General features: G+C 66.0%; 52 protein-coding genes and 1 pseudogene (1 of these 53 cut by a window edge). 31 read left to right on the top strand and 22 right to left on the bottom strand.

Annotated features, from left to right (window positions below):
• Window positions 1-17: 17 nt before the first annotated feature.
• On the bottom strand, window positions 18-653 hold the full coding sequence (locus ACTIFP_RS00535) for a DUF937 domain-containing protein (protein ID WP_439566772.1): 636 nt from the start codon (window positions 651-653) through the stop codon (window positions 18-20).
• Window positions 654-828: 175 nt separating this feature from the next.
• On the opposite strand from ACTIFP_RS00535, the gene ACTIFP_RS00540 reads away from it, so the two are divergent.
• Together ACTIFP_RS00540 and ACTIFP_RS00545 are read left to right on the top strand one after the other, a co-directional pair.
• Window positions 829-1,230: a DUF3597 domain-containing protein gene (locus ACTIFP_RS00540; RefSeq protein WP_439566773.1), complete on the top strand. Its 402-nt coding sequence runs from the start codon at window positions 829-831 to the stop codon at window positions 1,228-1,230.
• Between the two features lie 277 nt (window positions 1,231-1,507).
• Window positions 1,508-3,376: a DUF885 domain-containing protein gene (locus ACTIFP_RS00545; RefSeq protein WP_439566774.1), complete on the top strand. Its 1,869-nt coding sequence runs from the start codon at window positions 1,508-1,510 to the stop codon at window positions 3,374-3,376.
• 191 nt (window positions 3,377-3,567) lie between these two features.
• Here the strand turns inward: ACTIFP_RS00545 and ACTIFP_RS00550 are convergent, their stop codons facing one another.
• Window positions 3,568-4,017 carry a hypothetical protein gene (locus ACTIFP_RS00550; RefSeq protein ID WP_439566775.1) on the bottom strand — a complete coding sequence of 150 codons (450 nt, stop codon included), beginning with the start codon at window positions 4,015-4,017 and terminating at the stop codon, window positions 3,568-3,570.
• 49 nt (window positions 4,018-4,066) lie between these two features.
• Window positions 4,067-5,668 carry a phosphoenolpyruvate carboxykinase gene (locus tag ACTIFP_RS00555; protein WP_439566776.1) on the bottom strand — a complete coding sequence of 534 codons (1,602 nt, stop codon included), beginning with the start codon at window positions 5,666-5,668 and terminating at the stop codon, window positions 4,067-4,069.
• Window positions 5,669-5,912: 244 nt separating this feature from the next.
• Here ACTIFP_RS00555 and ACTIFP_RS00560 point away from each other — a divergent pair, with 244 nt between their 5' ends.
• From ACTIFP_RS00560 to ACTIFP_RS00595, 8 genes are all read left to right on the top strand, one after another.
• Window positions 5,913-6,623, top strand: a complete 711-nt coding sequence (locus ACTIFP_RS00560) for a response regulator (RefSeq protein ID WP_439566777.1) — start codon at window positions 5,913-5,915, stop codon at window positions 6,621-6,623.
• A complete protein-coding gene (locus ACTIFP_RS00565; RefSeq protein WP_439566778.1) occupies window positions 6,616-8,214 on the top strand; it encodes an ATP-binding protein in 1,599 nt (532 codons plus the stop codon). The genes ACTIFP_RS00560 and ACTIFP_RS00565 overlap by 8 nt, the downstream gene beginning before the upstream one ends.
• A 72-nt stretch (window positions 8,215-8,286) precedes the next feature.
• Window positions 8,287-8,733 (top strand): HPr kinase/phosphorylase, encoded by a 447-nt coding sequence (locus ACTIFP_RS00570; RefSeq protein ID WP_439566779.1) that lies wholly within the window; start codon window positions 8,287-8,289, stop codon window positions 8,731-8,733.
• Complete coding sequence (gene rapZ, locus ACTIFP_RS00575) at window positions 8,730-9,668, top strand: RNase adapter RapZ (protein ID WP_439566780.1); 939 nt, start codon at window positions 8,730-8,732, stop codon at window positions 9,666-9,668. The genes ACTIFP_RS00570 and rapZ overlap by 4 nt, the downstream gene beginning before the upstream one ends.
• A 38-nt stretch (window positions 9,669-9,706) precedes the next feature.
• Complete coding sequence (locus ACTIFP_RS00580) at window positions 9,707-10,111, top strand: PTS sugar transporter subunit IIA (protein ID WP_439567279.1); 405 nt, start codon at window positions 9,707-9,709, stop codon at window positions 10,109-10,111.
• On the top strand, window positions 10,108-10,386 hold the full coding sequence (locus ACTIFP_RS00585; RefSeq protein ID WP_439566781.1) for an HPr family phosphocarrier protein: 279 nt from the start codon (window positions 10,108-10,110) through the stop codon (window positions 10,384-10,386). Before ACTIFP_RS00580 ends, ACTIFP_RS00585 begins: the two co-directional genes overlap by 4 nt.
• Window positions 10,387-10,390: 4 nt before the next feature.
• On the top strand, window positions 10,391-11,203 hold the full coding sequence (locus ACTIFP_RS00590) for a TrmH family RNA methyltransferase (protein WP_439566782.1): 813 nt from the start codon (window positions 10,391-10,393) through the stop codon (window positions 11,201-11,203).
• 160 nt (window positions 11,204-11,363) lie between these two features.
• Window positions 11,364-12,074: an META domain-containing protein gene (locus tag ACTIFP_RS00595; RefSeq protein ID WP_439566783.1), complete on the top strand. Its 711-nt coding sequence runs from the start codon at window positions 11,364-11,366 to the stop codon at window positions 12,072-12,074.
• A gap of 108 nt (window positions 12,075-12,182) precedes the next feature.
• Here ACTIFP_RS00595 and ACTIFP_RS00600 read toward each other — a convergent pair whose 3' ends face one another.
• The 5 genes from ACTIFP_RS00600 to ACTIFP_RS00620 all read right to left on the bottom strand — a co-directional run bounded on the left by ACTIFP_RS00600 (window position 12,183) and on the right by ACTIFP_RS00620 (window position 15,743).
• Window positions 12,183-13,538, bottom strand: coding sequence for a DNA recombination protein RmuC (locus tag ACTIFP_RS00600; RefSeq protein ID WP_439566784.1), 1,356 nt, complete (start codon window positions 13,536-13,538; stop codon window positions 12,183-12,185).
• Between the two features lie 52 nt (window positions 13,539-13,590).
• Window positions 13,591-14,034 (bottom strand): PH domain-containing protein, encoded by a 444-nt coding sequence (locus ACTIFP_RS00605; protein ID WP_439566785.1) that lies wholly within the window; start codon window positions 14,032-14,034, stop codon window positions 13,591-13,593.
• 15 nt (window positions 14,035-14,049) lie between these two features.
• Window positions 14,050-14,622 (bottom strand): hypothetical protein, encoded by a 573-nt coding sequence (locus ACTIFP_RS00610; protein ID WP_439566786.1) that lies wholly within the window; start codon window positions 14,620-14,622, stop codon window positions 14,050-14,052.
• Window positions 14,619-15,095: a vgr related protein gene (locus ACTIFP_RS00615; RefSeq protein ID WP_439566787.1), complete on the bottom strand. Its 477-nt coding sequence runs from the start codon at window positions 15,093-15,095 to the stop codon at window positions 14,619-14,621. The genes ACTIFP_RS00610 and ACTIFP_RS00615 overlap by 4 nt, the downstream gene beginning before the upstream one ends.
• Before the next feature lie 102 nt (window positions 15,096-15,197).
• Entirely contained in the window at window positions 15,198-15,743 is a 546-nt protein-coding gene (locus tag ACTIFP_RS00620; RefSeq protein WP_439566788.1) for a copper chaperone PCu(A)C, read from the bottom strand.
• A gap of 153 nt (window positions 15,744-15,896) precedes the next feature.
• Between ACTIFP_RS00620 and dnaK the strand changes: the two genes are divergently transcribed.
• The 3 genes from dnaK (at window position 15,897) to ACTIFP_RS00635 (ending at window position 20,348) form a co-directional block, all read left to right on the top strand.
• Window positions 15,897-17,804, top strand: coding sequence for a molecular chaperone DnaK (dnaK, locus tag ACTIFP_RS00625; protein ID WP_439566789.1), 1,908 nt, complete (start codon window positions 15,897-15,899; stop codon window positions 17,802-17,804).
• Between the two features lie 119 nt (window positions 17,805-17,923).
• The gene (gene dnaJ / locus ACTIFP_RS00630) at window positions 17,924-19,045 is read left to right on the top strand and encodes a molecular chaperone DnaJ (RefSeq protein ID WP_439566790.1); all 1,122 of its coding nucleotides are present in this window, start codon (window positions 17,924-17,926) and stop codon (window positions 19,043-19,045) included.
• An 82-nt stretch (window positions 19,046-19,127) separates the two neighbouring features.
• Complete coding sequence (locus ACTIFP_RS00635; RefSeq protein ID WP_439566791.1) at window positions 19,128-20,348, top strand: hypothetical protein; 1,221 nt, start codon at window positions 19,128-19,130, stop codon at window positions 20,346-20,348.
• Between the two features lie 144 nt (window positions 20,349-20,492).
• Here ACTIFP_RS00635 and ACTIFP_RS00640 read toward each other — a convergent pair whose 3' ends face one another.
• A complete protein-coding gene (locus ACTIFP_RS00640) occupies window positions 20,493-22,814 on the bottom strand; it encodes a patatin-like protein (protein ID WP_439566792.1) in 2,322 nt (773 codons plus the stop codon).
• A gap of 191 nt (window positions 22,815-23,005) precedes the next feature.
• Between ACTIFP_RS00640 and ACTIFP_RS00645 the strand changes: the two genes are divergently transcribed.
• From ACTIFP_RS00645 to ACTIFP_RS00670, 6 genes are all read left to right on the top strand, one after another.
• Complete coding sequence (locus ACTIFP_RS00645) at window positions 23,006-25,201, top strand: TonB-dependent receptor (RefSeq protein ID WP_439566793.1); 2,196 nt, start codon at window positions 23,006-23,008, stop codon at window positions 25,199-25,201.
• Between the two features lie 2 nt (window positions 25,202-25,203).
• Window positions 25,204-26,292, top strand: coding sequence for a PepSY-associated TM helix domain-containing protein (locus ACTIFP_RS00650; RefSeq protein WP_439567280.1), 1,089 nt, complete (start codon window positions 25,204-25,206; stop codon window positions 26,290-26,292).
• A gap of 146 nt (window positions 26,293-26,438) precedes the next feature.
• Window positions 26,439-28,607: a primosomal protein N' gene (locus ACTIFP_RS00655; RefSeq protein WP_439566794.1), complete on the top strand. Its 2,169-nt coding sequence runs from the start codon at window positions 26,439-26,441 to the stop codon at window positions 28,605-28,607.
• A gap of 82 nt (window positions 28,608-28,689) precedes the next feature.
• Window positions 28,690-30,237 carry a tetratricopeptide repeat protein gene (locus ACTIFP_RS00660; protein ID WP_439566795.1) on the top strand — a complete coding sequence of 516 codons (1,548 nt, stop codon included), beginning with the start codon at window positions 28,690-28,692 and terminating at the stop codon, window positions 30,235-30,237.
• Between the two features lie 89 nt (window positions 30,238-30,326).
• On the top strand, window positions 30,327-31,874 hold the full coding sequence (locus ACTIFP_RS00665; RefSeq protein WP_439566796.1) for a hypothetical protein: 1,548 nt from the start codon (window positions 30,327-30,329) through the stop codon (window positions 31,872-31,874).
• A 99-nt stretch (window positions 31,875-31,973) separates the two neighbouring features.
• Entirely contained in the window at window positions 31,974-33,494 is a 1,521-nt protein-coding gene (locus tag ACTIFP_RS00670) for a tetratricopeptide repeat protein (RefSeq protein ID WP_439566797.1), read from the top strand.
• A 6-nt stretch (window positions 33,495-33,500) separates the two neighbouring features.
• On the opposite strand, the gene ACTIFP_RS00675 is transcribed toward ACTIFP_RS00670, so the two are convergent.
• From ACTIFP_RS00675 to ACTIFP_RS00690, 4 genes are read right to left on the bottom strand one after another with little or no spacing between them, the layout of a single operon-like run.
• A complete protein-coding gene (locus ACTIFP_RS00675; protein WP_439566798.1) occupies window positions 33,501-34,259 on the bottom strand; it encodes an isocitrate lyase/PEP mutase family protein in 759 nt (252 codons plus the stop codon).
• A gap of 31 nt (window positions 34,260-34,290) precedes the next feature.
• Entirely contained in the window at window positions 34,291-34,722 is a 432-nt protein-coding gene (locus ACTIFP_RS00680) for a nuclear transport factor 2 family protein (RefSeq protein WP_439566799.1), read from the bottom strand.
• Between the two features lie 12 nt (window positions 34,723-34,734).
• Window positions 34,735-35,799, bottom strand: a complete 1,065-nt coding sequence (ada, locus tag ACTIFP_RS00685; protein WP_439566800.1) for a bifunctional DNA-binding transcriptional regulator/O6-methylguanine-DNA methyltransferase Ada — start codon at window positions 35,797-35,799, stop codon at window positions 34,735-34,737.
• Window positions 35,796-36,266 (bottom strand): DUF1203 domain-containing protein, encoded by a 471-nt coding sequence (locus ACTIFP_RS00690; protein ID WP_439566801.1) that lies wholly within the window; start codon window positions 36,264-36,266, stop codon window positions 35,796-35,798. The genes ada and ACTIFP_RS00690 overlap by 4 nt, the downstream gene beginning before the upstream one ends.
• Before the next feature lie 101 nt (window positions 36,267-36,367).
• On the opposite strand from ACTIFP_RS00690, the gene ACTIFP_RS00695 reads away from it, so the two are divergent.
• Window positions 36,368-37,912: a S1C family serine protease gene (locus ACTIFP_RS00695; protein ID WP_439566802.1), complete on the top strand. Its 1,545-nt coding sequence runs from the start codon at window positions 36,368-36,370 to the stop codon at window positions 37,910-37,912.
• A 4-nt stretch (window positions 37,913-37,916) separates the two neighbouring features.
• Here ACTIFP_RS00695 and ACTIFP_RS00700 read toward each other — a convergent pair whose 3' ends face one another.
• Window positions 37,917-38,702 carry an alpha/beta hydrolase gene (locus ACTIFP_RS00700; protein ID WP_439566803.1) on the bottom strand — a complete coding sequence of 262 codons (786 nt, stop codon included), beginning with the start codon at window positions 38,700-38,702 and terminating at the stop codon, window positions 37,917-37,919.
• The gene (locus ACTIFP_RS00705; RefSeq protein ID WP_439566804.1) at window positions 38,699-39,376 is read right to left on the bottom strand and encodes a dienelactone hydrolase family protein; all 678 of its coding nucleotides are present in this window, start codon (window positions 39,374-39,376) and stop codon (window positions 38,699-38,701) included. Before ACTIFP_RS00705 ends, ACTIFP_RS00700 begins: the two co-directional genes overlap by 4 nt.
• A gap of 297 nt (window positions 39,377-39,673) precedes the next feature.
• On the opposite strand from ACTIFP_RS00705, the gene ACTIFP_RS00710 reads away from it, so the two are divergent.
• From ACTIFP_RS00710 to ACTIFP_RS00735, 6 genes are all read left to right on the top strand, one after another.
• Window positions 39,674-40,240 carry a F0F1 ATP synthase subunit delta gene (locus tag ACTIFP_RS00710; RefSeq protein WP_439566805.1) on the top strand — a complete coding sequence of 189 codons (567 nt, stop codon included), beginning with the start codon at window positions 39,674-39,676 and terminating at the stop codon, window positions 40,238-40,240.
• Window positions 40,241-40,243: 3 nt separating this feature from the next.
• Window positions 40,244-41,773, top strand: a complete 1,530-nt coding sequence (atpA, locus tag ACTIFP_RS00715) for a F0F1 ATP synthase subunit alpha (RefSeq protein WP_439566806.1) — start codon at window positions 40,244-40,246, stop codon at window positions 41,771-41,773.
• Between the two features lie 95 nt (window positions 41,774-41,868).
• Complete coding sequence (locus ACTIFP_RS00720; RefSeq protein WP_439566807.1) at window positions 41,869-42,744, top strand: F0F1 ATP synthase subunit gamma; 876 nt, start codon at window positions 41,869-41,871, stop codon at window positions 42,742-42,744.
• Between the two features lie 24 nt (window positions 42,745-42,768).
• A complete protein-coding gene (gene atpD / locus ACTIFP_RS00725) occupies window positions 42,769-44,307 on the top strand; it encodes a F0F1 ATP synthase subunit beta (RefSeq protein WP_439566808.1) in 1,539 nt (512 codons plus the stop codon).
• A 45-nt stretch (window positions 44,308-44,352) separates the two neighbouring features.
• The gene (locus ACTIFP_RS00730; protein ID WP_439566809.1) at window positions 44,353-44,610 is read left to right on the top strand and encodes an ATP synthase F1 subunit epsilon; all 258 of its coding nucleotides are present in this window, start codon (window positions 44,353-44,355) and stop codon (window positions 44,608-44,610) included.
• A 188-nt stretch (window positions 44,611-44,798) separates the two neighbouring features.
• Complete coding sequence (locus ACTIFP_RS00735; protein ID WP_439566810.1) at window positions 44,799-46,295, top strand: CpaF family protein; 1,497 nt, start codon at window positions 44,799-44,801, stop codon at window positions 46,293-46,295.
• A gap of 87 nt (window positions 46,296-46,382) precedes the next feature.
• Here the strand turns inward: ACTIFP_RS00735 and ACTIFP_RS00740 are convergent, their stop codons facing one another.
• Entirely contained in the window at window positions 46,383-46,556 is a 174-nt protein-coding gene (locus ACTIFP_RS00740) for a hypothetical protein (RefSeq protein ID WP_439566811.1), read from the bottom strand.
• 67 nt (window positions 46,557-46,623) lie between these two features.
• On the opposite strand from ACTIFP_RS00740, the gene ACTIFP_RS00745 reads away from it, so the two are divergent.
• Together ACTIFP_RS00745 and aat are read left to right on the top strand one after the other, a co-directional pair.
• A complete protein-coding gene (locus ACTIFP_RS00745; protein WP_439566812.1) occupies window positions 46,624-47,451 on the top strand; it encodes a class I SAM-dependent methyltransferase in 828 nt (275 codons plus the stop codon).
• Between the two features lie 5 nt (window positions 47,452-47,456).
• On the top strand, window positions 47,457-48,236 hold the full coding sequence (gene aat / locus ACTIFP_RS00750; protein ID WP_439567281.1) for a leucyl/phenylalanyl-tRNA--protein transferase: 780 nt from the start codon (window positions 47,457-47,459) through the stop codon (window positions 48,234-48,236).
• Between the two features lie 35 nt (window positions 48,237-48,271).
• On the opposite strand, the pseudogene ACTIFP_RS00755 reads toward aat, so the two are convergent.
• The 4 genes and pseudogenes from ACTIFP_RS00755 to ACTIFP_RS00770 form a co-directional block, all read right to left on the bottom strand.
• Window positions 48,272-48,673: pseudogene (locus tag ACTIFP_RS00755) on the bottom strand (DUF2155 domain-containing protein); the annotation flags it as partial.
• A complete protein-coding gene (locus tag ACTIFP_RS00760; protein WP_439566813.1) occupies window positions 48,673-49,056 on the bottom strand; it encodes an NADH:ubiquinone oxidoreductase subunit NDUFA12 in 384 nt (127 codons plus the stop codon). The pseudogene ACTIFP_RS00755 and the gene ACTIFP_RS00760, both read right to left, overlap by 1 nt.
• 60 nt (window positions 49,057-49,116) lie before the next feature.
• The gene (locus tag ACTIFP_RS00765) at window positions 49,117-49,578 is read right to left on the bottom strand and encodes a DUF192 domain-containing protein (RefSeq protein WP_439566814.1); all 462 of its coding nucleotides are present in this window, start codon (window positions 49,576-49,578) and stop codon (window positions 49,117-49,119) included.
• 33 nt (window positions 49,579-49,611) lie between these two features.
• A complete protein-coding gene (locus ACTIFP_RS00770; protein WP_439566815.1) occupies window positions 49,612-50,184 on the bottom strand; it encodes a RecX family transcriptional regulator in 573 nt (190 codons plus the stop codon).
• A 180-nt stretch (window positions 50,185-50,364) separates the two neighbouring features.
• Between ACTIFP_RS00770 and ACTIFP_RS00775 the strand changes: the two genes are divergently transcribed.
• From ACTIFP_RS00775 to ACTIFP_RS00785, 3 genes are all read left to right on the top strand, one after another.
• A complete protein-coding gene (locus ACTIFP_RS00775) occupies window positions 50,365-52,116 on the top strand; it encodes a fatty acyl-AMP ligase (RefSeq protein WP_439566816.1) in 1,752 nt (583 codons plus the stop codon).
• A 135-nt stretch (window positions 52,117-52,251) separates the two neighbouring features.
• Entirely contained in the window at window positions 52,252-54,591 is a 2,340-nt protein-coding gene (locus ACTIFP_RS00780; protein WP_439566817.1) for a putative bifunctional diguanylate cyclase/phosphodiesterase, read from the top strand.
• A gap of 164 nt (window positions 54,592-54,755) precedes the next feature.
• A complete protein-coding gene (locus ACTIFP_RS00785; RefSeq protein ID WP_439566818.1) occupies window positions 54,756-55,331 on the top strand; it encodes a CHAP domain-containing protein in 576 nt (191 codons plus the stop codon).
• Window positions 55,332-55,459: 128 nt separating this feature from the next.
• Here the strand turns inward: ACTIFP_RS00785 and ACTIFP_RS00790 are convergent, their stop codons facing one another.
• A complete protein-coding gene (locus tag ACTIFP_RS00790; protein ID WP_439566819.1) occupies window positions 55,460-55,762 on the bottom strand; it encodes a DUF3297 family protein in 303 nt (100 codons plus the stop codon).
• A gap of 133 nt (window positions 55,763-55,895) precedes the next feature.
• A protein-coding gene (locus ACTIFP_RS00795) for a TonB-dependent receptor (RefSeq protein ID WP_439566820.1) crosses the window boundary here: on the bottom strand, window positions 55,896-56,687 show its 3' end. 1,536 nt of this gene lie beyond the right edge of the window; 792 of the gene's 2,328 nt are visible here — the last part of the coding sequence; its start codon lies beyond the right edge, outside the window; the stop codon is at window positions 55,896-55,898.

Genomic DNA, 56,687 nt, shown 5'->3' on the forward strand with positions numbered 1-56,687 from the left:
GGAGGGGCTTTAAGAGATTACCCCCGCAACTTCCCGGCCATGCCCAGGATGTCGTCGAGCGGATTGCCGTCGCCGTCAAGGTCGAGCATCTTGCCGAGCCCGCCCAGGCCGCCGCCACCCGCCGACGGCGCCGCGCCGCCGCCGACCGCGCCGCCCAGCACATTGCCGAGCATCCCGCCGAGGCCGCCGCTGCCGCCCGCACCGCCCAGCGCGCCGCCGATCAGGTCGCCCAAACCGCCGCCGCCCTGCGACTGGCCGCCCTGCTTGGCCATATAGCCCGCGACCATCATCGCCAGGATCGGCAGCATTTTTTTGAGCAGCCCCGCATCGAGCCCGGTCTGGCTCGCCGCCTGCCCTGCGACGGTACGGCTGACGTCCTTCGACCCGAAAATCTCGCCGAGCACATCATTGCCTTGGCTGACCGGGGTCGGCTGCGATCCGAGCACCGAATCGAGCAGGCCGCCGCCGCCCAGCTGCCCGAGCAGCCCGCCCAGCCCTTCGATCCCGCCCGATTGCGCCTGTTTCTTGAAGCCGCCAAGGATCGCCGGGAGCAGCGCGTCGGCGCCCTGCTTGGCCATCGCGGGCGGCACGCCCAGCTCTTTGGCCATCGATTCGATGCCGCCAGCTTGCGCCAAAATGTCGGTCAGGTTCATCAGTCTTGCTCCCACTCCGGCGCCGATCACACGGCGCCCGCGGCGCCGACTATAGCAGCGCGCGTGCGCGCGGCGAGCCGTTCATTTGACTGTCATTTTCAAATGCATAGTCCTAGCCTGCGGTCATCCGACTCGCCCTTTCCGGGCTGGGCCGCGCTTTAGTGGGAGTGAAATCATGGGCATTTTCAGCAGCATCAAAGACGCGATTTTCGGCAAGAAGGCCGTCGCGGCGGAGCCCGCCGCGCCGGCCGGACCGAACCCGGTCGGCAGCGCGCTCGACGCCGCGACGAGTGCCATGGCCGCGGCGGCCGCGGCGCCGCCCGCCGAGGTTGACGTCGACGCGATCCTGACCGCCGAGGCGGCGGGCAAAGACCTGAACTGGCGCACCTCGATCGTCGATCTGATGAAGCTGCTCGGCATCGATTCGAGCCTCGCCAACCGCAAGGAGCTGGCGACCGAGCTGGGCTATACCGGCGAACTCGACGGCAGCGCCGAGATGAACATCTGGCTGCACAAGGCGGTGATGCGCGAACTCGCGGCGAACGGCGGCAAGGTGCCCGCCGATTTGACCGACTGATCCTGCTTTAGCCCTCCCCTTCAGGGGAGGGCAGCGAGACTTGCCAGCTTGCTGGCTTAGTCGCAGCGGGTGGGGGCCAGAAGCCTAGCGCCAACCTGACAGCCCCCACCCCAACCCAGTGACAGGTCGATCATACCCCCGGCATGATCTAAATTGTCCGGGGGACAATTTACCTGTCACTCCTGAAGGGGAGGGGCTTTTTGTGTCGGCCATTGACCGGCCCGCCGCGCTGCCTAGACAGGTTTCAGCAGAAACAAAGTCGCAAGGGAGCCGCCGCGTGCATCATCGCCTGTCCACCCCGTTCACCCGCCGCCAGACGCTCGCCACGCTCGGCGCGGGTGCAACAACGACTCTGCTAGCAGGATGCGCCTCCAGCCGCCGCCCCTACCAAGGCATGCTTCCAGCCAATGACGCGGAAGCCGCCAATCAATTGCTCTCATCAATAGCCGACAATCTGCTCGCGCTGTCGCCCGAAGGAGCAACCTCGCTGGGCATCGACACCGGCGCGCGCGCCGCCGAACGCGGCAAGCTGTCCGACCGGTCGGCGGCGGGGCAACAGGCGGTCGCGAGCATGCTGAAGGCCGATGTCGCGCGCGTCCGCGCCTTCGACAAGACCGGCCTCGATCACAAGACGCGCACCAGCCTGGCGGTTGTGGAAAGCGCCTATGGCGTCGCGCTCGACGGCCTCGCCCTGCCCTATGGCGATGTCGCGGTCGGCGGCTGGCGCAACACGCCCTATGTCGTGATCCAGAATGTCGGCGCCTATCTCGACGTCCCCAAATTCCTCGACAGCGACCATCCGGTCAAGACCGCCGCCGATGCCGAAGCCTATCTGTCGCGCCTGAACGCCTTTCCCGGCGTCCTCGACGGCGAGACCGGGCGGCTGAAGGCAGCGGGCGGTCAGGGGATGATCGCTCCGGCGTTTCTGATCGACAAGGCGGTCAAGCAGATGGAGGCGAGCCTGGCCGACGCGCGCACCGGCGGCGGGCTGGTCGAAAGCCTCGCCAAACGCACGCGCGAGGGCAAGATCGCGGGCAATTGGGGGCCGCGCGCCGAAGCGATCACGCGCGGCGCGGTGGTCCCGGCGCTCGAACGCCAGCTCGCCGAACTGAAGGCGCAGCGGACCAAGGCGACGATGGACGCGGGGATGTGGGCGCGGCCGGGCGGCGACGAATGGTATGCCTGGGGCCTGCGCGCCAGCACCACGACGCGGATGACCCCCGACGAGGTGCATGCGATGGGCCGCGAAGAGCTCGCCGAACTCCATGGGCGGATGGGCCCGATCCTGAAAAAGCTTGGCTACACGCAGGGGTCGGTGGGCGACCGGATGAATGCGCTCGCCAAGGATCCGCGTTTCAAATTCCCCGACAACGACGCCGGACGCGCCGAAATCCACGCCTATATCCAGACCTGGCTCGGCAAGATCCGCGCCGAGCTGCCGCGCGCCTTTCGCACGTTGATGAAGGGCAATGTCGAGGTGAAGCGCCTGCCGCTGGCCGAGGAACCCGGCGCGCCCGCCGCCTATGGCGGCGCCGGGTCGATCGACGGCAGCATCCCGGGCAAATTCTGGATCAACCTGCGCACCACCGAATTGCACAGCAAATATTCGTTGCCCGACCTCACGATGCACGAGGCGATCCCGGGGCATGTGTGGCAGGGCGAATATGCCAACCAGATGCCGCTGATCCGCACGATGCTGGCGTTCAACGCCTATTCGGAGGGCTGGGCACTCTATGCCGAACAGCTCGCCGACGAGCTGGGGCTGTACGATGATTTCGAGGTCGGGCGGCTGGGTTATCTCCAGTCGCTGGCGTTCCGCGCCTGCCGCCTGGTCGTCGACACCGGGCTGCACGCCAAACGCTGGACGCGCGAGCAGGGGGTCGAGTTTTTCGTCAAGGAGAACGGCTCGAACCCGCTCGAGGTCGCGAGCGAGGTCGATCGCTATTGCAGCTGGGCCGGACAGGCGTGCGGGTACAAGGTCGGGCACAGCGAGATCGTGCGGCAACGCGGGCTGGCGCAGGCGGCGCTGGGACCGAAATACGACCTGCGCGATTTCAACAATGTGGTGGTCGAGGGCGGCAACGTCCCGCTCGACGTGCTGGCGCTGAATGTCGACGCTTATGTGGCGGGGGCGAAGTCGGCTTAGGCCGCCAGGTCGCGATTTTTTGACTCGCACAATGGCACGAAGCCACAAAGAGGGATTTCCGACCCCCGTTCGTGCTGAGCTTGTCGAGGCACCGTTCTCTTCCACGCATGCAGAAAAGAACGGCCCTTCGACAAGCTCAGGGCGAGCGGATCCAAAGCCTCTTTGTGGCTTCGTGCCTTTGTGCGAGTCTATTACTCGGGCAACGGCATCAGATCGGGCTCGACGAACCCGCGCCGTGCCGGAACCGAAAAGAGCACATCGCGGCTGTAGAAGCGCAGCGGCCAGTCGCGGCGGCCGACGTCGGACAGCAGCATCGCGTTGACGCGCGCCGCCAATTCGGTCTTGTCCGTCTCCGACAGGAACAGCCGCACCCCCGCGACATAGGCGCGGGTGATGCTGTCATGATAGCCCTGCGTGTCGTCGTTGACCCCGCCGACGCTCTCGTTGAAGCGGCGGATGATGCCCGCGATTTCGGCGTCGACATCGATGTCGGGCCGCTCGCTGAGCAGCCACAGGCACGCGCCCAGATGTGCCTCGTGCGTCCACGCCGCGCGCGGGAGGGTGCAGGCCAGCAGACCTTCGCCGAGCGCGCGGATGTCGGTGTCGCGCTCGAACAGGCGCGGCGAAAATTCGGTGGTCATTGATCCGGTCCTTCCGGGTGATGTGCCACCCGGAAGTTGTCCGGGTCAATTATGCTGCGACGGCCGCCTGCGGGGCGGCCTGGCGGACGCCTTCATCGACATGCTCCGCAAATTGCGCGAAATTGTCGATAAATTGGCCCACCAGCGTTTGCGCGGTGCGGTCGTAGGCGGCCTTGTCGGCCCACGCTTCGCGCGGATCGAGCAGCGCGCTGTCGACCCCGGGAACCGCGACCGGCACCATGAAGCCGAAGTTGGGATCCTTGCGGAATTCGGCGTCGTTCAAGCTGCCATCGAGCGCGGCGTTGAGCAGCGCGCGGGTCGCCTTGATCGGCATGCGCTTGATGCCGTCCATCGTCGCCATGCCGCCGGTCCAGCCGGTGTTGACCAGCCAGCACTGGACGCCGCCCTTGGCGATGCGCTCTTTCAGCAGATTGCCGTACACCGACGGGTGGCGCGGCATGAACGGGGCGCCGAAGCAGGTCGAGAAGGTCGCCTCGGGCTCGGTCACGCCGATCTCGGTCCCCGCGACGCGCGCGGTGTAGCCCGACAGGAAGTGATACATCGCCTGATCGGGGGTCAGTTTCGCAATCGGGGGCAGCACGCCATAGGCATCAGCGGTGAGCATGATGATGTTCTGCGGCACCGGACCCATATTCTGTTCCGACGTGTTCGGAATGAAGTCGATCGGGTACGAACCGCGGCTGTTCTCGGCAAGGCTGGCGTCGTCGAAATCGAGTTCGCGCGTCACCGGATCGATCACGACATTTTCGAGCACGGTGCCGAAACGCTTGGTCGTCGCAAAAATCTCCGGCTCGGCCTCGGGCGACAGTCGGATCATCTTGGCGTAGCAGCCGCCCTCGAAATTGAAGACCGCGGTGTCCGACCAGCCATGTTCATCGTCGCCGATCAGGGTGCGGCTGGCATCGGCCGACAGCGTCGTCTTGCCGGTGCCGCTGAGGCCAAAGAAAACCGCGGTGTCGCCGTTCGGCCCCATGTTCGCCGAACAATGCATCGGCATCACGCCATCGACCGGGAGCAGATAGTTGAGGATGCCGAACACCGACTTCTTCATCTCGCCGGCATAGGCCGTGCCGCCGATCAGCACGAGCTTCTCGGTAAAATTCACCGCAACGACGGTTTCGGTGCGCGTCCCGTGCTTCGCCGGATCGGCGCGGAAGCTGGGGAGGTCGATGATCGTATATTCGGCCGCGAACGCCGCCAGCTCGGCCGCGGTCGGGCGGACGAGCAAGGTGCGGATGAACTGGCTGTGCCAGGCGAATTCGGTGACGACCTGGACGCCGACGCGATGCTCGGGCTGCGAACCGCCGAACAGCTGCTGGCGGAACAGGCGCGGACGCGCGGCGAGATGCGCGAAGAAATCGGCCTTCAATGCCGCGAAATGATCGGGGGTCATCGGCACATTGGTCTTGCCCCACCAGATGGTGTCACGCGTCTCGGCGTCCTGGACGATGAACTTGTCCTTCGCGCTGCGCCCGGTGTGCTTGCCGGTCGCGACGACCAGCGGGCCGTCCTTGGCGAGCAGGCCTTCGCCGTGGCGGATCGCATCCTCGATCAGCGCCGAGGTGCCCCAGTTTTCCGCCACATCGGCCCCCGTTTCGACGGTGTCGCTGCCGATCACTACCTTGGTCATCTTTCTCGCCTTTCCTTCGCCCGCGGCAGCTTCGCATAGGTATGCAATACATGTCATGCGAAAGCGAATGGGCCCGCACGAACATGGGGTGCCGACAGGTCGTCGATTCCGAAATCCCGGTCGCGTTAGCGAGGATGCGCGGCGAGGTCAAAAGATTAAAGGGTGAATCGGTGGCAAGCCGTGCGCGGTTGTCGCTGGGCGACGGATCGGCTATTTGCCGACGGTGCCCGCCAACGGAAAGAGCATGACGGCAACCATCGCGCTGGTCGACGACGACCGCAACATCCTGCAATCCCTGTCGATCGCGCTGCAAGCCGAGGGGTTCGTCACGCGCGTCTATTCGGACGGCGAGGCGGCGCTGAAGCCGTTGATCGACAATCCGCCCGACCTGGCCGTGTTCGACATCAAGATGCCGCGCATGGACGGGCTCGAACTGCTGCGGCGGCTGCGCGAGAAAAGCCAGCTGCCCGTCATCTTCCTGACCAGCAAGGATGACGAGATCGACGAGGCGCTGGGGCTCGCGATGGGCGCCGACGATTATATCGCCAAGCCATTCTCGCAGCGGCTGGTGATCGCGCGCATCCGCGCCATCCTGCGCCGCGTCGAGCTGAACCAGAATGCGCCCGCGGACGACGATGAACCGGTCGCCGAACCGATCACCCGCGGGCGGCTGAGCATGGATCCGGCACGCCACAAGGTCGCGTGGGACGGCAAGGATGTGACGCTGACCGTCACCGAATTCCTGATCCTCGAAACGCTCGCCGCGCGCCCCGGCATCGTGCGCAGCCGCAACCAGTTGATGGACGCCGCCTATCAGGACGATGTCTATATCGACGACCGCACGATCGACAGCCACATCAAGCGCCTGCGCCGCAAGTTCCGCGAGGTCGATCCCGAATTCGACGGCATCGCGACGCTGTACGGCGCGGGTTACCGCTTTGCCGACGATGCCTGAGCCGCTGAAACCCGACGCGAGCATCGCCGAACAGGAAGAATCGCCGCTCGTCTGGTCGGCGCGCTGGTCGCTGACGACGCGCATCCTGGCGGTCAACATCCTGGCGGTCGCGCTGCTCGCGGGCGGTTTCTATTATCTCGACACCTATCGCAGCCGGCTGGTCGACACGCGGATCGAGGTGATGAAGGATCAGCTCGCGATGCTCGACCGCGCGCTCGAGGCGGCGCGGCCCGACCAGCGCGCGACCCTGATCGGCGAATTTGCCGCGGCGACCGAATCGCGGCTGCGCTTTTACGCCGCCGACGGACGGCGGATTTCGGACAGTTTCGCCACCGGCCCCGCGACCTATACGCTGCGCGACCCGAATTTGCAGGCGTGGCAGCGCGATGCGGCGCGCGCGATGGACCGCGGCATCGACTGGATCGTCGGCGCGCCTTCCTATCCCGATTTCCACGAACCCGCGGTCGATCGCGCCGCGGCCTGGCCCGAAGTCGTCGAGGCGCAGCGCAGCGGCCGGGCCGCCAGCCGCTTCCGCTACGCCCCCGAACGCACCCCATTGCTGAGCGCGGCACGCATCGTCGAGCTGGAAGCGCCGCAGACCGTGCTGATGACGCTGAACGCGCGCGACATCACCCGCACCGTGCGCGCCGAGCGTTTCCGCCTCGCCATCGTCGTCGCGATGGTGCTGATCACCTCGATCCTGCTGTCGCTGTTCCTCGCGCGCACCATCGTCCGCCCGCTGCGCCGCCTCGCGCGCGCCGCGGTGCGCGTCCGGCTGGGCCGCGCGCGCGAGGTCGTCGTCCCCCGCCTGCCGAGCCGCCGCGACGAGATCGGGACGCTGGCAAGGGCGCTCAGCGACATGACGCAGGCGCTGCGCGAACGCATCGACGCCGGCGAACATTTTGCCGCCGACGTGACCCACGAACTGAAAAACCCGATCGCATCGGTACGCTCGGCGATCGAGGGGCTAGGACGGGTCAAGGACGATGCGCAGCGCACGCAGCTGCTCAGCATCGCCGACGAGGATGTCCGGCGGCTCGACCGGCTGGTCAACGACATCAGCGAAGCGAGCCGCGTCGATGCGCAATTGTCGCGTACCCTGTTCGAGGCGATCGACGTCGGGATGATGATCGAATCGATGCTGGCGGCGCGCGCGGCGCGCATCGATGCCGATGCGCCGCACCCGCGCATCGCCTTTGCCCGCCCGCGCAAAGGCACGACATTGGTCATGGGCGACGGCCATCGGCTGGAACGCGCGATCGACAATGTCATCGACAATGCGATCAGCTTTTCGCCGCCCACGGGTCTCGTCTGCATCGCCGCGACGCGGCTGGGCGACGAGGTGCATGTGCGCGTCGACGACGACGGCCCCGGCATCGAACCGGCGCAGCGCGAGGCGATTTTCCGCCGTTTCCACAGCGAACGCCCCGCCGGCGAGGCGTTCGGTCGCCACAGCGGGCTGGGCCTCGCGATCGCGCGGACGATCGTCGAGGGGCATAGCGGGACGATCAACGCCAAGGACCGCGACGATGGCAAGCCCGGCGGCAGCCTGCTGATTACCCTGCCCGCGCGCGACGGCGGCGGCGAATAAGCACCGCTGTGGCACCGCGAGGATCGGTTTGCCGCCTTGCAGCCCCGCTTGGTCGCCGGTAAGCCTTGGCCGATGCTGCCCAGCCGGACCAGACCCGAGATCGTCAACATCCATGCGAGTTGCGTCGCAGCGGGCAGCCGCGGCGTCCTGCTGCTCGGCCTGTCGGGACAGGGCAAGTCCGACCTGGCGCTGCGGCTGATCGATCGCGGCGCGCGACTGGTTGCCGACGACCGCTGCGACATCTGGTTCGAGCGGGGCCGCCTGTGGTGCCGCCCGCCCGCCGAACTGGCCGGCAAGTTGGAAGTGCGCGGGTTGGGCATCGTCGAACAGCCGTGGACCGCGCCGGTGCCGCTCGCGATCGCGGTGCGGCTGGCCGAGCGCTACGAACGCATGCCGCCCGAACGCGCGGTCGAAACCGTCGCCGGGCACGAACTGCCGTCGCTGACGCTGTCGGCGTTCGAGGCGTCGGCGCCGATCAAGATCCTGCTCGCGCTCGACCGGCAAGCGAACGGCGCATGAAGGACGCTGCCGAACCGCGGCTGTTGCTGGTGACGGGCTTGTCGGGAGCCGGCAAATCGACCGTGCTCAAGGTGCTCGAGGATCTGGGCTGGGAGGTTGTCGACAATCTGCCGCTCGCGCTGCTCGAAACGCTGATCGACGCGCCGGTAAAGCGCGGCGAGGCGGGGCGACCGCTGGCGGTCGGGATCGACAGTCGTAGCCGCGGCTTTCGCCCCGCGCTGCTGGTGCAGCGGATCAAGGCGCTGCGCGAGGGCGGCGGGCGCGACATCCAGACCTTGTTTCTCGACTGCGCCGGCGCCGAACTCGAGCGCCGCTTTTCCGAGACGCGGCGGCGTCACCCGATGGCCGAGGATCGCCCCGCAGCCGACGGCATCGCGCGTGAACGCGAGATGATGGAGCCGCTGCGCCGCTGGGCCGAGCATGTCATCGACACCACCAATTACAACAGCAACGACCTGCAACAGGAGGTGCGCCAGCGGTTCGGTGATACCGGTCACGACGAGCCGGTGCTCAATATCCTGAGCTTTGGTTTCGCGCGCGGCCTGCCGCGCAACGCCGACCTGGTGTTCGACATGCGCTACCTCAAGAACCCGCACTGGGACGCAAAGCTGCGCCCCGGCACCGGGCTCGACGCCGATGTCGCCGCCTATGTCATCGCCGACCCCGCCTATGAAAGCACGGTGGCGCAGATCGAGGCGCTGCTGCTCGCGCTGCTGCCGCGCTACCGGGCGGAGGGCAAAAGCTATGTCACCATCGCGTTCGGCTGCACCGGCGGCCGCCACCGGTCGGTCCATGTCGCGACGCGTGTTGCCCAAACGCTACGCGCCGCGGGCCATGAACCGACGGTCACCCACCGCAACCTTGACTCTGCCCCGCAAGATGGGCTTGAGGGCAGGCCCCCGCCCGCATCTCCTGCGGCTGGCGGCAACACATAAGGGTCTCGCAGTTCATGCCCACCGATAAAGCATTGCCGTTGCTGGGAATGGTCCTTGTCACCCACGGTCGTCTGGCCGAGGAAATGGTGCGCGCGATGGAGCATGTCGTCGGCCCGCAGCGCGCGATCGCGACGGTGTGCATCGGCCCCAACGACAATATGGAAATGCGTCGCCGCGAAATCGCCGACGCGATTCGCAATGTCGACGAAGGCCGCGGCGTCGTGATGCTGACCGACCTGTTCGGCGGCACCCCGTCGAACCTGGCGATCAGCCTGCTCGAATCGGGACAGACCGAAGTGATCGCCGGGGTCAATCTGCCGATGCTGATCCGTCTGGAAAGCGCGCGCAAGACGATGGAGCTGCGCGCCGCAGTGATCGCCGCGAAGGAAGCCGGGCAGAAATATATTTCGGTCGCGTCCGAAATGCTGGGGGTGGGTCCGTGAACCAGGTCTCCGAAACCGTCGAGATCACCAACCAGCGCGGACTGCACGCGCGCGCCAGCGCCAAATTCGTCACCTTCGTCAGCCGCCTGCCCGAATCGGTTTCGGTCGAGGTCGAAAAAAACGGGTCGCGCGTCAACGGCACGTCGATCATGGGATTGATGATGCTGGGCGCCGCCAAGGGCGACACGATCACCATCCACACCAGCGGCGACGGCGCCGACGCCGCGCTGCTGAAACTGGTCGGGCTGGTCAAGGACAGCTTCGGCGAGGATTGACCGGATGACCGGTCGCCGCACCACCATCGAAAGCGTGTCCAACCCGCTGGTCAAGCGGATGCGGCTGCTGCGGGAAAAGCGCCATCGCCGCGCCGAGGGGCTGTTCCTGGCCGAAGGGCTGCGCATCGCGACCGAGGCGCGCGAGGCGGGCGTGCTGCCGGTGTGGCTGTTCCTCGGCCCCGAGGGTGACGCGCACCCGCTGACCGCGGCGCTGGTCGCCGCGACGCTGGCGGCGGGCGGCGAGGTGATCGACACCACCCCTGCGATCCTGTCCAAATTGTCGGGCAAGGATAATCCGCAGACCGTCGTCGGCATTTACGCCGAACCCAAAACGACGCTCGCCGACCTCGACCGCGATGCCGCGCCGATCTGGCTCGTCGCCGAGCGGCTGCGTGATCCGGGCAATCTCGGCACGATGCTGCGCACCGGCGACGCGGTCGGCGCGGGCGGGCTGATCCTGCTCGACGAATCGACCGATCCCTATGCGGTCGAAGCCGTGCGGGCGAGCATGGGCGCAATCTTCACGCAGAAACTGGTGCAGACGCGCTGGGACGATTTCCTGCCGTGGTTGCGGCAGGGGCCGGGGCAACTGGTCGCGACCTGGCTGGGCGACGACACGCAGGATTATCAGGCGGTGCGCTACGCCGCGCCGACCTTCATCCTCACCGGCAATGAATCGCAGGGGCTGCCATCCGTCTATGCCGACGCCGCCGACGTGCGGGTAAAAATGCCGATGCTCGGCAAGGCCGACAGCCTGAACGCCGCGGTCGCGACCGCGGTGATGGCGTATGAGGTGCTGAACCAGCGGCGGAGCTGAACGGTGGACGGCATTTCGGTTCAGCCTCCCGCCAACATCATGTTACTATCACGTCCTCTCTTCCCGTTCGCATCGAGCGAAGTCGAGATGCCCCTCGACCTTGCGCAGTGCCGACGGTGTTTCGACTTCGCTCGACACGAACGGAGTAAAGGAGCTTGTGATGATCCGCTCGTTTTCCCTGCTCGCCCTTCCCGCGCTCGCCGCCTGCGTCCCCGCGGCCGAGGCGCCGCCGCAAAGCTCCGGCGAAGCACCCGCCGCCGCCTATATGGCGCTCGGCACCGAACCCGGCTGGACGCTGGAGATCACCCCGGCCCGGCTGAACTATGACGGCGATTATGGCGCGACGAAGATCATGGTGCCCAACCCCGGCGCCAAGCCATCGCTGAACGGGCGCACCTATGTCGGCGATCGGCTGTCGGTGGTGATCAAAACCGCGCCGTGCAGCGACGGGATGAGCGACCGCCGCTTTGCCGACACGGTGCGCGTCATCGCCGACGGCAAGACGCTGCACGGTTGCGGCGGCGCGATCTTGCCGCCCGACACGCTGGCGGGATCGCGCTGGACCTTTGTATCGATCGGCGGCGTCGCGGTGGCGAAGGACCGCCCGACCGCGCTCCAGTTCGACGGCGCGCGGCTCAGCGGCAGCGCGGGCTGCAACCGCTTTTCAGGCGGCTATAAGGCCGCGGACGGCACGCTGACCGCCGGGCCGCTGATGGCGACTGAAATGGCGTGCCCGGGCGCGGGCATGACGCAGGAAGATATGTTCTTCAAACTGATGGCCGCGCCGGTGCGCCTGACCTTTGCCGACGACGGGACGCTGATTTTGACCGGGAGCGAGGGGCGGACGGCGGTGTTAAAGCGGGCGATCTAGAACGCACCTCATCGTTCCGTTCGTGTCGAGCGAAGTCGAGACACGCTGGGCTCGCGCTCGACTTCACGTGTCTCGACTTCGCTCGACACGAACGGGTTTATGGGTTCGCTATTCCCCCGCGTCATTAACCGCCGCCGGCGCCGCCGCCAGCTTCGCCAGCGGGCGCGCTGCCTGTTCGACGACCGGCAGCACCGCGATCTCCTTGTCACCCGTCTCGATGTCGAGCGCCTCGAAACGCTTCGCCTGCGTCAGCACCTGCGATTCGAAGCTGCCGACAAAGGCGTTGTACGCGCCGGTCGCAGAATCGAGATTGCGCCCGACCTTGGCAATATGCGCCCCCATCACCGACATGCGAGCGTAGAGTTCCTTGCCGAGCGCTGCGATGTCGCGCGCCTGATTGGCGAGCTTTTCCTGCCGCCACACCGCGGCGACGGTGCGCGCGATCGCGATCAAATTGGTCGGCGTCGCGAGCAACACCTTGCGCTCGAACGCATAGTCCCAGAGCGCCGGATCCTGATCGAGCGCTGCGGCGAGGAAATGTTCACCCGGCACAAACATCACGACAAAATCGGGGGTATCGTCGAACTGGTTCCAATAGGCCTTGGCGCCGAGCGTATTCACATGCGCCTTCATCGCCGCGGCATGCGCGGCGAGATGTAGCACCTTCTCGCGCTCCTCGACCGCGCCGAACGCATCCTGATAGGCGTTCAAGGACACTTTGGCATCGATCACCAGGCTCTGCCCGCCCGGCACCTTGACGACGACATCGGGGCGCAGCCGCCCGCCGTCGCCGTCGGTCACGCTCACCTCGGTCTGGAAATCGGCATGTTCGCTGAGGCCGCAGCTTTCGAGCACATTCTTGAGTTGCTGCTCACCCCAGCGCCCGCGCGCCTTGGGCGCGTTGCGTAGAGCGTTGACCAGCTTCGCCGCCTCGCTCGATACGCGTTCGGTGCCTTCGCGCATCGCCGCAATCTGGCCGTGAAGCAGGCCGAAGGCGCTCTGGCGCTCAGCCTCGACCTTTTTCACTTCGCTCTCATATTTCTCCAGCCGCTCGTGCACCGGCTGGAGCAGCGCTTTGAGATTCTGCCCTGCGCTCGTCTCGCTTTCCTTGAAGCGCGCGTCGGCGCGGTCGAGGAACGCTTTCTGCGCGCCATCGAGCATCGCCTGCCCGACCTCGCGGAATTGCGCGGTCAGCGCCGCCTGCGCGTCCTTGAGCTGTGCGATCTGCGCGTCATGCGCGGCGTCGCGCGCGCGTTGTTCGCTGAGCAGCGATGCGAGTTGGATGTCGGCGGCCTTGCGTGCCTCGGCCTCGGCGGCAAGGTCCGTGACCGCAGTCTTGAACCGCTCCGCCAGCCCGTCGCGCTCGGCCCTGAGCGCGCCCGATTGTCTGCCAGCAAAAAGCCAGCCGATCAGGCCGCCGATGGCGAGGGCAACAAGCGCGACAACAAGCGACATTCCATCCATGAGCGGAACATAGGACGAACGCCGCCCCGCTGGCTAGCCCGTATTTGCCCGATCAGAGCAAATCGCTCGAAACATCGAGTTCGCGCACCCGCCGTTTCTGGCGCGCCGCATCGACCAGCCCGCGCAGCGCCTCGCGCCGCTCGGCCGCGCGCTCGATATGCGGCATCACCAGCGAACCGCCGCGCGTCGTCTCGTCGCTCGAATCGATGCTGATCGTGCCGATCCCCGCCCATTGGCTGATCAGGGTGAAATCCATGCGGACATCCTTGACGCGGTAGAGTTCGATCTCGTCGACGCTTTTGACGAAGATGCCCTTGCGCAGGATCAGCCGATCCTCGGTCAGTTCGTAGGTCGTGTCGAGATTGCGGATCCACTGGACGAGGATGATGATCAGCCCAACGCCGACGAGGCAGAGGAGCAGGGTCAGCCAGCCGAGCAAGGTGCCGCGCAGCCAGCCCCAGGTCGAGGAACGAAAGCGGTCGAGGACTTCGGGCATGAGCGTCTCCTTCGTTCAAATGAGATAGATGCCGACATAGCGCAGGATCAGCGCGGCGAGGATAGCGATGCTCCAGCGGCGATGCGTCACCACCATCGCCGCGACCATCAGCGCGACCAGCACGACCGTCATGATCCACGCGATCGGGCGGGTCAGGCTGGCCGCCAGATCGGGCTGCGACAGGTAAAAGCCGAGCTGGGCGCCAAGCAGCACGAGGAGCAGGCCGAGTATGATCCGCCGGACGCGGAAATAATGGACGTCGAGATTGGCAAAACCCTCGGGATGCGAGGGAAAGACCAGCCGCGCGGCGAGAAAATAGACCGCGGCAAAGGCCGCGACCGCCATCAGCACGGTGTTCGACACCGTCAGGCTGCCGCGCGCGGTCCACGCCGCGCTCCAGAAGGACAGGAGGTCGAGCATCACAAAGACCGCGAGCAGCGGGGTCAGCCAGCCGATCGCAAACGCTCCGCGCTCCGCCTGCGCCGCAAAGCGCACCTCGAGCGCCCGGCCGAGCCCGCCGAGCAGTTCGACCATCGAGAGGCCGAGCAGCAGGCTGTAGAGCGCGAAGATAAATTCGAAATCGCTCATGCCGCGTTCCATGCCTCGGGCAAGATCGCGCGATACGCCTCGACCCCCGGGCCGCCGCCGACGACCATTCCCTGGGTGAGCAGCCAGTAATGGCGGACGATCTCGGCCTGTTGTTCCAGCCCGTAACGTTCGAGCAGCCAGCCGGGCTTGAGGCTGTAGCTATAGGTCGCAAACGGATGGCGCATCAGCACCAGATACCAGCGCCCGCGCGTCTGCGCCTGCCAGACATGCGTCATTTCGTGGATGAACAGCCCTTGCAGGCGCTGCGACGCGGCGCTGAAATCGTCGCAATAGAGCTCGCCATGCGGGTTGAAATGCAGGCTTCCCATCGGCGCCATGACGATGCCGCGCGGCTGGAAGAATATCCATTTGTGGTGGCAGATGCGGACGTCGGCGTAGCGGATCGCGTCGCCGAACACCGTGCGGGCCAGCGCGATTTCGCCTGTGGTCAAAGGCCGCGAAAATCGCAACATCAGAACCTCGTCATTGCGAGCGCAGCGAAGCAATCCAGCGTGGCGTAACCCGCTCTGGATTGCTTCGCTGCGCTCGCAATGACGAAATGTTAGAACGCACCCCTATTTCTTCGCGGCGTCCGGTGCCGCCTTGTCCTCACCGTGCCCCATCGCACCATGGTCCATCGCCGCTTCGCCGCCAGCAGCGCCTTCCGCCGGCTTGATCACCATGTCGAACAGGATGCGTTCATTGTTGTTATTGGTGAACACGAACGCCATCGGCAGCTTACCCGCGCGCACCGCGGCGCCGTTGATGCCCCAGATCATCAGATGCTTGCCGCCCTGTTTGAACACCAGCTCGCCCTTGGCCGGCACGTCGGCGCGCGCCAGCGGCTTCATCGTCACGACGCCATTTTCGCGCACACTTTCGTGCATTTCGACGCGCTGGGCGAGGTCGGCGGTCACTGCGACCAGCTGGACCGGCTGCGGTCCACCCTCGACCTTGAAATAGCCGACCGCGGGGCGATCGTCGGTGGCGCCCATCACGATATGGCCGCTGACGACGTTGAGCGGCTGCCCCTTGCCGAGATTTTCCCCGCACCCCGACAGGGTGAGTGCCGAGGCGGCGAGGGCGGCGCCAATGAGGAGGCGGGGCGCAAAAGCTTTCATTTCAGGAGGACTCCGTGACGGTGCATGATTTCGCATCCCCGATAAGCCCTCAAAACCCTTGTGCCAAGGATAAGCGCACCTATATCGCGCCCAGAACCTCAATATCAGGCGTGCCTTTTGAGGGCGCCGAGAAGCAACAAGGACGAGTTTAATATGGCCAAAGTGATCGGGATCGACCTCGGCACCACGAACAGCTGTGTCGCGGTGATGGAAGGCGGCAAGCCCAAGGTTATCGAAAATGTCGAGGGTACGCGCACCACGCCGTCGATCGTCGCCTTTGCCAAGGATGGCGAGCGCCTGATCGGCCAACCGGCGAAGCGCCAGGCGGTCACCAATCCCGAAAACACCGTGTTCGCGGTGAAGCGCCTGATCGGCCGCCGTTTCGACGATCCGATCACCAAGAAGGACACCGAGCTGGTCCCCTACACCATCGTCAAGGGCAGCAACGGCGACGCATGGGTCAAGGCGGGCGGCGAGGATTATTCGCCGTCGCAGATCAGCGCCTTCATCCTGCAGAAGATGAAGGAAACCGCCGAAGCCTATCTCGGCGAAAAGGTCGAGCAGGCGGTGATCACCGTTCCCGCATATTTCAACGACGCGCAGCGCCAGGCGACCAAGGATGCCGGCAAGATCGCGGGCCTTGAAGTGCTGCGCATCATCAACGAGCCGACCGCGGCGGCGCTGGCTTACGGCCTCGACAAGACCGAGAACAAGACGATCGCGGTCTATGACCTTGGCGGCGGCACCTTTGACATCTCGATCCTCGAGGTTGGCGACGGCGTGTTCGAGGTGAAGTCGACCAACGGCGACACCTTCCTCGGCGGTGAAGATTTCGACAGCAAGGTCGTCGAATTCCTCGCCGACACCTTCAAGAAGGACGAAGGCATCGACCTGCGCGGCGACAAGCTGGCGCTGCAGCGCCTGAAGGAAGCCGCCGAAAAGGCAAAGATCGAACTGTCGTCGGCCGCGACGACCGAGGTCAACCTGCCCTTCATCACCGCCGACGCCAACGGGCCGAAGCATCTGGTCAAGACGATCACGCGGTCGGACCTGGAAAAGCTGGTCGAAGAGCTGGTCAAGCGCACGCTCGAACCCTGCAAGAAGGCGATCAAGGACGCCGGCATTTCGGCGAGCGCGATCGACGAAGTCGTCCTCGTCGGCGGCATGACCCGCATGCCGCGGGTGCGCGAAGTCGTGAAGGATTTCTTCGGCAAGGAACCGCACACCGGCGTGAACCCCGATGAAGTCGTCGCCATCGGCGCCGCGATTCAGGCGGGCGTGCTGCAGGGCGACGTCAAGGACGTGCTGCTGCTCGACGTCACTCCGCTGTCGCTGGGGATCGAAACGCTGGGCGGCATCATGACCAAGATGATCGACCGCAACACCACCATCCCGACCAAGAAGTCGCAGGTTTACTCGACCGCGGACGACAATCAGTCGGCGGTGACGATCCGCGTGTTCCAGGGCGAGCGCGAAATGGCGCAGGACAACAAGATCCTCGGCCAGTTCGACCTGGTCGGCATCCCGCCCGCACCGCGCGGCGTGCCGCAGATCGAGGTGACCTTCGACATCGACGCCAACGGCATCGTGTCGGTCCACGCCAAGGACAAGGGCACCGGCAAGGAACAGCAGATCAAGATCCAGGCCAGCGGCGGGCTCAGCGACGCGGACATCGACCAGATGGTCAAGGACGCCGAGCAGTTCGCCGAAGAGGACAAGGTTCGCCGCGAGGCGGCCGAGGCGAAGAACAACGCCGAAAGCCTGATCCACTCGACCGAACGCCAGCTCGTCGAGCATGGCGACAAGATCGACACCGCGCTGAAGGCCGAGATCGAGGCGGCGGTTGCCGAAGCCAAGACCGCGGTCGAGGGCGGCGAACCCGCCGCGATGACCGAAAAGTCGCAGGCGCTCGCGCAGGTCGCGATGAAGCTGGGCCAGGCGATCTACGAGAAGGAACAGCAGGCCGCCGCATCCCCCGGCGCCGACGATGCGGGTGAGGCGAAGACCGACGAAGATGTCGTCGACGCCGAATTCTCCGAAGTCGAAGACGACAAGAAGTAAGAATGATCTTCAACCGTCATGCCAGCGCCAGCTGGCATCGCTCTCGGCAAGGCACCGCCCGCCCGATAGCGACCCCAGCTTGCGCTGGGGTGACGGGCTGAAGCAGGGGCCGACGACCTATGTCACTCGACATCGATTATTACGAACTGCTCGAATGCGAACGCACCGCCGACGATGCGACGCTAAAGGCCAGTTACCGCAAGCTGGCGATGAAATATCACCCCGACAAGAATCCGGGGTGCCACGACAGCGAATCGCGCTTCAAGGCAATCAGCGAGGCCTATGACTGCCTGCGCGATCCGCAAAAGCGCGCTGCCTATGACCGGTTTGGCAAGGATGGCGTGCGCGGCGGCAACGGCGCCGGCGCGGGGGCCGATTTCGGCGACATCGGCGATATTTTCGAATCGATTTTCGGTTCGGCGTTCGGCGGCGGGCGGCAGCAACGCGGCCCGGCGCGCGGCGCTGACCTGCGCTATGACATGGAAATCCGTTTCGAGGACGCCTTCACCGGCTGCAGCCGCGAGATCCAGGTCGATGTCGCGGCGCGCTGCGAGCCGTGCGACGGATCGGGCGCCAAACCCGGCACCCAGACCAGCCGCTGCGCGACCTGCGCCGGGCACGGCAAGGTACGCGCGCAGCAGGGCTTTTTCATGGTCGAGCGCACCTGCCCGGCCTGTCAGGGCGCGGGCGAGGTCATCGCCGACCCGTGCAACAGCTGCCATGGCGAGGGCCGCGTCGACCGGCGCAAGACGCTGACCGTCAACATCCCCGCCGGGGTCGACGAGGGCACCCGCATCCGCCTGTCGGGCGAGGGCGAGAGCGGCGCGCGCGGCGCGGCGCCGGGCGACCTTTACATCTTCCTCCACATGGCGCGGCACAAGCTGTTCGAGCGCGAGGGCACGACGCTGTTCACCCGCGCCCCGATCAGCTTCACCACCGCGGCCTTGGGCGGCGAAATCAGTATCCCCGGGCTCGACGGCGCCAAGCACGACATCCACATCCCGGCGGGCATCCAGTCGGGCAAGCAGCTGCGCCAGCGCGGCGCGGGCATGCCGGTGCTCAACGGCCGCGGCCACGGCGACCTGGTGGTACAGGTCGATGTCGAAACCCCGACCAAGCTCAGCGCCCGGCAAAAGGAATTGCTCGCCGAATTTCGCGAGACCGAGACCGGCGACGAATGCCCCGCAAGCCAGGGCTTTTTCGGGCGGATCAAGGATATGTGGGACGATCTGACCGACTGACGCGGGCGATTCCGCGCCTTCGGGTCCGGGCAAGACACGCCCGCCGCCGCATGATAGCTTCTCCGCAGGGAGGAGCGAGTCGATGGCAAGCATCGAGATTCCCCGGCGAACCCTGTTGGCCTGCGCCGCCAGCCTGCCAGTGCTCGGTTGGGCCATCCCCCGCGCCGCGGCGCGCGAGCCCGAACTGTTCGGCGTCAAACTGCCCGGCGAGGTCAGCCGCCTGCTCCCCGGCGAGGCGCTCGATGCTGCCACCACCCTCGAATCGCTGCTCAAGCTGGAACGCGCCGCCGACCGCGCCCGGCTGCCCGCCACGCCGCTACGCTTCGACGACGGCGCATCGCTGACCGGGCTGGCCGGGTCGCTCTACCGCTCACTGATGCCGCGCCTCGTCGCGCTGATCGATCGCAGCGAGCGGATCGATCCGGGGCTGGCCGATCAGGCCGGGGCGCTGCTCGCGCAGCTGCACGACGGCGAACATCAAGTCCCCGACCTGCTGCGTCCGTTCGTATCGGGCAGCGACCAGCGGCTCGACTGGGATGGAGACGGCCCACTTTCGCTGGGCGCCGATCCCGGCCTCGACGATATTTTCACGCCGGCACCGGCCGCGGCGACGCGCGAAGGCAGCGATGTCTGGGCAGGCGCGGCGCCGCCGTTACCGCCGCCGCCCAAGCTGACCCTGCCCAAGCCAGCGGCGGTCAAGCCCGCCGCCACGCCGCTGCCGCCGATCCGCGCGCGCAACTATCCGGCGCTCAAGGACGAGTATCGCACCCTGTTCGACACGATGGAGCTGCGCGACAATTATCGCGCCACCACCGACTGGTATCTGACGATGCTCAAGACATCGCGGTCGCGCTACGACCGGGTGGCGCTCGACACCAAGGTGCCATGGTTCGTCATCGGCATCATCCATGCGCTCGAGGCCAGCTTCAACTTTCGCGCCCATCTGCACAATGGCGACCATCCGCTGACCCAGCGCACGCGGCAGGTGCCCGCGGGTCGCCCGCTGACCTGGGCGCCGCCGAGCGACTGGGACTGGAGCGCCAAGGATGCGCTCAAGCTGCTCGGCTTTACCGGCAAGACCGACTGGAACCTCGAGCGCATCCTGTTCCGGTTCGAAGCCTATAACGGCTTTGGCTATCGCAACACGGCGGTGCCGACCCCCTATCTGTGGAGCTTTTCCAACCATTATGAGAGCGGCAAGTTCGTCGCCGACGGGCGGTTCAACGCCAAGGCGAAGTCGCAGCAATGCGGCGCCGCCGTGATGCTGAAGCTGTTGGTCGATGCGGGGGAGATCAGCCTTTAGGGATGCAGCGGATAGCCTGCAGTCCCGACACGATCGTCGTTGCGAGGAGCCGAAGGCGAAGCGGCAATCCAGTGCCTGCGTAAGCCGCTCTGGATTGGTAGGCCTGCGGCCGCCTTCGGCCCGCTACGCTCGCAATGACGGGGGTTACGGTGTCCCAATCTCCACGCGCAACTCGGCGATCAGCGCGGCCACCTTCGGCAGCCGCGCCTCTTCCTCGTCCAGTATCGCATGGAAGGCGCGCCGCTTGATCGCCGCCAGCGCTTCGCCGGCCAGCGCCTGGTCGCCGCCGACGCTGCTCGCGACGATGTCGATCAACCGGTCGGCACCGTGCAGCCGCCCCCATAGATAGTCATTCTCGCGGTAGGCGCGGCTGAAGAAGGCGCCGAAGCTGTTGAACTCGATCCCTTTCAGCATCGCCGCGGCGCCGCCGGTGCGGATCGCGGTCGCATCGGAGGGCGAGATGCGGTCGATCTTGATCGGGTCAAACTCGTCGAACCCCTCGCCCTGCAGCAGCGGCAAGGTCGCGATGTCGTAAAAGGGATAGCCGAGATAGGCGAGCAGCAGCGTGCGCCGGTCGTCCTTCGGCATCGCGGCGAGCGCGGCGGCGATCAGCGCGTCGGCCTGACCGTCGATGGCGGTGAGGTCGCGCCGTGCCGCGACCGCGTCGATCCAGTCGCCCGGCCCCGCATCGGCGGGCAAGTCGAGGTCCGCCAGCCAGGCGTCGCCCTGCCGGTCGAGATAGAGGCCGAGCGCGGTAAAGATCGCGGCGCGCATATCCTCGCACACCGGGTCGCGGCCGTCGCGCGTCGCCTCGACCGCGGTGTCGAGCTCGCGCGCCAGAAAGCGCAGGCGGCGGATGCGGAAACCGAGATCATGGGTGCGGAAAAAGGCGATCGCGTCGCCGCTCGCCCCGGCGCCGCGCTTGCCCGAAATCCGGTCGAGCCCGCGCGCCCGCGCTTCATCCCACAACGCGCGCCGCCGGTTTGCCCGATGGACGCTGCCCTCGGCCGGCATCAACCGGTCGATCAGCGCCGCCAGTTCCTCGATCACCGCCGACAGCTTCAGATGGCCATAGGGCGCATAGGCAAAGCCCGCGCGCGCCGTTGCCTGATCCTGCGCCTTGGCGCGCCATTTTTCGAGCCGCGCCACCGTCGGGGTGTCGAGAAAGAAGGTGCTGCCGAACAGCGCCGCGACCTGCTCCTCGACCTCGACCTTCATCGCATCGACGATATGCTGCATGCGGCGGATGCGGCGCGACATGCCCTCGATCGCTTCGACATTCTCGCGGATCGGCTGTTCGCGCGGAATTTCGGAGAGGGCGCCAAGGATCGTCGGCAGAAAGCCGGGGAGCTGCGCCGTTTCCTCCGTCGTGCGCGCCGCCGCCGGTTTGCCGAAACTGATCGCGCGGTAATCGGGCTTGGGATCGATATAGACGAAGCGGCGGTCGATTTCGCGCCGCGCCGGGCGCTGTTTCAGCGCCGCTATCGCGGGGCGGAATGGCGCGTTGGCGAGCACCGAGCCGTCGATCAACACCCGGTCGGCGGGATCGCCCTCGGCGGTGGCAGGCAATTGGGCGCGGATGAAGCTGTCGCGGTCGGGCCACGCGATGCCCCGCTTGCCCAGCACCCGGTCGAGTTCGCGCAAGGTGAACGGCGGAAAGGCGCCCGGAAAGCTGGCGGTCGCGCGCGCCGCCGCGGTGAGCCCCGGCACATCGTCGAGCCGCGTGCCGGTGCGGTCGTCCTCGCGAAAATGGAGCATCAGCCGATGTTCGTCCTCGCTCACCCGCGGCGGGCTGTTGAGCGCCAGCGGCACGCTGTGCCCGGCGAAGTCGGTGACCGACACGAACAGGTCGACCGGCTGGCCGTCCGGCACCAGCACCGGCCCGCGCGGCCCCTGCTCCATCGCATCGAACGCATCGAGCAGCAGGTTCGAAAAAGTCTCGCCGCCGAACGGCGGTTCGAACCAGCGCGCCCGCACAAAGCGCGACAGCTTGGCGCGCACCTCGTCCTGCGCCCCCGCGCCGACGGTGCGGTCGATCACATTGCCGCGCTTTTTCATCATCCATCCGGCGATCGGCACCGCCCAGAATTTGGTCGCCGCCGACAGCGGCCGCGCGTCGGGATCGATCAGCTTGTCGACGTCGGCGCTGTCCAGCCACAGGTCGGTGAGCGGATCGAGCGACTGCCCGGTCGCCAGCGCGCGCGCGAGGAAAATGCCGTTGATCCCCCCCGCACTGGCCCCCGCGACGATGTCGGCAAGGACGCGCAACCGGATATTGCTGCGCGCGGCGAGATCGGCGAGCAAATCGGCATAAACCGCCCCCGACCCGGTCGATGCGGTGCCGTCGTGAAAGGCGCGCGACGCGGCGGCGAGGCGCCACACTTCCTTGGTGATGCCGTGCATATAGACGGCGAGGCTGATGCCGCCGTAACAAATCAGGGCGAAGCGCAGTTCCTTTTCCCGCATTGCCCGAATGATAGCGCGCTTTGATCCGCCTGTCCCCCTCCCGCTTGCGGGAGGGGCTAGGGGAGGGCCTGTTCCGCCACGTCAGTTCCGAAAGACACGCCCTCCCCCGGCCCCTCCCGCGAGCGGGAGGGGAGAATAGCCTTGCATCTGCAAATCGCTCGCATTAGCGGCGCTCCGAACAGGAGTTAAGAATGATTCGCAAATTGCTCGTCGCTGCGCTGGCCTCCACCGCGCTGCCTGCCCCCGCGCTGGCGCAGGACGCCGCCGACGACGACGCTGCCGCCGGCGAGGATACGATCATCGTCACCGCGGCGCGCACCATCCTGCCGCCGAGCGCGCTGCCGCTGACCATCGACATCATCGGTAAAGACGCGCTCGACCAGCAGCTCGCGATGGCGGGGTCGGTCACCGACGCGGTCGCCAACCTGACCCCCAGCTTTTCGCCGACGCGGCAGAAATTGTCGGGCGCGGGCGAGACACTGCGCGGGCGTTCGCCGCTCTACGCGATCAACGGCATCCCGCAATCGACCCCGCTGCGCGACGGCAGCCGCGACGGCTTCACCATCGACGGCTTTTTCGTCGACCGCGTCGAGCTGATCTATGGCTCGAACGCCTTGCAGGGGATCGGCGGCACCGGCGGCATCGTCAACCAGGTCACCGTCGGCGCGCCGAGCGAGGAAGGCCTGTCGGGCCGCACGCTGGTGCAGGGTACCGCCGATAATGATTTTTCGAAAGCCGGGATGGGCGGCAAGCTGGCAGGGCTGATCCAGTATAAGGCGGGGGCGTTCGACGCGACCGTCGGCGCGGCTTATGAAATCCGCGGCGTCTTTTCGGACGCCAAGGGCCGCCCGATCGGGCTCAACCTGACGCAGGGCGAAACGCAGGATTCAAAGACGCTCTCGCTGTTCGGGCGCTTTGGCTATGAATTGTCGCCCAGCGCTCGCATCGACCTGATCGCCAGCCGCTTCGAGCTGAAAGGCGACGGCGATTATGTCGCGATTGCCGGCAGCCGCACGCTCGGCACCCCGACCAGCGCGGTGCGCGGCAACCCGCCGGGCAAGTCGGCGCAGAACCGCACCGAAAGCGTTGCGCTGAGTTTGACCGACAGCGATCTGGGCGGCGGCAATCTGGTCAGCCAGATCTTCTTCAACCGCAGCCGCGACACCTTTGGCGGCGAAGTCGCGACGCAGGCGACGTTTCAGGACATCCGCATCGCGCCGATCGGTACCCTGTTCGACCAGTCGCAGAACCGCAGCCGCAAATTCGGCGGCAAGCTGAGCTATGAGCGCGGCCTGCCCGGTTTTGACGATCTGACGCTGACCCTGGGCTTCGACGCCCTGTGGGACACCACCGAACAGCGGCTGATTGCGACCGGCCGCACCTGGGTGCCGCCGACCGATTTCCGCAGCCTCGCCCCCTTTGCACAGGCGAACCTCAAGTTGTTCGACGGGCTGATCCGCGTCGCGGGTGGCGCACGCTATGAAAATGTGAAGATCAAGATCGACGATTACACGACGCTGGCGACGACGACGACGCCGCGCGGCGGGGTGTCGGTCGCGGGCGGATCGCCGACCTTTGACGATGTGCTGATCAACGGCGGCGTCATCATCGAACCCGCGCCGGGCATCCGCGCCTATGCCAGCTATGCCGAGGGTTTCACTGTCCCCGACATCGGCCGCATCACCCGCGCGATCGGCACCGCCGGGGTCGACATCGACAATTTTCTCGACATCTCGCCGATCGTTTCGAACAACCGCGAGATCGGGTTCGAGGTCAAGCGCGGCCCGCTCGACGCCAGCGCCTCCTACTTCTGGTCGTCGAGCGACAAGGGCCAGTTGCTGATCGCGCGTCCCGACCGCATTTTCGACGTTCAGCGGCTGCGCGTCGAAATCCAGGGGCTCGAGCTCAATCTCGGCGTCCAGACCCCGATCGACGGGCTGAAGCTCAATATCGGTTACGCGCATCTGATCGGCCGGTTCGACAGCGACGCGGTGCCCGACGGCAAGGTCGATAGCGACCTCGACGGCACCAACATCTCGCCCGACCGCCTGAACCTCGCCGCCAGCTATGCCAGCGGGCCGTTTTCGGCGCGGGTGCAGACGCAGGTCTATTTCAAGCGCCGCTTCGACAGCAAGGCGCGCGCCGCCGACGATGCCAACCCGCTGCGCCCGCTGAAGCTCGCCGACAATGACTTCGGCGGCTATACGCTGACCGACGCCAATGTCCGCTACCAGACCGGGATCGGCGAGATCAGCCTGTCGGTGCAGAATCTCTTCAACAAACAATATATCGATTATTCGAGCGACACGCGGCTGCCGACCGACCAGCTGTCCTATTTCGCCGGGCGCGGGCGGACGTTCACGCTGGGGTGGGATTACCGGTTCTGATGATGAAGCTGCTCGACACGCTGCACCGCTGGACCGGGGGGCTGATCGGCCTCGTGCTCGCGCTGCTCGGGCTGTCGGGGGCGATCCTGGTCCATAAGGAAGAGTGGATCGGCCTGCCGCACGCGGGCGACGCGCAGGTCACCGACCTCGCCACCGTCGCCGCAACGACCGAAAAACTGATGGCGATGCCCGGCGATGCGCAGGGCATCATTTACGCCAGCCAGCGCCTCGGGCTGCACCAGCTGCGGTTCGAGGAGGGCGCGGGACTCTATGCCAGCCAGTCGGGCGAAGTCGTCGCCCGCTGGGCCAGCCAGTGGGAGCGCCCCGAAATCTGGCTGTTCGATTTCCACCATCATCTGTTCACCGGCGATGCCGGCGAATGGGTGATCGGGATTGCGGGCCTCGCGGGCCTGTTCTTTGTCATCTCTGGGGTGATCCTGTGGTGGCGCACCCGCAAGACGTTCAAGCTGCGGCTGTGGCCGAAACGGATGACCCGCCCCGCGATCGTCATGCAGCACCGCGACCTCGGCGTCGTTGTCGCGCCGCTCCTCCTGCTGTCGGTCGTCACCGGGACGATGATGATTTTCCGCCCCTTTGCCGCGATCATCGTCGCGCCATTTGGCCCGGTCGCCGAGACGGCGGCGGCGCTCGAGCCGCCGAAATACAAGGGCGGGCCGCTGGCCGCCGATCCCGACTGGACCGGGATGCTGACCACCGCGCGGGCGCGGTTTCCGGACGCCGAGTTCCGCATCCTCAGCCTGCCGCGCAAGGCCGGCGACCCGATCAGCATCCGCATGAAACAGCCCGGCGAATGGCTGCCCAACGGCCGCTCGACCCTGTGGTTCGATGCCGCAACGGGCAAATTGCTGGGCGCGCGCGACGCGCTGGCGATGCCCGCGGGGGCGCAGGCGTTCAACATGGCGTATCCGCTGCACGCCGCGAAAGTCGGCGGGCTGCCCTATCGCCTGCTGATGACGGTGTCGGGGCTGGTGCTGGCGTTGCTCGGCAGCCTGACGGTGTGGACCTTCTGGTTCCGCCGCCCGAAAGCGGCGAAGCGGGTGGTCAGGACGGCGGCGTTGGCCACCAGCTAAGCCGTCGCCCCCGCGAAGGCGGGGGCCGCTGGCAGCAATTCTCAGCGGCGCCGCACAAACCGATGGCGGCCCCCGCCTTCGCGGGGGCGACGAATCGTAAGCGCCGCTTTCCTATTTCGCCGCGCAACCTATATCCTCCCCCATCCATGACCCGCGCCCGCGTCCTCCTGCTCACCGCCGCCCTCGGCCCGCTCGACTATCGCGTCCCGCGCGAAAGCGAAGCGCCCTTGGGTAGCGTCGTCATCGCGCCGCTGGGGCCGCGGCGAATGGGCGGGGTGGTGTGGGAGGATGCGAGTTTTGGCGCTCCCGAGGCGGTCGGCGATAACCGCCTGCGCAATCTGTACGAAGTGGTCGCCGTTCCCCCGATCGCGGCGCCGCTGCGCCGCCTGGTCGAATGGACCAGCGATTATTATCTCAGCTCCCCGGGGTCGGTGCTGCGCATGGTGCTGCCCGGAGTCGCCTTTGCCGATGCGCGGCGCCCGATCGTCGAATATCGCGCCACCGGCGAATTACCGGCGCGGATGACGCCGCAGCGCCTTGTCGCGCTCGAGAAGATCGGCGACCGGCAAGGTATGGTACGCGAGCTTGCCGCGCTGGCTGAGGTCAGCGATGCGGTGATCCGCGGGCTGGTCAATACCGGTGCGCTCGAAGCCGTGACCGTATCGGCTGACCAGCCCTATCCCGAACCCGATCCGGCCTTCGCGCCGCCCGACCTGTCCGCCGAGCAGACCGCCGCCGCCGCGCAGCTGACCGATGCCGTCGCCGCCGCGAAATTCGCGACACTGCTGCTCGACGGGGTCACCGGGTCGGGCAAGACCGAAGTCTATATGGAGGCGATTGCCGCCGCGATCACTGCCGGAAAACAGGCGCTCGTCCTGCTCCCCGAGATCGCGCTCACCGAACCGATGCTGACCCGCTTTGCCGCGCGCTTCGGCTGCGAACCCGTCGCCTGGCACAGCGGCCTGCGCTCGGCCGAACGCCGCCGCGCCTGGCATGCGATCGCCAGCGGCGAGGCGAAGATCGTCGTCGGCGCGCGCTCGGCCTTGTTCCTGCCCTATGCTCGCCTCGGCGTCATCGTCGTCGACGAGGCGCATGAGACGAGCTTCAAACAGGAGGACGGCGTCCATTATCACGCGCGCGACGTCGCGGTGATGCGCGGGCATTTCGAGGGACTGCCGGTGGTGCTCGCCAGCGCGACTCCGGCGCTCGAAAGCCTCGCGATGGTCGAGGCAGGGCGCTATCGCCATATCGTCCTGCCCGCGCGCTTCGGCGGCGCCACCCTGCCCGATCTCGCCGCGATCGACATGCGCCGCGACCCGCCCGACCGTGGCCGCTGGCTCGCCCCGCCGCTCGTCGATGCGCTTGCCGACCGACTGCACAAGGGCGAGCAGAGCCTGCTCTTCCTCAACCGCCGCGGCTTTGCGCCGCTGACGCTCTGCCGCACCTGCGGTCACCGCATCCAGTGCCCGAACTGCACCGCGTGGATGGTCGAGCACCGCCTCGTCCACCGCCTCGCCTGCCACCATTGCGGCCATGTCATGCCGCCGCCGCGGCTGTGCCCCGAATGCGAGGATGAGGACAGCCTGGTCGCCTGCGGCCCCGGGGTCGAGCGCGTCGCCGACGAGATCGCGCTGCGCTTTCCCGAAGCGCGTACCGCCATCGTCACCAGCGACACCCTCTGGTCGCCCGCGAAAGCCGCCGAGTTCGTCGATAATGTCGAGGGCGGGCTGGTCGACATCATCATCGGGACGCAGCTGGTCACCAAGGGCTATCATTTCCCAAACCTCACCCTCGTCGGGGTGGTCGATGCCGATCTCGGGCTCGACGGCGGCGATTTGCGCGCGTCCGAGCGCACCTTTCAACAGATCGCGCAGGTCGCAGGGCGCGCCGGGCGCGGGGTGAAACCCGGCGAGGTGCTGATCCAGACGCGCGTTCCCGAAGCACCCGTCATGGCGGCGCTGGTCGCCAACGACCGCGACGGTTTCTACGCTGCCGAGGCCGCAGCGCGCAAACAGGCGGGCGCCCCGCCCTATGGCCGCTTCGCCGCGCTGGTAATTTCGTCCGAAGACATCGACGTCGCGCGCGGCGTCGCCCAGCGGCTGGGGGCGAAAGCGCCGGTCGCCGAAGGCCTCGCGGTCTATGGCCCCGCCCCCGCCCCGCTTGCGATGCTGCGCGGCCGCCACCGTTTCCGCCTGCTGCTCCACGCCCCGCGCAGTTTCGACCTGCAGGGGACGATCCGCGACTGGGTCGCCAGCATCGACTGGCCCAGCAAGGCGCGGCTGGCGATCGACATCGATCCCTATAGTTTCGTCTGAGCGCACAAGGCTTTACAGCCGCGTGCCGGCTTGGCAGCATGGCCGGGAAACATGAAGTCCGGGGGGTCGCATGGCAATGGGAATGATGAGGCGGGTGGTCGCAGCGATCGCGCTATTCTGTTGCTGCGCGGCGCAGCCCGCCGCGGCGCGCTGGCTGCGCGCCGACACCAATAATTTCATCATCTACAGCGAGGGCGACGAAAAATCGCTGCGCCGCTTTGCCGAGAATCTTCAGCTGTTCGACGCGACGCTGCGCCACCGGTTCAACGTGCCGGGCGGCTTCGAACCCAATCGGTTGACCATCTATCTGGTGCCGCGCGCCGCGGACGTGAACCGCCTGTCGGGCGGACGGCTCGGCCCGGCGACCGCTGGGTTCTACAGCGTCACGACCGACGGCAGCTTTGCGGTGTCGAACCGCGAAAACGACAGCAACAGCGGGCGCGGCACCCCCGCGTCGCAACAGATATTGTTCCACGAATACAGCCATCATTTCATGAAGCGGTACATGCCGGTCGCGTTCCCGGCCTGGTTCATCGAAGGTTTCGCCGAATATCTGTCGACGGTCGATTTCAACAAGGAGGGCCGCCCGTCGGTCGGCATGCCAGTCTATAGCCGCGCCTATGGCCTGATCGAACTACCCAAGATTCCGGCCGAACGGTTACTGTTTGAACGCCCGACCGCGATGAAGGACAGCGCGCAGCAGGACGCCTATTACGGGCGCGCCTGGCTGCTCACCCACATGCTCTATTCGGATCCGAAGCGCGCCGGGCAATTGCTCGCCTATATGCAGGCGATCAACCGCGGCGACGATCCGGCAAAGGCAGCGCCGGTCGCGTTCGGCGACCTCGCAACGCTCGACAAGGATCTCAACGCCTATCTGAACCGGCGCCTCAGCTATACCTTGTTCCACAAGGCGATGGTTGTCGAAGGGGAGATCAGCATAGCACCGCTGTCGGCGGCCGAAGACGCGCTGCTGCCGCTGCGGCTGGAACGGCTGAGCTCCGGCGGCGATCATGAGCGGCTGGCGGCGATCGCCGCGAAGCTGCAGAAACTGGCGGCGGTCCATCCCGGCGACGCGGGCATCTGGTACGAACTGGCCGCCGCCGAATGGGACAAGGGCGACGAACATCGCAGCTTGCCGACCACCCGCGCCGCGGTCGACAAGGCCCTGGCGCTGAAGACCGACCATGTCCGCGCCAATGTCCTGCTCGGGCGGCTGCTGGCCGCGGAGATGGACGCGAAGGGCGATTATAGCGACGCGGCCTGGCGCGCGGTGCGCAAACCGATCGCGCTGGCCAATCGCACCAACCCCGACGACCCGCTGCCGCTGTTCGAATTTTTCCAATCCTATGTAAATCAGGGCCAGCGCCCGCCCGCCATCGCTTTGCAGGGGCTGGCGCAGGCCTTTTCGCTCGAACCGGAAAATGTCACGATTCGCATGAACCACGCCTTTGCGCTGGCCAACAAGGGCGATTTCGACGGGGCAACGAACCTGGCCAAGACGATCGCCTTCGACCCGCACGACCGCGGCAGCGGGCAGAATTTGCTCGACCAGATCGAAGCGATGCGAGGACGCGGCAAGGATGGCGGGGCGAGCGACGCCGACGTCGAAGCCGCCGCCGAGGATTGAAGCAAGCGCGGTCGGCCTTGTCGCCGGCCAACAGGGAAAAGAGGGACGCTACAGTGACGCAAAAAATTGCCGCGCGGGTTCTTTGCACGATGATGACGTTGGCCATCGCGTTGACCGCCACCACGGCGCGCGCCGAATGGTGGGAAGCGCGCACCAGCCATTTCATCATCTATTCCGAAACCAAACGCGAGGATGCCGAGGGCTTTGCGCGCGAACTCGAACGCTTCGACAATGCGCTGCGGTCGATGCAGAATATGCCTGTCCCCGGCCCCGACGTCGGCGACGCCAACCGGCTGAAGGTGTTTCGCACCGGCGACACCGACCGGCTCGGCTATATCCTGAACGCGTCGGGGGCGGGGATCGGCGGCATTTATTTCCCCCGCGCGGGTAATCCCGTTTCCTTCGTCCCGGCGCGCGAAAAACGGTCAACAAGTCGGCATATTGATACCGAAGGGCCCGGCCTCGACATAAAGTCGACCTTGTTCCACGAATACACCCATCATTTCATGCTGAGCAATTTCAGCACCGCTTATCCGCATTGGTATACCGAGGGCTTTGCAGAACTTTACAGCACCGTTGACTATAGGGGGACCGGGAAATTCTATGTCGGCCTTGTCCCCCAACATCGCGGCGAAGCGTTGAAGGCGCTTTCGGACGTCAAGCTGACCCGGCTATTCGATACCAAGGCCAAGCTGACCGGCCTCGAATATTTCCAGTCCTATACCTACGGCTGGATGCTGACCCACTATCTAAATTTCAATGAAGCGCGGCGGGGTCAGCTTCCCGCCTATCTGGGCGCACTCAACAAGGGAGAGGATTCGCTGACCGCCGCGAAACGCATTTTCGGCGACCTCGAAATGCTGCAACGTGAGGTGAGAAAATACAAAAACGGCCCGTTCCCGGGCTATGAAATGCAGGTCGGCAGCTACGTGGAACCGAACGTTACGATGCGCCGGATGACACCTGCCGAAGAAGCCGTGATTCAGACGCATATGCGCTCGCTCCGCGGGGTGACCCCCGGGCAGGCGCGGGACGTCGCGCGCGACCTGGCGGGCAAGTCGGCCGCCCATCCCGACAGTCTGTTCGTCCAGCTGGCAGTGACCGAAGCCGAAATCGATGCGGGCAATTTTGACGCTGCCGATGCCGCCGCCGACCGCGCGCTTGCCATCGCTGCCGGTTCGTCGCTGGCGCAATATTGGAAAGGGCTGGTGTTTCTGGGTCGCGGCGAAAAAGACAAGAGTGCCTATGCTGCGGCGCGCCCCTATTTGATCCGCGCGCGGCGGCTCGACCCCAATGACCCGCGCCCAGCGATCGCTTATTATCGCTCTTTCTACGATGCGGGCGAAGCGGTACCCGAACCCGCCATGATCGCGCTCGAGGAAGTGTTTCCCTACGCCGCCTATGACCGCGAATATCGCCTGCTGCTCGGCCGCCAGCTGATTGACGAGAAAAAGGGTGACATCGCGCGCAGCGTGCTCGCCCCGATCGCCTTCGGATCGCACAGCAGCGACGAGGAAAATCCGCTGCAGGCCGTGATCGCGGCGATCGACGCGAAGAATATGGACGAAGCGCGCGCCAAGATGGCCGAGATTTTCAAAAAGGCCAAGGATGCCCGCGACGGCAAGGACCGGCGCTGATTGTCGAACGTATAGAAGACTTTACAGCCGCCGTCGGGGCTGGCAGCAGGATCGCGGGTGCCGACCGGGAGCAGCAGGATGTACAGGATTTGTGTGACGATGACCGCGGCCGTGCTGACCGCGCTCGCCGCCCCGGCGCACGCCAAATGGCTGCGCGCCGATACCGAGAGTTTCATCATCTATAGCGAGAGCAACGAAAAACAGCTGCGCGAATTCGCCGCGAATCTGCAGCGGTTCGACACGACGTTGCGGCTGGTGTTCAACGTCGCCGCCAAGGGTGAGGAAAGCCGGCTGCCGATCTATCTGTTGCCCAGCGGCGACGATGTCGCGCGGCTGGCGACGGGGTCGCGCAGCGCGCCGATTTCGGGATTTTACCGGCAGGACCGCGACGGCAGTTTCGCGCTGTCGCACCGCCAGAGCGGCGGCACCACCCCCGGCACGTCGGCGGCGCAGCAGGTGTTGTTCCACGAATATAGCCATCATTTCATGAAGCGGCATTTGCGCGTCGCCTTTCCCGGCTGGTTCATCGAGGGCTTTGCCGAATATTATTCGACGGTCGATTTCGACAAGGAAGGCCGCGCGATGATCGGCCAGCCGGCGTATCGGCGCGCCTATGGCCTGTTGATGCTGCCCAAGATGCCCGCCGACCGCGTCCTGCTGGAACCGCCCAGCGCGATGCGCAGCCGCGGTCAGACCGACGTCTATTACGGCCGGTCGTGGCTGCTCACCCACATGCTGTTCCACGATCCGGCGCGCACCAACCAGATCAACACTTACACCAATGCGATCAACGCCGGGACCGAACCGCGCAAGGCGGCGACCGATGCGTTCGGCGACCTCGCGCAGCTCGACAAGGATCTCAACCGCTATGTCGAGGCGCGCCTGTCCTATCGCACGACGCGCGATGCGGTGCCGGTATCGACCGCGATCAGGATCACGCCCTTGTCGGCGGACGAGGATGCCGTGGTGATGCTGCGGCTCGAAAGACTGAACGCGCGCTCCGACAAGGCGCGCCTGCTCAAAGTCCGCGATGCGCTACGCGCGCTGGCGGCAAAAATGCCGGCGAACTCCGACGTTCATTACGAACTGGCGGCGGCCGAATGGGACATTGATCCCGCCACGCGCGATCTTGCCGCGATGCGCAGCGCGCTCGACAAGGCGCTGGCGGCCAGGCCCGAGCATGTCCGCGCCAATGTCCTGTTGGGACAGCTCCAGCTGTCTGAACTGCGCAAAAAGGGCGAAACCGATCCGGCGGCGTGGCGCGAAGCGCGGCGTCCTATCCAGATCGCCAACCGCGCCGACCCCAACGACCCGATCCCGCTCCACGCCTATTTCCAGAGCTTCCTGACCGAAGGAAAGCGGCCGAGCGACATGGCGATCAAGGGGCTGGAGCGCGCCTTTGCCCTGACGCCCGAAAATCTGAACCTGCGCAGCGCCTATGCCGTGTCGCTCGCGCATCTCGGCCGTTTCGAGCCCGCGATCAACCTGGCGAAGACTGTCGCCTTCGATCCGCACGACAATGGCCGCGGCGATGCGCTCTTGAAACGGATCGAAACGATGCGCGACCGCGGCGTCACCGGGACGCCTGAAGCACCCGGCGACGATGACGACGGCGGCTAGTCTCCGTCAATAATCGGGTTCGGCGCCGCCCAGCACCTGCGCCGCCTGACCAGTGAGCCACGCCATCGCCGCCGCCCAGGGCTGGTGCCCGTGGCTGATTCGCGCGACGCCAAGGTTCGCCAGTTCCTTGTGCGTCGGTCCACCCTTGCCGCGCAGAATGTTCACCGGCAGCGGCGAGGCTTCGCAGATCGCGCCGATACATTTGGGGTCGAGCAGGAAGGGCACGAACAGCGACCCCGCCCCCGCATCGGCATAGGCGCGCGCGCGTTCGAGCGTCGCAGCGACAAGCGCGTCGCCGTCCTGCCCGACATCGGCGCCGCGAAAGGTGTCGCAGCGCGCGTTGACGAAAATGCCGGTGTCGGTCGCGGCGCGATAGCGCGCCACCGCGTCGGGGATCGCCAGCAACGCGGTCTGGCCGGGCAGCCGGTCCTCCATATTGATCCCCGCCGCGCCCGCCGCCACCGCGCGGGCGACCGAAGCGCCGACCGCCGCCGGATCGGCGCCATAGCCCGCCTCCATGTCGATGGTCACGGGCAGGTCGGTGACCGACAGGATACGCGCCAGATTTTCGAACACATCGTCCAGCGGGAAATCCTCGCCATCAGCGCGGCCCTGTGCGCCCGCGACGCCGAAGCTGCCCGTCGCGATCGCCTTCGCGCCCGCCGCGGCGACCGCCCTTGCACTGCCCGCGTCCCAGATGTTGACGAGGATCAGCGGGTCGCCGGGAACATGCAACGCCGCAAAATCGCGAATTTTCTGATTCATACCCAAACTCCGTTCTATCCGATGCTAGATGCTAGACGATCCGGCCCGCCGCGGCGGTGCCGAAAACCTGATCATGCCCGCTCCTGGCGTCCATATATTCGCGAATGCGCCGCACGCGCGGCCCCGCCATTTCAAAGACGAAGACATAATCGAGCGCATAGGCGCGGCCATTGGCGAGCGTCGCACTCTGGCGTTGCTCGAATATGACGCGCTCGCCCTCGGCGGTGACCGAGATCGGATCGACCTGCATGCCGCCCGGGAACAGCCGCCGATAATCGTCGCGGATGAACCCGATAATCGCGTCGGGTCCAACCATGTGGTGCGTCACGCCCAGCGCCACCGCAGTGGCATTTTCAGGCGGCGCGCACCATTCGACATCGTCGGCCAGAACCGCTCTGATCCGGTCTGCATCGCCGCTGCCGAAAGCGCGCCAGACCGCGATCGCTGCTTCCTTGCTCGTCATGGCGCCTCTTCCTCAAAAACCGTCGAGCCGGCGTTGCCCGGAGGCACCCTCGCGGCGAAGCAATTCGTCCTTGATCGGCAGGCCATAGGCATAGCCGCCGAGCGTCCCGTCGCTGCGCACCACGCGGTGGCACGGGATCAGCACCGCGACATTGTTCGCGCCATTGGCGCTGCCCGCCGCGCGCACCGCCTTCGGCTTGCCGACCGCGGCGGCGATGTCGGCATAGCTGCGCGTTTCGCCCGCCGGGATCCGGCGCAGTTCGCGCCACACCGCTTCCTGAAACGCGGTGCCCTTCACGTCGATCGGAATATGATCGAAACCCTGCGTCGGCGCCTCGACAGCATCAACTACCTGCGACAGAAGCGCGGCGAATTCGGCGCCGCCCTCGACCAGCGTCGCGGCGGGAAAACGCTCCTCCAGCGCCGCGCGGCTTTCGTCGAACGACAGGCGGCACACCCCCTTGTCGGTCGCGGCGACGAGCATGTCGCCCAGACTGGTCGGCACCACCGCCCAGTGGATCGTCACGCCCTTGCCGCCATTCACCCATGCCGAAGCCGTCATGCCCATTCGTCCCTCCATATTCTCATAGAAACGCGACGGCCCCGAAAAGCCCGCGTCGTAAATTGCGTCGGTGACCCGCCCGCCCTCGCTCAGCGCCTGCCGCGCGCGCTCCTCACGCAGCGCGCGGGCATAGGCGGCGGGCGACAGGCCGGTGTGGCGGGTGAAGACGCGCTGGAAATGCGTCGGCGAATAGCCGGTGCGGCCCGCCAGATCGGCGAGTGCCAGCGGCTCCTCGCTCGCCTTGATTGCGTGGATCGCGGCGAGCACCGCGCCCTCGTCGCGCGCGACATCGTCGGGCAGGCAGCGCTTGCATGGGCGCAGCCCGGTCGCGCGCGCCGCCGCTCCATCGGCGAAAAAGCGCACATTGTCGCGCAGCGGATGGCGCGCGGCGCAGCTCGGCCGGCAATAGATGCCGGTCGTCTGCACCCCGGTAACGAAGCGCCCGTCGAGCGCGCGGTCGCGGCGAAGCACCGCGGCCCAGCGCATATCGTCGGTCATGCTGTCCACCGCGTTCATGCTGCATCCCTTTCGATCCGCGCGGCGAAACAGCCGTTCGTCGCATATTGAGCATGGATATAGGCAATGGCCGGATTGGCGAACAGAGCGCGGATCGCTTCATCGCCATCTTCGCCGGGGGCAAGCTGCGCGGCGACCAGCATGCCTGCGGCATCAAAGCCGCGGAACGCCATTGTCCGCCCGGCAAAGGCCGGCGGCAGCGCGTCATAATAGGCGGCGGTGTCGACGCCCGCACGGACATAGATGGCATAGGCGCTGCGAAACGGCGTATCGACGTCGTGGCTCACATGATGCAGCAGGATCACCTCCTCGCCTGCCTGCGCATCATCGAGGCTGATCCGGCACGGAAAGCCCCGGTCGGATGTCGCAGTGACGCGCCGCGCATTGATCGCCGCCAGTTCGGCATCGCCGAGCGCAAAGAGCGGGGCGAAACGGTCGGGGCTGAGCCCCCGGATCGAATAGGTCATCGGATCGTCCTTTCAATGTGACTAGCAGGCTATTGCCATGCGGGTCGGACTGGTGCGTCCCGATGCTTGCGTTCAAAGTTGGCCCGGTTAGGGTGCGCGGCATGACCCGTATCTTCCCGCTGCTGCTCGCCCTTGTCGCCCTAACCCTGACGCTGTCGGCCCCGGCGCGCGCCGCTGACGACATCAGCGCCGCGTCGCGCAGCGTCGTGCGCGTCGTCACCGTCGCAATGGTCGAGGGCGAGGTCGTCGGGTTCGGGCATGGCAGCGGCATCGCGATTTCGCCGACGCGCATCGTCACCAACGCGCATGTCGTCGAATCGGCGGTCCAGTATCCCAACAATGTCGCGCTCGGCGTCGTCCCGTCGGAGGGGCAGAAAAGCTATGCCGCCAAGCTGATCGCGATCGACACCGCACGCGACTTGGCGCTGCTCGAGATCACCGAAGCGCGGCTGCCCGCCGCCGCGGTTTATACCGGCCCGCTGGAATCGGGCGCCGACATCGTCGCGCTCGGCTATCCGGGCAATGTCGACCTCGCGACCGCGCGCAGCGCCAATGACTATATCACCCCGCGCACCCCGACGCGCAGCGAAGGCAATCTGTCGAACACGCAAAGCGTCGACGGGGTCGCGATGCTGATCCACACCGCCAAGATTTCGCGCGGCAATTCGGGCGGGCCGCTGGTCGACCAGTGCGGCCGTATCACCGGCATCAACACCGCGATCACCCGCGCCGACGACGGCGATTCGCCCTTTGCCTTCGCGATTTCGGCGCGCGAACTCACCCGCTTTCTGACCGACGCGAACCAGCAATATGCCAGCGTCGGCACCCCGTGCCTGTCGCTGGCCGAAGCCGATGCGCGCGACCGCGCCGCGATGGACGCCGAGGCGCGCGCCAGCGCCGAGGCCAATGCCGCAAAAGATGCCGCCGCGAAGCTCGACCGCGACCTGAAACAGGCGCGCGCCGAGGAAGAAGCGCTGGCGTCGCGCGAGAACCGCATCGCGCTCGCCGGGGTGTTGTTCGTGATCGGCGCGCTCGCCGCGGGCGCGGGGCTGCTCTTTTACAGCCAGAAAAATCTGCGGAACGCGAAGATCGCGGGCGGTGTGGGGGCGGCGCTGATGATCGGTGCCGCGATCCTGTTCGTCACCCGCCCCGACGCGCATGCCGAAGTCGCCGCCGACGGTGCCCCGGCGCCGACCGCATCCGAACCCAAGCTGGCCGAGGGCAATTTCCTCTGCACGATCCGCCCCGACCGCAGCCGCATCACCGTGTCGGCGACCACCGACGTGCCGGTGACGATCGGCGCCGCCGGCTGCGTCAACGATCGCACCCAATATACCAAGGGCGCCGACGACCGCTGGCAGCGCATCCTCGTCCCCAATGACGAGGCGACCGTCACTGTGGCGTCGATCGATGCGACGGGCCGCGATTACCGGGTCGAGCGCTATCTGCTCGACGCCGAAGCGATGACCAAGGCGCGCGAGACCCGCGCCGCGGTGACCCTGAAAAGCTGCACCGCCGACCCCGACGCGCTCGCGGGCCTGGCCGCGCAGCAGGACGCGATCCGCAGCGCGCTGCCCGCCAGCCCCAATGAGCGGCTGGTCTATCGCTGCCAGCCCGCCAGCGGCGCAGCAGCAGCGGGCAAATAGCAGGTCAGCGTATCTCGGCGACCCATTGCTTCAAAATCGCCTGCGCCGCCGCGCTATAGGCCAGTTCATGCCCCGCCCCCGCCACCAGCGCCACCGTCGCATCGGGCCGCGCGCGTCGCAGCCGCGCCAGGTTGGCGGGCCGCACCAGCGTGTCGGCGTCGCCGTGCATCAGAAACACCGGCGCCCGTACCCGCGCCAGCTTGCCCACATTGTCGAACCGGTCGCGCACCAGCCAGCGCGGAACGAAGGGCATCGCCTCGCCAACGACATCGGGCAGGCTGGAAAAACCCGACACCAGGATCAGCGCCGCGACATCGTGGCGCCGCGCCATTTCGGTCGCCGGCCCCGATCCGATCGAATTGCCGACGACGATGACGTCGCGCGCCGCAACACCCTGTGCCGCCAGCCAGCGCATCGCCGCGTCGCCATCGCGGTACAGCCCCGACTCGCCCGGCGATCCGGGGTTGCCACCATAGCCGCGGTATTCGACGAGCAGCAGCCCGTTGCCATTCGCCGCCGGGCCGCGCGTCGCCTCGATCGCGCCGAGCAGATTGTCGCCATTGCCGTGGAAGAACAGGACCGTGTGCTTGGCCGGTTGCTCAGCACGGTGGAAGGCAGAGAGGCGCAGCCCGTCGTCGGTCTGCGTCTGCACCAGCCGGAAACCCGGCGGCGGCGCCTGCGGATATTGAGCAGGCGCCGGAAAGATCAGCCGCCGCTGCTGGGTGTAGAGCAGCGCCGTCGCCGCCACGACGATAAGGAGGAGGAGCAAGCCAAGCTTGGCGAAGCTCACCCCCCGCACGCCTTGAACAGCATCAACGTGCGCTCTCTCGCCAGTTCGGCGCTCGGTTCGTGATAATCCTTGCGCCGGTCGCTGTTGAAACCATGGCCGGCCTCGTAAACGAATATCTGCGCGGTCGGATGCTCCTGCGCGATTAGCGCCTCGACGCCCTCCATCGGGATGCCGCCGTCGAAGCGGCCGAAATGGGCGATCGCGGCGCAGCGCGGCGCCTCGTCCTTGAACATTGTCGGCACCAGACTGCCATAATAAGCGCTGGCCGCGGCGACATCGGGGCTGATCTGCGCCGTCCGCCACGCGACCGAACCGCCGTAACAAAAGCCGGTGATGAACACTGGACCTTTCGCTTTCAACGCGTCGATGCACGTCTGGACATCCGTCAGGCTCTGCTCGAACGGGTGCAGCTCACGCGCCAGTTGCACCGCGCGGTCGAACTGCGGGCCCGAATAGTCGCTCTCGAACCCCGGATGCTCGCGATCGAACAGCGCGGGCGACAGCACCTCATAGCCGTCGGCGGCATATTCGTCGCACAGCTCGCGGATATGGTCGGTGACGCCGAAAATTTCCTGAATGAGGACAAGCCCGCCGCGCCGGTCACCCTCCGGCTGCGCGTGATAGACACTGATTCCGGCGCCATCGTCCATCGTCATCCGGATCATCTCGCCCATGCGCTTCCCCTCTTCCGTTCGGACTGAGCCTGTCGACGCCCCGTCCTTCTTTCCCGCGACCTTTGAAGCGCGACCTTTGAAGAAAGAACGGCCCTTCGACAAGCTCAGAGCCTGCCCCCACGAAGGCGGGGGGCGAACGGGTTTGGGAAGGTGGTCAGAAGACTCCCACCCCCGCCTTGCATTGCCGCAGAATCGTTGCTAGGCGCGCCGCGACTTCGCTGCGGGGGATATTTCCGAATATCCGCTGAAACCCGCGCGACCCATCCCCCACGGGATCGTAGCAAAGGACTTTCACGCGTGGAGAATTCCGGCGGCATTCAAGGCAACATCACGGCGGGCCTCGCGGGCCGCTATGCGGTCGCTTTGTTCGATCTGGCGCGCGAATCGAACGCGATCGACGCGGTAGCCAAAAGCCTGAGCGATCTGCGCGCAGGCCTGACCGAATCGGCCGACCTGTCGGCGCTGATCGCCAGCCCGGTCGTCGGGCGCACCGATGCCGCGAACGCGGTGGGCGCGGTCGCCCAGGCGATGAAGCTCGATTCGCTGACCGCCAAATTCCTTGGCGTGCTCGCCGAGAATCGCCGCCTCGCCGATCTGCCCAAGATGATCGATGCCTTCGACGCGATCGTCGCCGATCACCGCGGCGAAGTCACCGCCAAGGTCACCAGCGCGCATCCGCTCACCGCCGAGCAGCTCAAAGAGCTGACCGCGAACCTGAAATCCCGTGTCGGGCGCGACGTTTCCGTCGCGACGACCGTCGATCCCGCCATTCTCGGCGGCCTCGTCGTCCAGCTGGGCAGCCAGCTGATCGACGGCAGCATCCGTACCCGTCTCAATAGCTTCGCACAGGCGATGAAAGGCTAAACCATGGAAATCCGCGCCGCTGAAATCAGCAAGGTCATCAAGGACCAGATCGCCAATTTCGGCACCGACGCAACGGTCAGCGAAATCGGTCAGGTTCTGTCGGTCGGCGACGGCATCGCCCGCGTCCACGGCCTCGACAATGTCCAGGCCGGTGAAATGGTCGAATTCGCCAATGGCGTGCAGGGCATGGCGCTCAACCTCGAAGCCGACAACGTCGGCATCGTGATCTTCGGCAGCGACGCCGAGATCAAGGAAGGCGACACCGTCAAGCGCACCGGCACGATCGTCGACGTCCCCGTCGGCAAGGGCCTGCTCGGCCGCGTCGTCGATGGCCTCGGCAATCCGATCGACGGCAAGGGTCCGATCAAGGCCGACAAGCGCATGCGCGTCGAGGTCAAGGCGCCGGGCATCATCCCGCGCACCTCGGTGCACGAACCCGTCCAGACCGGCCTCAAGGCGCTCGACGCCCTCGTCCCCGTCGGCCGCGGCCAGCGCGAACTGATCATCGGCGACCGTCAGACCGGCAAGACCGCCGTCGCGATCGACACCTTCATCAACCAGAAGCAGGCGAACGCCGGCACCGACGAATCGAAGAAGCTCTATTGCATCTACGTCGCCGTCGGCCAGAAGCGCTCGACCGTCGCGCAGATCGTGCGCCAGCTCGAGGAAAATGGCGCGATGGAATATTCGATCGTCGTCGCCGCGACGGCGTCGGAGCCCGCTCCGCTGCAGTTCCTCGCACCCTACACCGGCTGCACGATGGGCGAATTCTTCCGCGACAACGGCATGCACGCCGTGATCGTCTATGACGATCTGTCGAAGCAGGCCGTCGCTTATCGCCAGATGTCGCTGCTGCTGCGCCGCCCGCCGGGCCGCGAAGCCTATCCCGGCGACGTTTTCTATCTGCACAGCCGCCTGCTCGAGCGCGCGGCAAAGATGAACAGCGACAATGGCTCGGGTTCGCTCACCGCGCTGCCGATCATCGAAACGCAGGCGGGCGACGTTTCGGCGTACATCCCGACCAACGTGATTTCGATCACCGACGGCCAGATCTTCCTCGAAACCAACCTGTTCAACGCCGGTATCCGTCCCGCGATCAACGTGGGTCTGTCGGTGTCGCGCGTCGGCTCGGCCGCGCAGACCAAGGCGATGAAGAAGGTGTCGGGCTCGATCAAGCTCGAGCTCGCGCAGTATCGCGAAATGGAAGCCTTTGCGCAGTTCGGTTCGGACCTCGACGCGTCGACGCAGAAGCTGCTCAACCGCGGCTCGCGCTTGACCCAGCTCTTGAAGCAGCCGCAGTTCCAGCCGATGCCGTTCGAAGAGCAGACCGCGTCGATCTTTGCCGGCACCAACGGCTATCTCGACAATGTCGCGACCACGGACGTCTCGCGCTACGAACAGGCGATGCTTGCCTATCTGCGCAGCGACCATGCCGATGTGCTGACCGCGATCCGCGACTCCAAGGATCTTGGAGACGACGCCAAAAAGGGTCTGGTCGCGGCGCTCGACGCCTTCGCCAAGATTTTCGCGTAACCCACCCACCTCGTCACCCCGGCGAAGGCCGGGGTCTCGACGGTGAGATCCCGGCCTTCGCCGGGATGACGACAAGAAGGTAAAAGACGGGACTTATGGCCAGTCTGAAGGAACTCAAAGGGCGCATCGTCTCGGTCAAATCGACCCAGAAGATCACCAAGGCCAAAAAAATGGTCTCGGCCGCCAAGCTGCGCAAGGCGCAGGCCGCGGCCGAAGCCGCGCGCCCCTATGCCGAACGGCTCGAAGGCGTCGTCGCCAGCCTGGCGTCCAAGGTCGGCGCGTCGGATTCGGCGCCGAAGCTGCTCGCCGGCACCGGCAAGAGCGACACGCACCTGCTCGTCGTGCTCAACAGCGACCGCGGGCTTGCCGGTGCGTTCAACTCGAACATCGTCAAAGCGGCGCGCGACAAGGCGCTCGAGCTGCAGGCCGCTGGCAAGAAGGTCGTCTTCTATCTGGTCGGCCGCAAGGGTCGCCCGGTGATCAACCGCCTGTTCCCCGGCCAGGTGATCGAAAATTACGAAACCACCGGCATCCGCGACATCGGTTTTGAACAGGCGCACGACATTTCGGCCAAGGTGATGGAGCTTTACGAAGCCGGCGCCTTTGACGTGGCGCATCTTTTCTATTCGAAATTCCGTTCGGCGCTGCTCCAGGTCGCGACCGGCCAGCAGCTGATCCCGGTTCCCGCTCCCACCGATGTTCCGGCATCGAGCGGTGCCGCGGTCGAATATGAGCCCGACGAAGAAGCGATCCTCGCCGACCTGTTGCCGCGCAACGTCACGATCCAGATCTTCAAGGGTCTGTTGGAAAACGCCGCGTCCGAACAGGGCGCGTCGATGACCGCGATGGACAATGCGACGCGCAACGCGGGCGACCTGATCAACAAGCTGACCATCGTTTACAACCGCACGCGTCAGGCGGCGATCACCACCGAACTTATTGAAATCATCGCTGGCGCCGAAGCGCTCTAAGCTATCCAAGCAAGGAAAAAACCAATGGCAACCGCACCCGCCCCTGAAAAGAAGGCTCCCGCCAAGAAGGCCGCCGCGCCCAAGGCTGCTGCGCCGAAGAAGGCCGCCGCTCCCAAGGCCGCCAGCACCGGCACCGCCACGGGCCGCATCGCCCAGGTCATCGGCGCCGTCGTCGACGTCCAGTTCACCGGCACCCTGCCCGCGATTCTGAATGCGCTCGAAACCGACAACAATGGCAACCGCCTGGTCCTCGAAGTCGCGCAGCATCTGGGTGAAAACACCGTCCGCACCATCGCGATGGACGCCACCGACGGCCTGACCCGCGGCCAGCCCGTCGTCGATACCGGCGCACAGATTTCGGTGCCGGTCGGCCCGCAGACGCTCGGCCGCATCCTCAACGTCATCGGCGAGCCGATCGACGAACGCGGCCCGGTGAACGCCGCCACCACCGCGCCGATCCACGCCAAGGCTCCCGAATTCGTCGACCAGTCGACCGAAACGAGCATCCTCGTCACCGGCATCAAGGTCATCGACCTGATCGCGCCCTACGCCAAGGGCGGCAAGATCGGCCTGTTCGGCGGCGCGGGCGTCGGCAAGACCGTGCTGATCCAGGAACTGATCAACAACATCGCCAAGGGCCATGGCGGTACGTCGGTGTTCGCGGGCGTCGGTGAACGCACCCGCGAAGGCAACGATCTCTACCACGAATTCCTCGACGCCGGGGTTATCGCCAAGGACAAGGACGGCAACCCGACCCCCGAGGGTTCGAAGGTTGCGCTGGTGTTCGGCCAGATGAACGAACCCCCGGGCGCCCGCGCCCGTGTCGCGCTGTCGGGCCTGACGATCGCCGAATATTTCCGCGACCAGGAAGGCCAGGACGTGCTCTTCTTCGTCGACAACATCTTCCGCTTCACGCAGGCGGGTTCGGAAGTGTCGGCGCTGCTCGGCCGTATTCCGTCAGCCGTGGGGTATCAGCCGACGCTGTCGACCGACATGGGCGCGCTGCAGGAACGCATCACCTCGACCAACAAGGGCTCGATCACCTCGGTGCAGGCTATTTACGTTCCCGCGGATGACTTGACCGACCCTGCCCCGGCCACCTCGTTCGCCCACTTGGACGCGACGACGACGCTGAACCGCGCGATTTCGGAACTCGGCATCTATCCGGCGGTCGATCCGCTCGATTCGACCAGCCGCGTGCTGACCGCCGCCATTGTCGGCCAGGAGCATTATGAGACCGCCCGCCGCGTTCAGGAAACGCTGCAGAAGTACAAGTCGCTGCAGGACATCATCGCGATTCTCGGCATGGACGAGCTGTCGGAAGAAGATAAGCTGGTCGTCGCGCGCGCGCGCAAAATCCAGCGCTTCCTGTCGCAGCCGTTCCACGTCGCCGAAGTCTTCACCAACATCCCCGGCAAGTTCGTGGCGATCGAAGATACGGTGAAGTCGTTCAAGGCGGTGGTCGACGGCGAATATGACCATCTTCCCGAAGCGGCCTTCTACATGGTCGGCGGCATCGACGAAGCGGTCGCCAAGGCCGCAAAGCTCGCCGAAGACGCGTAACAAACCTGTGCCCCTCCCTGTGCGGGAGGGGTTTGAGGAACCAAAATGGCTCTGAAGTTCGAACTCGTCACCCCGGCCCGCCTCGAGCGGTCGATCGAGGTTTACATGGTCACCGTCCCCGGCAGCGAAGGCGATTTTTCGGTGCTCGAAGGCCATGCGCCGTTCATGGCGACGCTGCGCAACGGCCCGCTGACAATCTATGCGACCGCGTCCGCCGCGCCCGAGGTGATCGAGGTCGAAGGCGGCTTTGCCGAGGTTAACGAGGCCGGCCTGACCGTGCTCGCCGAGCATATCGCCGCCTGATAATTTCGCCCGTCCACGGCGATCAATGCCCGCATCCCCACCGGATGCGGGCTTTTTTGTGTCCACGCGGCAATCGACCCTGCGCATTAGGACAATGTCAAAGTTTCCACTTTATTCACCGTGTCGGATGGGGGTGCGTCAGCCAATGGTGGCGATACTCCGGCAGACATGGAAGCAGGACAAAGCGAATGAGTGCATTCGGACGCCGACCCGGAACCGCTGGCCGCCCCGCCTTTGGCGTGGCGAAGCCGATGCAGGGTGGATCGGGTGTGCCCGGGGGCGCGCAATTCCCGGCGATCGAGACGCCGCCCGCGATCGAAATCCCCGTGATGCCATCGAACCTGTCGCCCGAAGAAGAGGCGATGGAGCGGCTCAACCAGCGCTCGACCGCCGAGGCGATGGAGCCTGAAAAGGCGCAAGGGTTCGAAGCCAGTGTCCACAAGATCAAGGAACAGGTGCTGCCGCGCCTGCTGGAACGCGTCGATCCCGAGGCCGCGGCGACGCTGTCGAAGGACGAGCTGACCGAGGAATTTCGCCCGATCATCCTCGAAGTGCTTGCCGAGCTGCGCATCACGCTCAATCGCCGCGAACAGTTCGCGCTCGAAAAGGTGCTCGTCGACGAGCTGCTCGGCTTCGGCCCGCTCGAAGAATTGCTCGCCGACCCCGACATTTCGGACATCATGGTCAATGGTCCGTACCAGACCTATATCGAGCGCAAGGGCCAGCTGGTCATCGCGCCGATCCAGTTCCGCGACGAACAGCATCTGTTCCAGATCGCGCAGCGCATCTGCAACCTCGTCGGCCGCCGCGTCGACCAGACCACGCCGCTCGCCGACGCCCGTCTGAAGGACGGCAGCCGCGTCAACGTGATCGTCCCGCCGCTCTCGCTTCGCGGCACCGCGATCTCGATTCGTAAATTCTCGGCCAAGCCGATCACGCTCGACATGCTCTGCCAATGGGGCGCGATGAGCCAGAAGATGTGCACCGCGCTGAAAATCGCGGGCGCCAGCCGCTTCAACATCGTCATCTCGGGCGGTACGGGTTCGGGTAAAACGACGATGCTCAATGCGCTGTCGAAGATGATCGACCCCGGCGAACGCGTGCTGACGATCGAGGACGCCGCCGAACTCCGCCTGCAACAGCCGCACTGGCTGCCGCTCGAAACGCGCCCCGCGAACCTCGAGGGCAATGGCGCAATCCATATGGGCGATCTCGTCAAGAACGCGCTGCGTATGCGTCCCGACCGCATCATCATGGGCGAAGTCCGCGGCGCCGAGTGTTTCGACCTCCTCGCCGCGATGAACACCGGTCACGACGGGTCGATGTGTACGCTGCACAGCAACTCACCCCGCGAATGCCTCGGCCGTATGGAGAATATGGTGCTGATGGGCGACATCAAGATTCCGAAGGAAGCGATCTCGAAACAGATCGCCGATTCGGTCGACCTGATCGTCCAGATCAAGCGTCTGCGCGACGGGTCGCGCCGCGTCACCAACGTCACCGAGGTGATCGGCATGGAAGGCGACGTCATCGTCACCCAGGAACTCTTCAAATTCGAATATCTCGACGAGGACAAGGACGGCAAGATCGTCGGCGAATATCGCGCGATGGGCCTGCGCCCCTATACGCTCGAAAAAGCCCGCCAATACGGCTTCGACCAGCCCTATCTCGAGGCTTGCCTCTGAGTCCGTCGCCCCCGCGAAGGCGGGGGCCGCTATCAGCCTTACGCTATCTCTCCAGCGGCCCCCGCCTTCGCGGGGGCGACGGCCAAATCAAGGCTTCAACGCCAGCGCCGCCGCCAATATCGCGACCGCCACGCCGATCAGCGCAATCCCCCGCCACGGCATGAATCCGACCGCATCGACGTCGCGCCGATGGCGGCGACGCCAGTCCGCGACCTCGGCGGCGACCGCGACCGCGGCGCCCGCGGCACTCACTATCAGCATCGACCCTTGCATTGACGCGCGCACCTTCGCAAACAGGGGGACGTCCCCCCAGAGAGAGGTTGCCCATATGCGTCCGCTATTGATTGTTGCAAGTGCCGCTTTAGCCATTGCCATCCCTGCCGCCGTATCGGCCGACCACCATGGCGGCGGCCATGCCGCCAAGCCCGGCGACGCAATCGCCGCCGCGGTCGCCGCGCCGACCCGCACCCCCGCCAATCTCGCTCGCGATCAATATCGCCACCCTGCCGAAACGCTCGCCTTCTTTGGCGTCAAGCCCGGCGACACCGTGGTCGAGCTGTGGCCCGGCGGCGGCTGGTACAGCGAAATCCTCGCCCCGTTGACCAAGTCCGGCGGCGGCACCCTGTATGTCGCGGCGCCATGGGAACGCGGGCTGAACCGGTTCAAGGAAAAGCAGGCCGCCGATGCCGCGACCTATGGCGCGGTCAAACTCGCCGAATTTCCCAGCGCGGGGGCCAATCCCAAAGTCCCCGACGGCAGCGCCGACGTCGTGCTGACCTTTCGCAACGTCCATAACTGGCGTTTCGATGGCGCCGACAACACCGCCAACGCGTTCAAGCAGATTTTTGCGATGCTCAAACCCGGCGGCACGCTGGGCGTGGTCGAACACCGGCTGAACGAGAGCGACGATGCCGCGAAGGAAGAAAAGTCGGGCTATATGAAGGAAAGCTCGATCATCGCCTTCGCCGAAGCCGCGGGCTTCAAGCTGGCCGAAAAGAGCGAGATCAACGCCAATCCCAAGGATACGAAGGACTATGAAAAGGGCGTCTGGACGCTGCCACCCAGCCTGCGCGAAGGCGAAGTGGACCGCGCCAAATATGTCGCGATCGGCGAATCGGATCGCATGACACTGAAGTTCGTAAAGCCCGCAAGCTGAAGCCTATCGAGTCCATCGACCCTGCGCTGCTGCTGAGTGCCTATGCGCAGGGTATTTTCCCGATGGCCGACGGGGCGGATGACCCGTCGGTCCATTGGGTCGAACCGCGGCTGCGCGCGATCCTGCCGCTGGGTGGCTTTCGCCTCTCGCACAGCCTGAAAAAGACGCTCGTCGCCGACCGCTTTCGTGTCACCACCGACGCCGCCTTTGCCGACATGGTCGCGCTGTGCGCCGAACCTGCGGGCGACCGGCTGACGACGTGGATCAACCCCGTGATCAAGGCGAGTTACGACCGCCTGTTCCAGATCGGCCATGCGCACAGCGTCGAATGCTGGCTGGACGACCGGCTCGTCGGCGGGCTTTACGGCGTGTCGCTCGGGCGCGCCTTTTTCGGCGAATCGATGGTCAGCCGCGCGCGCGATGCGTCCAAGGTCGCACTGGCGCACCTCGTCGCGCGGCTCATCGCGGGCGGCTGGAAATTGCTCGATTGCCAGTTCATCACCCCGCACCTTGCCAGCCTGGGCGCGATCGAAATCCGCCAGGCCGACTATCTGGCGCGGCTTTATTCGGTGTTGGCGGGCGGCGACGCAGACGGCGTCTTGGGCGCCGGAGCGGTCGGCGCAGGCGCCGCGGGCGTATCGCCGCCCTCGCCGCCGTTCGTCGCGGGCGACTGGGGCGCACTCGACGCCTTGGGCGCTGCCGCCGCGCCCGATTTCGGTGCCGCGGGCGCGACCGGCTCGCCGCCGGGATATGTCATCGCACAGCTTTTGACGAACACGTCATAGATCGGGTGCTGGATGATGTTGCGGTCGGGGCGTTCGCGGAAAATCCAGCCAGAAAAGATGCGGCGCCATTTGTCGTCGCGCTGATCCTGTACCGTCAGCTGGACGAAAGCCCCGGTTTCGGGCGGATCTTCCCACGGCGCGGTCTGTTCGCACGCGCGCAGCCGGATGATCGCGCGGCCGACCCGCGCGACTTCGCCGGGCTTCATCTCGAGCTCGCGGACCAGCCCGTTGCGTTTGTTGAGCAGGCCGACGACGGCGACGCGCTCGGCCATCGGGGTCGCCCCGGCGATGCCGCCGACTTCCTGCGGCACGCGTTCGGATTTGGCGATCGTCGGCACCGTCGCGCTGCCATTGCCCTGCGACGGCGCCCGGTCGCAGGCGGCGAGCGCGCTCGCCGCCAGCAGCGCGATCAGCGCGGTCGTCGTCGGCCGTGACATTATTCGCCGGGCCGCCAGGCCTCGTAATCGCCGGTCGCCGCGGCGCGCTGGCCACCGCGTTCGAGCGCCCCGGCCGGGCGATAGGCGCCGGTGCTGCCGGTCAGGTTCGCGCTCGGCGCCTGTTCCCACGCGCGCGGCGCGGGCAGGATGTCGGTGGGCAATTCGTCGAAGGTGCGGTGCAGCCAGCCGTGCCATTCGGGCGGCACCCGGCTCGCATCGTTCGATCCCTTGTAGATCACCCAGCGGCGGTCGCCCTTGCGCGCGCGATGATAGGTGTTGCCGAGGCTGTCCTCGCCGACCTTTTCGCCGGTTTTCCAGCTGTTCAGCAGCGTGCCGACGGTCGCGCCGTCCCACCAGGTGAAAATCTTGCCAAGGATGCTCATGGCGAGGCGTTTACAGGCAAGGCTATGCGGTCTGCAACCCGCAAACCGTGCGCCGTAACGCTATTTCCCGTCTTTCCACGTCACCTTCGCCGTCTCGTCGATGCCAAGCTTCGCCGCGGTGCCGCCCGCGAGTTCGAGTACCGCGCTGACCTCGCCGCCGCTGACGACGGGTTCGAGCGATTCGGGGATGGTGTTTTCGGCGATCCGATCGATGCTGCCGTCGGCGCGGATGAAGAACATGTCGAGCGGGATCAGCGTGTCCTTCATCCAGAAGCTGCCGATCCGCGGCTTTTCGAACGGAAAGAGCATCCCGCCGTCGGCGGGCAGGCTGGTGCGGAACATCAGCCCCTTGTCCTGCTCGGCGTCGGTGCGTGCGACCTCGACGTTGAAGCGGTGCGTGCGATCCGCGGCGGTGATCGTCACCGGGATCGTTGGGGCGCTTTCGGCGTCGCTGGCATCGCGGCTGCACCCCGCGATCGGCACGGCCAGCGACAATGCAAGAGCGGTCAAAATAGCGCGCATCGGAGATCCTTATCCCGGCAAAGTCGGCTAGCCCTAATCGAGCCCCGCTTCGTCGTCCAGCGCCGCCAGCGCCGCTTCGTCCCCGGGCGCGATCGCGAGGATGCGCCGCGTCAGCGTCATCGCGTGCCCGGCGCGCAAAAACGCCGCGACCTGCCGCTCGCGCAGCTTGGGATCGGCAAGGGCTGCCGCGCCGAACGGCCCGAACCGCCGCCGCCGCGCAAAACCGAGCGCCGCCGCGAGCGCCGCGCCTTCGGCGGTCTCGATCGCCTCGCCGCTGTCCGCAGGCGCGATGCCGTCGACATAGAGCTGCGCCTTCACCCGCCGCACCCCCAGCCCGCGCCGCGTCATCGCCCCCGCGCGCATGACGGCATATTGGCGATCATCGAGGAACCGCAAACGCTCCATCCGGTCGGCCACCGCCTCGCACGCCGCCATGGCGTCGATGTCGTCTATCCAGTCGGATTCGCGGACTTTTCTGGCGAGGTAGCGCGTCAACTTGGCGCGGCTCGTCGCGAATCGCGCAACATACGCCAGCGCCAGCTCGTCGAGTTTGGCTGCGCCGAGAGGCTTTCTGGAACGGTCGGATGGAGCGCGGCGGTTGGCCATATGCCATGTTTGTGCCACAGTCGGGCCTGATTGAGAACGATCAACACCGCCATATCGGGCGATAAAGCCCGGAAATGGGCGATTGTTCTAACAACACAGGGCTCGCGCACGGAAACCATGGCTCAGAAAGATGACATGCTTGTTGCCGCGCGGCCCTTATCGCGGGATGTCGCACCCCCTATGACCGATCAAAACGCTATTCCGGCGGACGCGCTCCAGCCGACGCCGACGCTGTGCGCCCAGCCGCGCCGCTTTTCCGACTTTGCCACCGTCGGCGAAGCGCTCGACTATGCGGCGGCGGGCAGCCGCGGGCTCAATTTCCACGACCCGCGCGGCAAGCTGATCCGCCCCTATCCGTATCGCGAGCTGAAGGACGACGCCGTCCTCACCGCGTACCGGCTGATCGCGGCAGGGGTAAAGCCCGGCGACCGCATCGCGCTGATCGCCGAGACCGGCGCCGAATTCGCCGCGCTGTTCTTTGGCACCATCTATGCCGGCGCGTGGCCGGTGCCGCTGCCGCTGCCGACCAGCTTCGGCGGCCGCGACAGCTATGTCGGCCAACTCGTCGTCCAGCTCACCAGCTGCGACCCGACGATGCTGTTCTTCCCCCCCGAAATCGCCGCGATGGCGGTCGAGGCCGCCGAATCGCGCGATGTCCTGCCGGTCGACTGGAGCGAATTTGCCGCCAAGCCCGCCCCGGTCACCGACCTGCCAGCGCAGCAGTCGGACGAGACCTGCTATCTTCAGTACAGCAGCGGTTCGACACGCTTTCCGCACGGCGTCGCGGTGACCCACGCGGCGCTGCTCAACAACCTCGCGGCGCATAGCCACGGTATGGAAGTGCGCGACAGCGACCGCTGCGTCTCGTGGCTGCCCTGGTACCATGACATGGGGCTCGTGGGCTGCCTGCTGTCGCCAGTCGCCAACCAGGTGTCGGTCGATTATCTGAAGACCGAAGATTTCGCGCGCCGCCCGCTCGCCTGGCTCGACCTGATCAGCCGCAACGAGGGAACGACGCTCAGCTATTCGCCGACCTTTGGTTACGACATCTGCGCGCGCCGCGTGTCGAGCCAGACGCATGTCGCCGACCGCTTCGATCTGTCGCGCTGGCGCGTCGCGGGTAATGGCGCCGACATGATCCGGCCCGACGTGATGCAGAGCTTTGTCGATGCCTTTGCCGACGCCGGGTTCAGCGCCAGCGCCTTCCTGCCGAGCTATGGCCTGGCCGAAGCGACATTGGCGGTCAGCATCATGCCGCCGGGCGAAGGGATCGTCGTCGAACTGGTCGAAGAAACCGAATTGTCGGGGGCCGCGGGCGATGCCGGACGTCCGACGCGCTATCGCGCCATCGTCAACTGCGGCCGCGCCGCGCGCGACATGGTGATCGAGGTCCGCGACGAACTGGGCGGCGTGCTGCCCGACCAGACGGTCGGCAAGGTTTGGTGCAGCGGCCCGTCGCTGATGACCGGCTATTATCGCGACCCCGAATCGACCGCCGCCTGCCTGGTCGACGGCTGGCTCGACACCGGTGATATGGGATATTTGTCAGACGGTTACATCTATATCGTCGGCCGCGCCAAGGACATGATCATCATCAACGGCAAGAATCACTGGCCGCAGGACATCGAATGGGCGGTCGAACAATTGCCGGGCTTCAAATCGGGCGACATCGCGGCGTTCGCGATCACCGCGCCGGGGGGTGAGGAAACCCCTGCGGTGCTGGTGCAGTGCCGCACCAGCGACGATGCCGAACGGCTGGCGCTGCGCGAGACGATTCGCGACCGCGTCCGCGCGATCACCGGCATGAATTGCCTGATCGAGCTGATCCCGCCGCGCACCCTGCCGCGCACCAGTTCGGGCAAGCTCAGCCGCTCGAAAGCGCGCGCCCAATATCTGGCCGGGGAAATCCAGCCCTTTGCGATGGCTGCTTAGCGCCAGAACCCAGCCAACCCGCTGACCTTACCCGAAATTTTTTGTCCCATCGCCGGACAAAAAAGCGTTGGCAAGGGGGTCGCTGGTTACCTTCGGGTAACCCCCGCGCGCTAAACAGGGCGGGTGAAGAGCCCGTTGGACCAGATAGCTGCCGAAGATATTCCTGCGCGGACCCTGTTGGGGCTGGGACCGCGCGATGCGGACATCGGCAACCTCCGCCAGCTCCAGCTCGCGCCGCTCCGCGGCCGCGGTTCGCTGCGCCTGTTCATGGGCATCGGCATGGCGCTGGTCGCCGCCTTCACCATGGTTCTCAGCGTCCCTTTGCCGCTCGCCGGCGGCTGGCTCGGGTGCAGCCTGTTGTTCAGCCTGTGGTCGTACAGCAAATTTCGCAGCCTGCCGCTGGGCGACCCCAAATTGTCGGGGATCGCCGAATATCGGCTGTGCAACCGCCACGGATTTTATTCGGCGCTGCTGTGGGGCGCTCCCTTCTGGCTGCACGGGCTGGCCCCGCCGCTCGACCATGTCCTGTCGATGTGGACGATCGCCGTGCTGATGATGGTCACGCTGGCGATCGTCGCGCACAGCGTCCCGATGGCGTGCATCCTGTTCATCGCGCCGGTCACGCTGTCGGCGGCGGCGGCGCTGGTCCGCGCCGGGGCACCGCAGCTCGCCGCGGTCGCGCTGGTCGCCGGACTGCTGCTCTGCAGTTTCTGTATCCGCTTCGCGCAAAGCCACATCCGCTATCGCCGCGCCGAAGAAACGCTGCACGAAAAGACCGAAACGGTCAGCCTGCTGCTGCGCGAATTTGAAGAAACCTCGGCCGACTGGCTGTGGCAGACCGACAACAGCCGCCGCCTTATCCACGTCTCGCCGCGCCTCGCCTATGCGCTGGGCGCCACCGCCGATGCGCTCGAAGGCGTGCCGCTGTTGCAGGCGCTGTCGGGCGATGCCTGGGAAACCGGGCTGTTTCCCAAAAGCCTGCACGAAATGGCCGAACGGATGAAGCGGCGCGAAAGCTTTTCGAACCTGATCGTGCCGGTCACGATCGGCGGTGCGCCGCGCTGGTGGGAATTGTCGGCGTCGCCGCGCCTCGACGAGGCGGGCAAGTTCCTGGGTTTCCGCGGCGTCGGTTCGGACGTCACCGAACAGCGCGCGACCGCCGAACAGATCGCCAAGATGGCGCGCTTCGACAATCTGACCGGCCTGCCCAACCGCCTCAGCCTCAATGAAGATCTGGCCCGCGCGCTGGCGCAGGCGATCGATGCCAAATCGCGCTGCGCCATGCTGATGATCGACCTCGACCGGTTCAAGGCGGTCAATGATACGCTGGGCCATCCGGTCGGCGACAAGCTGCTCGCGCAGGTCGCGGCGCGGCTGAAGGGGTTGATGGAACGCGGGATGACCTGCGGGCGACTGGGCGGCGACGAATTTGCCGTCGTGCTGCACAATGTGCCGTCGGCCGACGCTGCCGAGGAGCTGGCACAGCGCCTGATCACCACGATCAGCCGACCCTATGTGGTCGACAATCACCAGTTGTTCGTCGGCGCCAGCATCGGCTTCGCAATCGGGCCGCAGGACGGCGCGACGGTCGAAACGCTGACCCGCAACGCCGACCTGGCACTCTACAAATCCAAGGATCGCGGCGGCAATGTCGTCGCCGGCTATGTCGCATCGCTGCACGCACAGGCCGAGGAGCGGCGGGTGATGGAACAGGAATTGCGCGGCGCGCTCGAACGCCGCGAATTTGAACTTTATTACCAGCCGGTGGTGACCGCCGCCGACGGCACGCTCAACGGCTTTGAAGCGCTGATCCGCTGGAACAACCAAAAGCTTGGCAATGTGTCGCCGGGGCGCTTCATCCCGCTGGCCGAAGACGCCCGTCTGATCTCCCCGATCGGCGAATGGGTGCTGCGCACTGCGTGCCACGAGGCGATGAAATGGCCGTCGAACCTGAAGGTCGCGATCAACGTGTCGGCCGACCAGCTCACCGACCCCAGCTTTGCTTCGGTGGTCGTCTCGGCGCTGGCGCAGAGCGGGCTGCCGCCGCAGCGGCTCGAGATCGAAGTCACCGAAAGCGTGTTCCTGCGCGACGGCGGCGGCGCGGCGCAGTTGCTCGACCAGCTGATCGGGCTGGGCATCCGCCTGTCGCTCGACGATTTCGGCACCGGCTATTCGTCGCTCGGCTATCTGCGCAAGACGCAATTTTCGACGATCAAGGTCGACCGCAGCTTCGTCGTCGGGGCCGCCAAGGGCAGCATCGAATCGATCGCGATCATCCGCGCCGTCGTCGCGCTCGCCGACAGCCTGGGCATGTCGACGACCGCCGAGGGCGCCGAAACCGAGCTGGAGGTCGAAACGCTGCGCACGATGGGGTGCAGCAATATCCAAGGCTATTATTACGGTCGCCCGATGCCCGCGACCGACGTGCTGGCGCTGTTCCGGCCGGCCGAATCAGCGACCAGCGCCGCCGCCTGACGGCGACAAAGCGAACCCGTCGCACGACGAATTGACGGGCTTAACAAAAGGTTCCGCCGCTCACCGCAACCCCGGCGCAATTCATCGCGCGGCGGGTGGTGGCGGGCGCAAAGCATGGCAAGGACGCTGCAACGCTTGAACACAAGCCTTGGGGGTCGCATTTCATGCTCTATCGTCGCTTTCTGGCTGCCGCCATCGCGTCCGTGCTGACGCTGACCGGCCTGCTCGTCAGCACCCCCGCCGCGGCACAGGGCTATCTGCAATGCGTCCCCTTTGCCCGCGCCGAATCGGGCGTCGACATCCGCGGCAATGCCAAGACCTGGTGGGCGCAAGCCGCCAGTGACTATGCCCGCGGCGACGAACCGCGCGAGGGCGCGGTGATGGCGTTCGCCGGGACGCGCGGCATGCCGATGGGCCATGTTGCGGTGGTCAAGAAAATCGTCAGCGATCGCGAAATCCGCATCGACCACGCCAACTGGTCGCCGATCAACGGTCGCCGCGGCCAGATCGAACGCAACGTCCGCGTCGTCGACGTCAGCGACGCCGGTGACTGGAGCATGGTCCGCGTGTGGTACGCGCCGATCGGCGACCTTGGCCTGCGCGCCAACCCGGTGCAGGGTTTCATCTATGCCGGCGGCGCCCCCAACAAGGCACCCAGCTTCAAGGCGCCGGTGTGGGCGGAAAACAACTGGAAACCCGGCAACGGCCTCGAAGTCGTGGTTGCCTCGCTCGGCCAGTAAAGGCCGAACAAGCTTCTCAAACTGGCGTCATTGCGAGCGCAGCGAAGCAATCTCCAGCTGTCGACCTTATGCCTGGCCGATAGCTGGAGATTGCTTCGTCACTTCGTTCCTCGCAATGACGCAGCGATTTACGCTGCGTCGCCCTGGTCGCCCTCGCCCGCATCCTTGGCCGCGTCACCCTCACCGGCGGCGGCCGTATCTTCGAACCACGCTTCGACCTCGCCCGACAGCTTGATCGTCATCGGCTGGCCGAACCGGTCCTTCGACTTGCCCGCGGCGACGCGGATCCAGCCTTCCGAAATCGAATATTCCTCAACGTCGGTGCGCTCCTTGCCCTTGAAGCGGATGCCGATGCCACGCTGGAGCACCTCCATGTCGAAATGGGGCGAGCGCGGGTTGGTCGACATATGGTCGGGCGGGGTATCGGTCATGAACATATTTCCCAAAAAATGATGGCGCGGCCCTAGCGGGACCGCGCCATCATCGTCAACGGAAAGGCGTACCCTTTGCTTCCGTTCACCCGGAAACAGGGCCCTGCCTGTCCGCTCCCCCTCTTCGCAAAAGCTAGAACCCCGCCTTCAGCGTCACGAAAAACTGCTGCGGCGCGCCCGCGAGCAGCGTCTGGTTGTCGCCGCGGTTGGCGAAACCGTTGGTGCCGATCGTCGAGACATATTCCTTGTCGAACAAGTTGGTCGCATTGGCCTGCACCGAAATGCGATCGTTCAGCCGGAAACCGATGCTGGCATCGACGATCACGAAGCCGCCGACCTCGGCATCATTTTCGAACGAATAAAAACGCTTGCCGGTGTAGTTGGCGCCAACCCGTGCGAAAAAGCTGCCATTGTCCCAGGTGATTTCGCCCTTGGCGAGATGCTTGGGCGAATTGACCACGGTCTTGCCCGCGGTCGCCGCGACGACAACCCCTGCCGCATTGACCACATCGTCCTGATATTCGGAGTCGTTATAGGCGTAGGAGGCGAACAGCGACAATTCGGGGGTGACCCGGAACGTCCCCGCCGCCTCGACACCCCATGAACGCACATCGCCGACATTCTGCAGGATCGCCGGATTGCCCTGAATCCCCGACCCGTTGGCAAAGGCGATGATGCGATCCTTGAAATCGACATAATAGCCCGCGATCACCCCCTGAAAGCGCGATGATTTGGTGCGGAAGCCGAGTTCGTAGGTGGTCGAGGTTTCGGGCTTCAGGTTGAGCGCGTTGAACCCCGCCTGCGTCGTCGCGAACGGCCCGCCGGTTGCCGAGCTTTCGAACGCGCGCATATTTTCGGTGTAGCTGGCGAACAGCTCATTATCGTCGTTCAGGCGGAACAGCAGGCCCGCCTGCGGCAGGAACCA

It is taken from the genome of Sphingopyxis sp. (genome assembly GCF_051861155.1).
Classification (GTDB): Bacteria; Pseudomonadota; Alphaproteobacteria; order Sphingomonadales; family Sphingomonadaceae; genus Sphingopyxis.

Excerpts from the sequence above, each read along its gene's own strand:
- ACTIFP_RS00535 (WP_439566772.1), bottom strand. The coding sequence starts at position 653 with ATGAACCTGACCGACATTTTGGCGCAAGCTGGCGGCATCGAATCGATG.
- ACTIFP_RS00540 (WP_439566773.1), top strand. The coding sequence starts at position 829 with ATGGGCATTTTCAGCAGCATCAAAGACGCGATTTTCGGCAAGAAGGCC.
- ACTIFP_RS00550 (WP_439566775.1), bottom strand. The coding sequence starts at position 4,017 with ATGACCACCGAATTTTCGCCGCGCCTGTTCGAGCGCGACACCGACATC.
- ACTIFP_RS00555 (WP_439566776.1), bottom strand. The coding sequence starts at position 5,668 with ATGACCAAGGTAGTGATCGGCAGCGACACCGTCGAAACGGGGGCCGAT.
- ACTIFP_RS00560 (WP_439566777.1), top strand. The coding sequence starts at position 5,913 with ATGACGGCAACCATCGCGCTGGTCGACGACGACCGCAACATCCTGCAA.
- ACTIFP_RS00565 (WP_439566778.1), top strand. The coding sequence starts at position 6,616 with ATGCCTGAGCCGCTGAAACCCGACGCGAGCATCGCCGAACAGGAAGAA.
- ACTIFP_RS00570 (WP_439566779.1), top strand. The coding sequence starts at position 8,287 with ATGCTGCCCAGCCGGACCAGACCCGAGATCGTCAACATCCATGCGAGT.
- rapZ (WP_439566780.1), top strand. The coding sequence starts at position 8,730 with ATGAAGGACGCTGCCGAACCGCGGCTGTTGCTGGTGACGGGCTTGTCG.
- ACTIFP_RS00590 (WP_439566782.1), top strand. The coding sequence starts at position 10,391 with ATGACCGGTCGCCGCACCACCATCGAAAGCGTGTCCAACCCGCTGGTC.
- ACTIFP_RS00595 (WP_439566783.1), top strand. The coding sequence starts at position 11,364 with ATGATCCGCTCGTTTTCCCTGCTCGCCCTTCCCGCGCTCGCCGCCTGC.
- ACTIFP_RS00600 (WP_439566784.1), bottom strand. The coding sequence starts at position 13,538 with ATGGATGGAATGTCGCTTGTTGTCGCGCTTGTTGCCCTCGCCATCGGC.
- ACTIFP_RS00605 (WP_439566785.1), bottom strand. The coding sequence starts at position 14,034 with ATGCCCGAAGTCCTCGACCGCTTTCGTTCCTCGACCTGGGGCTGGCTG.
- ACTIFP_RS00610 (WP_439566786.1), bottom strand. The coding sequence starts at position 14,622 with ATGAGCGATTTCGAATTTATCTTCGCGCTCTACAGCCTGCTGCTCGGC.
- ACTIFP_RS00615 (WP_439566787.1), bottom strand. The coding sequence starts at position 15,095 with ATGTTGCGATTTTCGCGGCCTTTGACCACAGGCGAAATCGCGCTGGCC.
- ACTIFP_RS00620 (WP_439566788.1), bottom strand. The coding sequence starts at position 15,743 with ATGAAAGCTTTTGCGCCCCGCCTCCTCATTGGCGCCGCCCTCGCCGCC.
- dnaK (WP_439566789.1), top strand. The coding sequence starts at position 15,897 with ATGGCCAAAGTGATCGGGATCGACCTCGGCACCACGAACAGCTGTGTC.
- dnaJ (WP_439566790.1), top strand. The coding sequence starts at position 17,924 with ATGTCACTCGACATCGATTATTACGAACTGCTCGAATGCGAACGCACC.
- ACTIFP_RS00635 (WP_439566791.1), top strand. The coding sequence starts at position 19,128 with ATGGCAAGCATCGAGATTCCCCGGCGAACCCTGTTGGCCTGCGCCGCC.
- ACTIFP_RS00640 (WP_439566792.1), bottom strand. The coding sequence starts at position 22,814 with ATGCGGGAAAAGGAACTGCGCTTCGCCCTGATTTGTTACGGCGGCATC.
- ACTIFP_RS00645 (WP_439566793.1), top strand. The coding sequence starts at position 23,006 with ATGATTCGCAAATTGCTCGTCGCTGCGCTGGCCTCCACCGCGCTGCCT.
- ACTIFP_RS00650 (WP_439567280.1), top strand. The coding sequence starts at position 25,204 with ATGAAGCTGCTCGACACGCTGCACCGCTGGACCGGGGGGCTGATCGGC.
- ACTIFP_RS00655 (WP_439566794.1), top strand. The coding sequence starts at position 26,439 with ATGACCCGCGCCCGCGTCCTCCTGCTCACCGCCGCCCTCGGCCCGCTC.
- ACTIFP_RS00660 (WP_439566795.1), top strand. The coding sequence starts at position 28,690 with ATGATGAGGCGGGTGGTCGCAGCGATCGCGCTATTCTGTTGCTGCGCG.
- ACTIFP_RS00665 (WP_439566796.1), top strand. The coding sequence starts at position 30,327 with ATGATGACGTTGGCCATCGCGTTGACCGCCACCACGGCGCGCGCCGAA.
- ACTIFP_RS00670 (WP_439566797.1), top strand. The coding sequence starts at position 31,974 with ATGACCGCGGCCGTGCTGACCGCGCTCGCCGCCCCGGCGCACGCCAAA.
- ACTIFP_RS00675 (WP_439566798.1), bottom strand. The coding sequence starts at position 34,259 with ATGAATCAGAAAATTCGCGATTTTGCGGCGTTGCATGTTCCCGGCGAC.
- ACTIFP_RS00680 (WP_439566799.1), bottom strand. The coding sequence starts at position 34,722 with ATGACGAGCAAGGAAGCAGCGATCGCGGTCTGGCGCGCTTTCGGCAGC.
- ada (WP_439566800.1), bottom strand. The coding sequence starts at position 35,799 with ATGAACGCGGTGGACAGCATGACCGACGATATGCGCTGGGCCGCGGTG.
- ACTIFP_RS00690 (WP_439566801.1), bottom strand. The coding sequence starts at position 36,266 with ATGACCTATTCGATCCGGGGGCTCAGCCCCGACCGTTTCGCCCCGCTC.
- ACTIFP_RS00695 (WP_439566802.1), top strand. The coding sequence starts at position 36,368 with ATGACCCGTATCTTCCCGCTGCTGCTCGCCCTTGTCGCCCTAACCCTG.
- ACTIFP_RS00705 (WP_439566804.1), bottom strand. The coding sequence starts at position 39,376 with ATGGGCGAGATGATCCGGATGACGATGGACGATGGCGCCGGAATCAGT.
- atpA (WP_439566806.1), top strand. The coding sequence starts at position 40,244 with ATGGAAATCCGCGCCGCTGAAATCAGCAAGGTCATCAAGGACCAGATC.
- ACTIFP_RS00720 (WP_439566807.1), top strand. The coding sequence starts at position 41,869 with ATGGCCAGTCTGAAGGAACTCAAAGGGCGCATCGTCTCGGTCAAATCG.
- atpD (WP_439566808.1), top strand. The coding sequence starts at position 42,769 with ATGGCAACCGCACCCGCCCCTGAAAAGAAGGCTCCCGCCAAGAAGGCC.
- ACTIFP_RS00730 (WP_439566809.1), top strand. The coding sequence starts at position 44,353 with ATGGCTCTGAAGTTCGAACTCGTCACCCCGGCCCGCCTCGAGCGGTCG.
- ACTIFP_RS00735 (WP_439566810.1), top strand. The coding sequence starts at position 44,799 with ATGAGTGCATTCGGACGCCGACCCGGAACCGCTGGCCGCCCCGCCTTT.
- ACTIFP_RS00740 (WP_439566811.1), bottom strand. The coding sequence starts at position 46,556 with ATGCTGATAGTGAGTGCCGCGGGCGCCGCGGTCGCGGTCGCCGCCGAG.
- ACTIFP_RS00745 (WP_439566812.1), top strand. The coding sequence starts at position 46,624 with ATGCGTCCGCTATTGATTGTTGCAAGTGCCGCTTTAGCCATTGCCATC.
- ACTIFP_RS00760 (WP_439566813.1), bottom strand. The coding sequence starts at position 49,056 with ATGAGCATCCTTGGCAAGATTTTCACCTGGTGGGACGGCGCGACCGTC.
- ACTIFP_RS00765 (WP_439566814.1), bottom strand. The coding sequence starts at position 49,578 with ATGCGCGCTATTTTGACCGCTCTTGCATTGTCGCTGGCCGTGCCGATC.
- ACTIFP_RS00770 (WP_439566815.1), bottom strand. The coding sequence starts at position 50,184 with ATGGCCAACCGCCGCGCTCCATCCGACCGTTCCAGAAAGCCTCTCGGC.
- ACTIFP_RS00775 (WP_439566816.1), top strand. The coding sequence starts at position 50,365 with ATGACCGATCAAAACGCTATTCCGGCGGACGCGCTCCAGCCGACGCCG.
- ACTIFP_RS00785 (WP_439566818.1), top strand. The coding sequence starts at position 54,756 with ATGCTCTATCGTCGCTTTCTGGCTGCCGCCATCGCGTCCGTGCTGACG.
- ACTIFP_RS00790 (WP_439566819.1), bottom strand. The coding sequence starts at position 55,762 with ATGACCGATACCCCGCCCGACCATATGTCGACCAACCCGCGCTCGCCC.